A 57,671-nucleotide genomic window follows, 5' to 3' on the forward strand; every position below is an offset into this window, starting at 1 on the left:
TTACGCTTTGGGAAGAGAAAGCGAAGAGCGGACTTCTGCGAAACGATTCTACACTCACTAAACTAGAGAGTGATATCCGGCTTTCCTCCATTACGGATGTCACCATAGACGGAAAGAAAATGGTAATAGGCGATTTAGGGATTGATTCGGTAGCATGGGAAAATCGGGGTAAGCTCACAATCAAGGATGAGTCTAAGCTGCGGGCGGCTATTGAAGCAGATCCTGAACGTGTTATGAAGTTCTTTACGCAGCAAACGACTGAGACTAACGCAACCTTGAAAGTGTCACCTACTAATCCCGACAATGGAGTATTCAATAGACTGTCCAACGTGGTAATGTCGGCACTTGATGAATTATCAAGTAGAGTAGGTACTTCAAAAGTCAGCACGGATAAGAATGGCTCATTTTTACAAACGAGCATATTCAGCAAAAATTTGCGAGATATTGATGTTAAAATCAATGATGAGAATGACCGTTTGACCCGTCTTGAAACCAGTTATTATAAAAAGTTTACTGCAATGGAAACGGCGATGAATAGATATAATTCCCAGTCGAGCAGTCTATTCAGTTCTATGTAATAAGGAGAGATCAGCATGATAGCGAACCCTTATCAGAAATATCAGCAATTATCCGTACAGACGGCTTCTCCTGCGCAGCTGCTGGTTATGCTTTACGATGGGGCCATTCGATTTGTAAAGCAAGGCATTGAAGCAATTGAGAACAATAATATTGAGAAGGCCAATACCTTCTTGATTAAGGCGCAGAATGTCGTTCATGAATTAATTGCTTCCTTGAATTACAATTACCCGATCGCAACAGAATTAGTTCGAATTTACGAGTATATGCTTTATCAGCTTATTACAGCAAACACCAAAAAAGAGAAAGAACCGGCGATTGAGGTACTCACCTATTTGGTCGATTTGAAGGAGTCGTGGCTTCAAGCTTCTAAATCCAATCAGTCAACATCCAAGGAAGCCATTCATGGATAAACTAACGCAGGCGCAGCGAGTATTAGCGGAAACAAAGTACCTGAGTGAGTTGGGAGACTCGGAGGATTATGAACGTTTCGAGTCGTTGGTAGAACTAAGGCAATCGCTCGTGGATCAGATTGACGCGGAGGGTGAATTATCGCCTGAGTTAAAGAAGGTTGTTCAAGAATTGTTTCAGTACGATACGATCATCTTAGGACACATGCAGCGAATTAAGAATGAGGCAGCAGAGGCGCTTATTCGTCTAAACGGATATAAAAAACAGATACATGCATATGGAAATCAAGGACATCTGGATGGCCTTATGTTTGATAGGAGAAATTGATTCAAGGGAACAAGCACAAGAGAAGTGTCAAAGTGAAGAGGTAATGACACTAAGGCATCTATTATTAATGATAATAATTTAAAGGTGCTTCGATAGGCGCGATGTACTCTCGCAAGAGGGGAAATCGCGCCAACTTCATATTATTAGGGAGCTTGGTGAAACGAACATGCATGACCAAAATATTGAAATGCTCGAAGAAGTTAAAGTCTTTTTACCAAGATTAATCCAATTTTGTTACACCGTTTCGGAGCTTCTCTATGTTCCGATTACAGAACAAACCTGGTCAGATTTCAGTGAATTGGTGCAGGGGATGGACGACCTGTATAGAACGGTACATGCAATTGGAAATGAGCTTGAGTCGAGCGAAGAGAATACCTTGTTACTCACGATTATTACTAACTTTACTGATCAACTGATTCTGAAGTTTGAAGAAATGAACCGTTTAATGGATGAGGAAGAATTTGTTCAGGCCGGTGACTGCATTAAATATGAACTAGCAGGGTTATTTCATGCCTTTGCGATTAAGCTTGGCGAAGGAAAAGAAGATGTCGTTACCAGGTTTTCGGCTAACCTTGCCTTCTTAGAAAAGAACTATCACCGTGCATTTGAATTGATAAAGAATATTAACCCAGATCGCTCTCGTTACCATATTACTTATGCGAGCAATGGGTCTCCCAATATATACATGCGGACAAGCGATAATAAGATGAAGCATTTATACAGTAATTACGAACCAGAGCATGAGGCTAGACGGTGGGTCGAATCGATGGAGGAAGCCTTAGCTGGTAAAACTAATCTGGTTGTATATGGTATGGGGCTAGGATATCACTTGCTTGAGTTGGCAAGAAAACATCCAAAGCTAAATTTAATAATTTTTGAACCGGATGAACAAGTACTATTGGCTGCCATGCAGGTTATAGATTTTGAAGAATTGTTTAAGCAGCTTCAGGTTCAAATATTTGTCGTTGGAGAAGATAAGGTAGTAAGAGGACGTACTTTCTTCCATTTCGTGAGGCTTGCAAGAGGAGAATCAGCTGTTACGTCTCTGCCTTCGTATGATAAAGTTGATGCACAAAGAAAGCTAGAATTTTTCAAAGATGCTCAGGATGCCCTGCTGCATTTTGAGTTGTCTTCTAAAACAGGGGCCTATTATGGCATCCAGCTTCTTCAGAACAGGTTGTACAATTTAGCTCATATCGTGAATACGCCTTCCATTCGAGACTTGAAAGATAAACTGAAGGGTCAGGCAGCAGTCATTGTTGGAGCAGGGCCTTCCTTGGAGAAAGATATTGAGACATTGAGGCAGTTAAAGAAACATGCGCTGATTATTGCGGCTGGAACATCTGTTCAGTCTTTAAGTCACTTTGGTATTACTCCGCATTTAGTTGTATCTGTAGATTTCGGAGAGTCGAACGGCACCGCCTTCAGCCATCTTGATTTGAGTGAGGTTCCTCTCTTGTATGCCCCACAAATCAAGTACACAGTTATTGAGGATAAGAAGAAGCTTATTCACTTCTTGCTGGAAAACGATTGGACCTATCGCAATATCGTTGGATGGGAGGATGAGGAGCCTATATTCTGTACGACTCCCTCAGTAACCGGTCCAGCCATTGAAGCGGCAATCTATATGGGTTGTACGGAAATTATTCTGACCGGGCAAGATCTTTCTTATCCTACCGATCAAACCTATGCTCCCGGAGCCAAACACATCTCACAAGAAGAGAGCGAAGCAATGGCGATCCATGCCCATCTTCAGGTTGAGAACGTACAAGGCGGGATGAACCGTACTAACCAGATGATGCAAGTCACTCTTAGTGAAATTGAGAAGTTCCTAAGTAATAATACGCATGTTAATTTCATAAACACCTCTCAGTTAGGAGCGAAAATCAAGCATACCGAATTTAGCCCTATGGAGAGTGTGCTGCAGCGTCTGAGCGATATCGACGTTCCGAATGATCTGTTGGAGAGGGCAATGGAAACCTATCTACGACCATTTGATGAACCACGGAAGTCGGAAATAACGAACCGTTTATTTCAAATGCCAATGAAGTATGATGATATTGAAAAGATACTAAAGCGGATAGAGCAGAAGATAGGCTTGCTGCCAGCATTAAGTCGAACGAAACCAGAGAAATGTCATAAGACCATGGTTGATATTGAAGAATTATGGGAGACTGTGGTTGATGATGAAATGTTTGCAGCTACAGTAGCTTTCGTAATTCCAAACGATTTCCGCTCCTATGACCGTGACCTTCCGGAGCTGGTAGAAGAGAAAAATATTATTCGAAAAGCTGATTTGTTTAGTAAGATACTAGGAACGCTTATTATCGCAATATTAGAGTGTTTGCCAATGGTTAATGCTATTGCGAAAGAAGCGGTAAGAAGAGTTGAAGCTTATGACCGAGAAAAAGTTTCCCAGTAAGGAGTTGCAATGTGGCTGTATTTCGTAAAGTATTAGTTACCGGAGCCGATGGATTCATTGGTTCGCACCTCACAGAAACCCTTGTCCGTCTTGGATATGATGTTCGCGCTTTTGTAATGTATAACTCTTTCAATTCTTGGGGCTGGCTGGATCAAGCAGCAGAAGATGTCCGAGGCAAATTTGAAGTGTTTTCCGGTGATATAAGAGATCCTCACGGAGTTGCAGAGGCGATGAAAGGATGCGATGCCGTTCTTCATCTGGCGGCGTTAATTGCAATTCCCTATTCGTACCATTCTCCGGATACATATGTAGATACGAATATTAAAGGGACTTTGAATGTTCTTCAGGCGGCGAGGCAGCTCGGTGTTCGCAAAGTGGTGCATACCTCCACAAGTGAGGTGTATGGAACCGCACTATACGTGCCGATTGATGAGAAGCATCCGCTGCAAGGGCAATCGCCCTATTCCGCTTCGAAAATCGGCGCTGATCAGATGGCACTCTCCTATTATCGCTCATTTGGATTACCGGTAGGGGTAATACGTCCATTTAATACGTATGGTCCAAGGCAATCGGCTCGTGCTGTCATACCAACGATTATTACGCAGTTGAAACAAGGCAATAGTGCGATTCAACTGGGAGCCGTTCATCCAACACGGGATTTTAATTACGTTGCAGATACTGTGAGAGGATTTATTGCGTTCTTGGAATCGGATCGAAGTATAGGCGAGGAAATCAATATAGGAAGTAACTATGAGATTTCAATCGGCGAAACAGTCCAAATGATTGCAAGACTAATGAATTCGAGCGTAGAGATAGGTTTGGATAAACAACGTATGCGTCCTGAGAAGAGTGAAGTAGAACGGCTGTGGGCAGATAACCGGAAGGCGGAATTGTTGCTTAACTGGAAGCCGGAATACGCTGGAAGCCTGGGACTGGAAGTCGGGCTGAGAAAAACGATTGAATGGTTCACGGAATCGGCAAACTTAAAACAATATAAAGCCGACATATACAACATCTAATTTAAGAAATGCAAGGAAGGAGTCGTTCCTCATGCAAGAGACCCAATCATTAGGCTCCGCTGTTGTAGATGTTATCAGACAATTGTCTGAGAAAAAAAATGACGCTGTTCTTCCGCTGCATGAGCCTGAGTTTTCCGGTAATGAATGGCTCTACGTGAAGGAGTGTTTGGATACGGGATGGGTTTCGTCTGCCGGCCGCTTCGTGGATCGTTTAGAAGGAGAACTTGCCTCGTTTACGAATTCTGCGCATGCGGTTGCTGTAGTAAATGGCACGGCTGCTCTTCATATTGCGCTATTGCTTTCCGGGGTAAAGCCAGACGATGAGGTTATTGTCCCTTCGCTTTCATTTGTGGCGACTGCAAATGCAATTATGTACTGCCAGGCAACACCGCATTTCGTGGATGTATCCTCTACGAATTTGGGACTGGACGCGGTTCGGTTGAATGATTATTTAGAGGAAATTAGCAAGATTGGAACTGACGGAAAGCTATATAACCGGATAAGCGGTAAACGTATAAGCGCCATAGTACCAATGCACACCTTCGGTCATCCGGTAGATATGGATGCCGTTCTTGAAGTAGCAGAGAGGTTTAATCTCATCGTTATTGAAGATGCAGCAGAGTCGCTTGGTTCTTACTATAAAGGCAAGTCCACTGGTACGTTTGGGCTATTTGGAATCGTTAGCTTTAACGGGAACAAAATAATGACAACCGGTGGAGGCGGTGCGATTCTGACGCAAAGCAAAGAACTGGCAGCTATGGCTAAGCATGTGACGACAACTGCAAAACTTCCTCATAAATGGTCGTTTGATCATGATATTGTCGGATACAATTATCGGATGCCTAATATCAACGCTGCTCTCGGCTGCGCACAATTGGAGCTTGTGCCAGGATTTCTTGCCCGTAAGCGTCTCTTGGCGGAAAAGTACAGCAAGGGATTTCAGGAGATTAAGGGCTTGTCTTTCCTCGAAGAACCGGCATATGCTTCTAGCAACTACTGGCTGAATGCCATTATACTGGACGATGAAGATGTCTTGGCTAGAGATGAGATATTGAGAATAACGAATGAAGCGGGTATTTTGACAAGACCGGTATGGACACCATTGCATCAGCTTCCGATGTACTCGAATTGTCCGCGAATGGACTTGCCTATAACAGAAAGCCTGCACAACAAAATTATTAATCTGCCAAGCGGTCCTTCAATTGTAGGTTAATAAATGTGGAACAGGAGAGGAATAGAGATGGGGCAGAAGAGGTTTGAAATCGGAAGTGAGTTCCCGCTCGATGCCGCCAATCTATCAACGAAAGAGGATACATTTGGACATAGGTTGAAAGCCTATCAATCTGTATTTTATAGCAGCGGGCGAGGCGCGCTGCGGGGAGTACTCCGGCAACTTCAAGGTGAAAGAGCACTCCTCCCCGCGTATATTTGCCAATCCGTAATAGACGCTTTTGAAGAAGAAAACTATACAGTATGCCTTTATCGGATCAAGACGGATTTATCTATTGACTTGGAAGATGTTAGAAGTAAACTTCACGAAGATACTGATATTTTATTTCTTATGCATTATTTTGGAAGACTTCAATCCGAGAATGACTTGGTACATCTGCGTGACTTATGCGATGCAAGTTCGGCCAAGATAATAGAAGATACAACACATAGTATTTTGACGCAATCGCATTCGATAGGGGACTATTGTGTTGCTAGTTTACGGAAATGGTTTGCATTGCCGGATGGCGGGGTCGCTTATTGTGTGTCGGGAAGATTGGATGAAGCTCCTGAGGCCTCAGAGTATTCTTTTACAAATGCTCGTGCAGCGGGTATGTTTCTCAAAGGGCTGTATCTCAATGGGTTGGCAGAAGGGAACGAAATGTATCGGGGATTGTTTATGGATGCTGAGAATGGGATCGATAATGATAACAAGGTTGAAGCCATCTCTCACTTCTCCAATGAACTATTAAATACATTTCATGTTGGGAAAGCCGCAGCCACTCGTATTCAAAATAAAGCTTATTTGGCCGAGAATATACATAACCGGTTTGTAACACCAGTCTTTGATAAACAAGACTCAAAGGAATGTTCTTTTTTTTACCCGTTATTTGTCGAAAACCGTGATGTTTTTCGTCGATATTTGAATGAAAACAGCATATTTTGTCCCGTGCATTGGCCGATTGACGACCATAGACTTCTCGAATTTGCAGATACTCGGTACATTTCCGAGTTTCTAATATCTATACCTATTGACCAACGCTATAGTCTGGCTGAGATGGAGTACATATGCAACGTTATTAACAAATACAGTGGCGGTAACATGGAGGGATGACATTGAAAGCATTTGATGAGATGTGGGAGCAAATCCATAAAGAAATGGAATGGGGGAAATACCCGTCAGAAGAAGTCATTCGATTTGTTGCTAGAAATTATTATGGAACGGAGCGTTCTAAAGTAAAGCTGCTGGATGCAGGATGCGGTACAGGTGCTATTTCCTGGTTTGCAGCAAGAGAAGGTTTTGCAGTTAATGGTTTTGATGGGTCGAAGACCGCGATCGGTAAAGCAGTGGATAGGCTAAAGAGTGAGGGGCTTACGGCTGAGCTGGAAGTAGGTGACGCGGCAGCTATGCCATATAGGAACGAAGAATTTGACGGAGTCATTGATTCCGCAATGATTTATGCCAACAAAGTTGAAACGATAAGGACCATTCTGAAAGAATGCTACCGTGTGCTGAAGCCAGGCGGGAAGCTGTTCTCTACCGGTCTATTCAAAATTGGGATGACAGGTTATGGGACCGGAGAGAAGTTGGAGGAACACACGTACAGAGAGCTAACAGAAGGGGCACTCGCACACCGTGGAACCGTTCACTTCTTTGATCAAGCTCAGATACTTGAATTATGGTCGGAGGCTGGATTTACAAATTTGAAAATGGATTCAGTCGAAAGAACAGATCGTAATGGAACTGTCCAGGTTAGCTTTTTCATGGTAGAATCCGAGAAATGATTTCAGGGAGGCAAGCATGGGAAGTCTCGAACTGATTGATTTTGATGATAAAGAGAAATGGAATCATATCGTTAAGTCCTTTAACAGCTATGATGTCTACTATCTGAACGAATATGTGTCGGCTTTCCGTCATGCAAACGACGGTAAGCCGCTTTTAGTTTATTTCTACGGTAATCGCATGCGGTTATGTTATGTCGTGCAGCAAAGCGATATTGCTGATGATACCAGATTCTCCGAGTATTTGAGTCAAGGTGAGTATTACGACTGGTCAACGCCATATGGCTATGGCGGACCATTAGCGGAAGATGTCGATGGGGCAGAAGTGGCCGATTTCTTCGACCTGCTCGGTGACTATTGCAGTAAGAATCAGATTGTTTCTCAGTTCATTCGATTCCATCCTCTTTTGCAAAATCAACTTGTATTTGAGGCCAACTGCAGCGTGCGCAAACTTAAACAAACGGTTTTCATGGATACTTCCGATAAACAAAGTATAGCTATCAATATGGATGCAAAAAACCGAAATATGGTGAAGAAGGCAGAAAAAAGCGGTATTGAAATCATGGTAGATAACAGCGATGAAGCTATATCGGCTTTCGTGGAACTCTATCGAGGTACAATGGAACGCAATCAGGCATCCCAGTATTATTACTTCAACTCCATGTTCTTTGACGATCTGTTTGTAAACCTTAAAGGGAGCTATTCTTTATTTCATGCTAAGTATGAGGGTGAAATTATAAGTTCCGCCATCATTATGCACAGTAATGGAAGCATGCATTACCATCTCTCGGCCTCGCAGCGAAGTTACATGCACCTGGCACCGAATAATTTACTGTTATATGCTGCGGCTTGCTGGGGGGCAGATAATGGTTATGAGAGGTTTCATCTTGGCGGGGGAGTTGCAGCGGTAGACAGCCTCCTGTCATTCAAGAAATCATTTAACAAACATGGTCTGATTGATTTCTATATTGGACGCAGCATTTTTTGCGAGGACAGCTATAAGAAGTTGCTAGACATACGTTCTGCTTCGAGTTCGGATTTCAAGGCGGACAATAACCATATGATTCAATACAGAGCCTAGTACAAGGGGTTGCTTAAACGATGAAACAATCACTTATCATTGCCGAAGCCGGCGTTAACCATAATGGAGAAATGAAATTAGCCTATCAATTAATCGATGTCGCAGCTGAAGCTAAAGCGGATTATGTTAAATTTCAAACGTGGAAAAGCGAGCATGTTATATCCAAATTTGCTCCTAAAGCAGAGTACCAGAAAGAAACTACCGGCGAAGAAGAATCTATGCTGGAAATGGAAAAAAAGCTGGAGTTTCCATTCGAAAACTTTGTTTTACTGAAAGACTACTGCAAGCAGAGGGGCATTGGCTTTATGTCGACGCCGTTTGATATCGAGAGCGCGAAGTTCTTGTTTTCTATTGGAGTGGATATGATTAAAATTCCTTCCGGAGAGATAACGAATTTGCCCTTTCTTGAAGTCATTGCGGAACATGACTGCCCGGTTATTCTCTCAACGGGCATGTGCGAAATAGAAGAAATTGAGGAAGCTATCCGCATTTTGACAAGTAAGGGAAACGCTAATATCTCGGTCTTGCATTGCAACACGCAATACCCAACTCCGATGCAAGACGTGAATTTGCGGGCTATGGGGACGCTTAAAGAAAAGTTTGGTACCCCTGTAGGACTGTCCGACCACTCCCTGGGCATTGAAGTTCCGATTGCTGCAGTAGCGATGGGGGCGGAAGTGATTGAGAAGCATTTCACTTTAAGTCGAGACATGGAAGGGCCAGATCATAAAGCAAGCGTTGAGCCGGAAGAGCTTTGCAGCATGGTTCAAGCAATACGAAATATTGAATTGGCCATGGGGACTGACACTAAACATGTCACAGATTCTGAAAGAGAAAATATTGCAGTTGCACGAAAGAGCATCGTGGCGTCGAAACCTGTTTTACGAGGCGAAATGTTTACAACGGAAAATATTACAACCAAACGGCCGGGTACAGGCATTTCACCTATGAAGTGGTACGAAGTGCTGGGCAGCAAGGCAATAAGGGATTTCGAAGAAGACGAGTTGATTGAGCTATGACAAGCAAATATAAAATTTGCATTGTTACGGCGACAAGGGCGGAATATGGTCTGCTAAGTTCCGTTATCAAACGTGTCCATAACGATCCGGAATGTGAATTACAGCTTGTTGTAACCGGTACCCACTTAGTACCCGAATTTGGACTTACCTTCGAAGAAATTGAGAATGATGGGGTCCCAATCACTCGAAAAATTGATATATATCAAGGCAACGAGGAAGCTCAGGTGCTTAGAACTATGGCCTTAGCCAGCAGTGAAATTGGACAAGCATTAGTAGAGTTAAATCCAGATATGGTGGTTCTACTCGGTGATCGATACGAATTGCTTCCCATTGCTGGCGCATGCGTCATTCTAAATATACCGATTGCTCACATCTCAGGCGGTGAAGTGTCGGAGGGGGCTATTGACGAATACATCAGGCACGCCGTGTCCAAGCTTTCTTATTTGCATTTCACTTCGACTGAAGATTATCGAAACAGAGTTATCCAGTTAGGTGAAGCGCCGGAGCGGGTGTTTAATGTCGGAGATTTAGGTATTGAGAATATTCAAAGTTTAAGACGGTTAAGTAAAGAACAGCTGGAAGAAGATTTGGGTATTATCATTGGGCCTAACATGCTTCAAGTGACCTTTCATCCTACAACCCTTGAGGCGGATTCAGAGCAGCAGTTTGGACAGTTGCTGGCAGCCTTGCAAGAAAGACCGGATTTTCAGATTGTATTCACAAGACCAAACGCGGACAGTGGGAGTGACCGCCTAAACCAAATGATTGATGAGTTTGTTGCTAATAATCCTCATCGGAGTTATGCCTTCGCATCGCTTGGTTATGTAAGGTTTCTAAGCTTAGTATCTTACTGTTTAGCCATGGTAGGGAACTCTTCAAGCGGCGTTGTCGAGGTGGCAAGCCTGAAAGTGGGATCAATCAACATCGGAAACAGGCAAAAAGGAAGAATTTGTGCGGACTCTGTCATTCATTGCAGACCTGAAAAAGACGATATAATAGTATCCCTTGATTTTATTTGCTCCGCTGAATACCGATCGAATGTTTTAGAGGTTAAAAATCCATATGAATCTAACGGAACTTCGAAGCAAATCGTTGACTATATGAAGGAAAGTTTGGACAACTATGCAGGGATGCAAAAGTCTTTTTATAGAGGTGATTGAGATGAAAGCCATTGAGGACATCTTTGTTTATCCAGCAACGACAATCATTGAGGCTCTTCATATCATTGATCGCGGATCTGTGCAAATTGCACTTGTAGTAGATGAGGAACAGCGTCTCCTAGGTACGATTACGGATGGCGATGTACGAAGAGGCATTTTGCGTGGAATTGAGTTAACTTCGCCAGTTTCTCAGGTTATGAATCGCGAACCTCGAACTGCCAAACTGGATATGGATCGCGATATGATGCTAAGCATCATGCAATATTTGAATTTAAGACAATTTCCTGTGCTGGACAATGACGGCAGGGTGGTTCGTCTTGAACTGATAGATGAATTACTTCAACGAGGAAAAGACACTAAAGACAACTGGGTTGTAATTATGGCTGGTGGACTCGGAACAAGGTTGGGTGAATTGACCAAGGATTGTCCAAAGCCTCTGCTTCGTGTTGGTGCGAAGCCGATACTGGAGATTATCTTAGAAAGTTTCGTGGCTAGTGGCTTTCATCGTTTTTACTTATCTGTTAATTATCGGGCGGATATGATTCGTGATTACTTTGGCGACGGTACGCGCTGGGGCATAGAAATTCGTTATCTTCATGAGACCAAGCGTCTTGGAACGGCAGGGGCACTGGGACTGCTTCCGGAGCAGCCTAACTCGCCGATCATTGTTATGAACGGAGATTTGTTGACGAAAGTGAACTTTCGGCAGTTGGTCGATTTTCATCTTGAATCGGGCTCAAAGGCTACGATGGGGGTTCGCGAGTATGAGTTTCAAGTACCTTACGGAGTCGTACAGGTGGAGAGCAACAGGCTTCGGAGCATAGAAGAGAAGCCTGTACAGAAGTTTTTTACGAATGCTGGTATTTATGTGCTTAATCCGGAAATTTTACATAAGATTCCGCAAGATATGTACTACGATATGACCACCTTGTTCGAGGAAACATTGGGTAATGATTTGACTACTTCCGCCTTTCCAATTCGGGAATATTGGATCGACATTGGAAGGCTCGATGATTTCGAACGGGCGAACGGCGAGTTTTTGGAGGTATTCGGATGAGAGCGGTTGTCGTAGGGTACGGATCAATTGGTCAGCGTCATGCGCGTTTGCTGCAAGCCATGAATGTGGAAACGGCAGTCGTTAGCGGTAGAGATATTGATTTTCCGATTGTATTCCATCATTTGAAAGAAGCCGTCGAACAATTTGCGCCAAACTATATAATCATCGCCAATAAATCATCTGAACATCACTCCACACTGCTTCAGCTTATCGAATATCATTGGAAGGGTACAGTGCTCGTTGAGAAACCTCTTTATCATGAGGAGAAGACGTTGCCTAACGATCATGGGCTGCGGATCTTTGTTGCGTATAACTTGCGTTTCCACCCATTACTGCTAAAACTTCGTTCAGCGCTTAAGAATGAACGACTTTTATCCATTACGGCATATGCCGGTCAATATTTGCCCACTTGGCGCCTTCAAAGGGATTATCAATTGAGCTACTCCGCGAGGAAGGAAGAGGGTGGAGGTGTGCTCCGCGATTTGAGCCATGAACTGGATTATCTAAACTGGCTGTGCGCTGGATGGGTGCGATTAAGTGCTCTTGGGGGCCAGGTCAGTTCATTGGAGATAACCAGTGAAGATACGTGCGGTATTCTTATGGAAATGAGAGAGTGTCCGCTAGTAACGCTCCAGATGAACTATTTGGATCGGCCAGGACGCAGAGAGCTATTGATCCTTACAGATCGCCATACTTTCAAAATTGATTTCAGTAAAAGGCTATTTATTCAAGACAATCATTCTGAAGTCATTACAGTAGATCGCGATGAAACGTACATCGCGCAACATACGGCCATTATGAATCAACAGTGGGATCGCCTCTGTTCTTTACAGGAAGGACAAGACATTGTCAGGATGATAGATGCAGTTGAGCGATCCATATTGAACAGGGAGTGGGTAATGAATGAGTAAGCTGTGTTCGATTTGCGCTAGAGGTGGATCCAAAGGAGTCAAGAATAAAAACATTCGCGAAATGCATGGCAAACCTCTCATTGCCTATAGTATTGAGCAAGCCCTTAAATCGCAATTGTTTGAGCACATCGCCGTAAGTAGTGATTCGCCGGCTATTCTTGAGGCAGCTGCCAAATGGGGAGCTGATATTCTGATCGAGCGCCCGCTTGAAATGGCTAGTGATACGTCTGCGAAGCTTCCTGCCATTCGGCACTGCGTCCAACAAGCCGAGGAGAAAACAAATAAGACATTTTCCATCATCGTCGATTTAGATGCTACTTCTCCTTTACGTACAACCGAAGATATTATTAACTCGGTTAATTTGTTGGAAACTAGAGGCGTATCTAATTTAATTACAGGAGCACCTTCCCGTCGATCGCCTTACTTCAATCTCGTGGAAATGAATGATGAGGGCTTCGTACGTCTTTCCAAATCACCTGATAAGCCTATCGTCAGAAGACAGGATGCGCCTAAATGCTTTGATATGAATGCATCCATATATATTTGGAAAAGAGAGATTTTGCTGAATGATTATCCGTTATTCCTTCCGGATACCGTATTATATGAAATGCCTGAGGATCGATCGGTGGATATTGACAGTGAGCTGGACTGGCGCGTAGTTGAATGGATTATGGGGAGTCGGAAGGAGGAAGTGACAGTATGACCTATTCTTATAAAGCTTCGTTCGAGTTAAGTGGGAAAACTGCTATCGTAACAGGGGCTCTCGGGATTATAGGAAGCAAGGTTTGCACGGGGCTTGCAGAGTTCGGAGCAAACATCGTAGCCGTTGATTTGAACGAAGAGGCGGCAAACGATTTTGCTGGCAAATTAGCATTGAACTTTGGGGTTCAGGCAGTTGGCATCGGTTGTAACGTTGCTGATCCCGATGATGTCGCGATTATGGTAGAACGTGCGGTGAACATCATGGGAGGTGTTCACATCTTACATAACAACGCAGGCTATAAGCCGCTGGTAAGGGAGCAGTATCTGGCTCCATTCGAGGAGTACACACTGGAACAGTGGCGTGAAGTAATGTCTGTAAATATTGACGGCGTGTTTTTGGTAGCCAAAGAGGTTGGCAAGCAAATGGTCGAACAAGGCGTCGGTGGAACGATTATCCAAACTGCCTCCATCTATGGCATCATGGCTCCTGATCACCGTATCTACGAAGGCTCGAGTTACTTGGATAAGCCCATGGCGTCACCTGCAGTTTACTCCGCTTCAAAAGGCGGCGTTGTGGCTTTGACAAAATATTTAGCCGCATACTGGTCTAAGCAAGGGATTCGTGTGAACACGATTACTCCAGGAGGGGTCGAAAGTGGGCAAAACGAGGAGTTCAAACGCAATTACTCAGCCCGAATTCCGCTTGGTCGAATGGCAGAAGCAGATGAAATGGTTGGAGCGGTTTTATATCTAGCCTCCGACGCATCCAGTTATGTTACAGGACAAAACATTATCGTTGATGGCGGGTTAGATGCCTGGTAACAAATTATTACAAGTATAATGTGATGAGTGTTAGATAAAGATAGAAGCCTTGGCAATTAGCCGAGGCTTCTTTTGTTACGTTCTATGGGGGGATGGGACAATATGCAGCAGAGGAACCGCGGACTCGATTGAAAATTGATAGGTGTTCATTTCAGTTTGAATTGTATTTGGAGTATAGATGAGTTCAGTGCCAGTATCGAAGTTGGTTTTGTTCATAACATGATCAAATAATAGCAGAAAGTCTGCATCCAAACCATGATGAGCAGATTTAAATATAGGCCCTAGTGCTTCCTGTTCTGAAATGGCCTCAAGTGTGCAATGACTCACTTCGTTGCAAAACGCTAGTTTATCTTGTAATGATATGAGTATATCTTCACTACCATGAAAACTTTGTATAATGCATTTATTATTGACTTGCCTATAAAGATCCTTAAGATGCAGCAGTTGAGGATCAAAATCCATTTCTGTTGCAAGATAATGATACATAATTTGAATGTCTAATAATCCTCTGCTTACGGAGGTCCCCCTTAACTTCTTTAAGAAGTTCGGGAATAACCAAGATGAGTTGTCGATTAGTAATGTAAAAAGTCCCGGATAAAATGCATTACATAGGTAAGCTAAGTAAGATCCGTGTGAATGTCCATACACGATAACTTTTTTAGTATTGAAAGTATAATCATTGTCTTTAAGAATTTCGATTACATAAAACAGGGCAGTGAGATTATCCAATGCTTGCATGATCCCCATATCGTTAAAATTAGAGAGGCTTTCATTAAGATCTGCCTTGAAGCGAACAGCTCTGGGTTGAGCGTGATTACTATTGAGTAATCGCTGGAGTCCGTCAGCCTTACTGAAGTAATGTGCGATTTCTTCTTGAGTAAACATCTCACGTAGTTCACTGATACTCATATCAAGGGAAAGCGGATCGCCGTGCTGCATAAATTCTTGACCAAAATAATCACATTGCACGACTACTAAATTATGTTGATCGGAGAACTGCTTCCTCATTTTAGAGTATACCTTGGAATTGGAGTTCCCGCCGAAGCCGGAAATAAGCAACAATATGCCAGTTTCTTCATTGACTCCTTCAGTGGGTTCCGTAAAGCAAAAACTTAACTCTCTCTCGCTATAGGAGTTGTAGATGTTTGGATGGGCAGACCAACGCAATGTATATTCTTTCGACATTCAAAATCCTCCAATTAATCGTGAGCAAAATAGATATGCCTATTTATCGGTTTTTACTTCTAATTCGAACAGATTGTTTATGCTGTATCTAGGGGAAATAGATTTATTTAAACTTGCTATTAACATGGAGTAAATAAGCGATGACACGGGATCCACCTAAAATGTATTCGCTTACAAAAAAATATTGACAATATTGTGAAAGCGGTGTTATATTCGATTTGTGGGCCACGCCTAGTGATCTCGCAGCTATTTGAAGATGAAGGGAATGTTCTCAATGCAAGGTAAAGTTAAATGGTTCAACGCAGAAAAAGGTTACGGTTTCATCGAGACAGAACAAGGCGGCGACGTATTCGTACATTTCTCCGCAATCCAATCCGAAGGTTTCAAAACTCTTGAAGAAGGCCAATCCGTAGAATTCGACATCGTCGAAGGCGCGCGTGGTCCTCAAGCTGCAAACGTTACTAAACTGTAATCATACCGCTGTTAAGCGGCCACATAATAAATGGTACGCGCTTAACCGAATGATCGGCAGAAGCCCTGGGCAACCAGGGCTTTTTCTTATGTTTACCCACTAATCTACGTCTAGAAACTAGAAACTACTTAATTATCAGATATTTCAAAAAATACAGAAAATAGCTTTGAGATCGCCCAGATAGGGTGTTATAATAAGACTATGTAAAAGGAGGAATGCCACATGAAATACAACATTCGAGGTCAACACATCCTGGTGACAGACGCCTTGCGCGAATATGTCGAGAAGAAGCTAAGCCGCCTAGAAAAGTATTTTGAAGAGCCGATTACCTCCGAGACAAACGTTACGATGTCAGTTACGAAAGGCAAACATGTCATTGAAGTCATGATTCCACTCTCGAACGCAATGCTAAGAGCAGAGGAGAAGAGCGAGGATATGTACGCTTCCATCGACTTGGTAGTGGACAAACTGGAGCGTCAAATTCGCAAACATAAAACTAAAATCAACAGCCGATATCGCAAAGAAAGCGGCATTCGCACGATGTTCAAAGATGACGGCGCAGCAGTTCGGGTACTGGAGGAAGAGGACGACTACGAGCTAGTTCGAACGAAACGCTTCCTATTAAAGCCGATGGATGTGGAAGAAGCGATTCTGCAAATGAACATGGTCGGGCACAGCTTCTTCATGTTCGCGAATGCGACTACCAAAGAAGTGAATGTCGTCTATAAGCGCAGCGACGGTCGATATGGATTAATTGAAGCAGACTAATATGGAACACATCGGGCCCTGGGAAACCGGGGCTCTTTTTGCTTAAGGGCGGGCATGTAGGTCTAGGAAGCGGCATATAATGGAGACGCCTCTACGTGCAACCTGCTAGAAATACAGGATCATAGCGGGTTTTCGTGCGCAATCCAGCTTCTGCCTCGGGGGGCCAACATTGCGAGAACTGCCGCAAACTGATACAATTTATGCAAACAGGCGTAACAGACGAAAGGGGAAGACCATGCTCGGACTTGTAAAGAAATTATTCGGAGACGCCAACGAACGTGAGATTAAGCGTCTAATGCGTACCGTGGAGGAAATTAACGGCCTGGAGCCGCAAATTTCCAAGTTGTCAGATGATGGACTTCGTGAGAAGACGGAGGAGTTTAAAGCACGCCTTGAGAAGGGTGAGGACATTGATACCCTGCTTCCTGAGGCATTCGCAGTTACAAGAGAAGCTTCAAAACGCGTTCTGGACAAGCGCCATTACGACGTACAACTGATCGGCGGTATGGTGCTTCATGAAGGCCAAATTGCTGAGATGAAAACCGGTGAAGGTAAGACGCTTGTCGCTACCCTTGCTGTTTATTTGAACGCGCTTCAGGGCAAAGGCGTTCATGTCGTTACAGTCAATGACTACTTGGCTACGCGTGACAGCGAGCAAATGGGTCAGCTTTATAAATTCCTAGGCTTAACTGTCGGTGTCAACCTGCATGGCCTTACTACGGATGAGAAGCGTGAAGCATACGCATGCGACATCTTATACGGAACGAACAACGAATTTGGATTTGACTATTTGCGCGACAACATGGTCCTGTACAAAGAACAAATGGTACAGCGTCCGCTTTATTATGCCATTATTGACGAAGTCGACTCCATCCTTGTCGATGAAGCTCGTACACCGCTCATTATTTCCGGTCAGGCTGCGAAGTCGACGGAGCTTTATTTTGCAGCAGATCGCTTTGCGATTCGCTTGAAAGTGGAAGAAGATTATACGGTTGATGTGAAGGTGCGCTCGGTAACATTGACGGACGCAGGCGTGGAGAAAGCGGAGAAAGCATTCGGCATCGAGAACTTATTCGATCATGCCAATGTGACGCTTAATCATCACATTCAGCAAGCGCTCAAAGCGCATGTTATTATGAAACGCGACGTAGACTACGTTGTACAAGAAGACGAAGTTGTCATTGTCGATGAGTTTACAGGCCGTCTAATGGCTGGTCGTCGTTACAGCGACGGCTTGCACCAAGCGATCGAAGCGAAAGAGCAAATTAAAGTACAGAATGAGAGCATGACGCTCGCTACGATTACATTCCAGAACTACTTCCGTATGTACCGCAAGCTGTCCGGTATGACAGGTACAGCGAAGACAGAGGAAGAAGAGTTCAAGAAAATTTACGGTCTTGAAGTTATTCAAGTGCCGACAAACCGGAAGAATATCCGTGATGATATTGCGGATGTTGTATATAAGACGGAGAATGGCAAGTTCAAAGCGGTGGTTGAAGAGATCGTTACTCGCCACAAGAACAAACAGCCGGTGCTCGTAGGTACAGTTTCCATCGAGAATTCGGAGAAGCTCTCCGAGCTGCTGAAGAAACGCGGCATTACTCACAAAGTACTGAACGCGAAGTATCACGCTGAGGAAGCGGAGATCATTTCTCGCGCCGGTGAGTCCGAGTCGGTTACGATTGCAACGAATATGGCGGGCCGTGGTACCGATATTATTCTTGGTGAAATGGTTGATGGTGTTGGCGGATTGCATATTATTGGTACGGAGCGCCATGAGAGCCGTCGTATCGATAACCAGCTGCGCGGTCGTGCCGGTCGTCAAGGGGACCCGGGTTCGTCGCAGTTCTACCTGTCGCTTGAAGATGAGCTTATGCGCCGTTTCGGCTCTGAGAACATCATGGGCATGATGGAGCGTCTTGGCTTCGAAGAGGATCAACCGATCGAGAGCCGTCTGATCTCCCGTGCCATTGAATCTGCGCAGAAACGCGTAGAGGGCAACAACTTCGATCAACGTAAAATCGTCTTGCAATACGATGACGTAATGAACCAACAGCGTGAAATTATCTACAAGCAGCGCCGCGAAGTGCTCTTCTCCGAGAACATCCGCGAAATCGTGCTTGAGATGATCAAGCCGGTTATTGCGAAGATCGTAGAAGCTCACTGTCCTTCCGATGATGTACCGGAGAACTGGGAGCTGCAAGAAATCGTGGATTATGCAGAAGGCAATTTCTTGAACGAGGGCAGCATCACGAAAGAAGATCTGTGGGGCAAAGAGCCGGAAGAAATCAATGATTTCTTGTACGGCAAAGTAATTGAACTCTACGATCAGCGTGAAGAAGGAATCGGTCATGAAACGATGCGTGAATTCGAGAAGGTTGTCGTGCTGCGTGCAGTAGACAGCAAGTGGATGGACCACATCGATGCAATGGATCAGCTTCGTCAAGGTATTCACCTTCGTGCATACGGCGGTACGGATCCGCTTCGCGAATATCAATTCGAGGGCTTCGAAATGTTCAAGGAAATGATTGAGCATATTCAAGAAGAAGTCACCAAATATATCATGAAAGCACACGTGGAGAACAACCTGGAGCGCCAAGAGGTAGCGAAAGGTCAAACGGAATCCGGCGGAAGCAGCGAAATGCAGCAGAAGCGTCCGGTTCGTAAGGAAGAGCGCGTGCGTCGTAATGATCCGTGCCCATGCGGCAGCGGCAAGAAATACAAGCAATGCCACGGACAATAAGCCTGCCTATTGCATAAGGTAGGGCAACGAAGTTAATTTTGAGGTGAAGCGACCGTCATGATAGATATAACGATGAAACAAGATCTGCGTGAAATGGCGAAGCGTCTCCAAGAACTCAGGGGGTCTCTTTGACTTAGATATTAAGCAAGAGATGATTCTCAATTTCGAAGAGAAAATGAGCGCTCCGGGCTTCTGGGATGACAATGAGCGTGCGCAGACCACCATCTCCGAGATGAACGCCGTCAAATCCGTGGTCGATCAATTCGAACGGATGCAAAGTGAGCATGAAGATCTGCAAACGATGCTGGAGCTGGCGGAAGATGAAGGCGAGGACGAAAGTCTGGAGGCAGAGCTTAAGCGCAGCGTCGCGGAACTCGTAAGCAAAGTGAGCGAGTTTGAGCTTCAACTGCTGCTTAATGAGCCTTATGACAAGCTGAATGCTATTCTTGAGCTGCATCCCGGTGCGGGCGGTACGGAGTCGCAGGATTGGTGCCAAATGCTGTACCGGATGTACACGCGCTGGGCAGAGAAATCAGGCTTCAAGGTAGAACTGCTGGATTACCTGGCTGGGGATGAGGCGGGCATTAAGAGCGTTACGATTTCCGTCAAAGGCCATAATGCATACGGGTATTTGAAGGCGGAGAAAGGCGTTCATCGTCTCGTGCGAATCTCGCCTTTCGATGCTTCCGGTCGGAGACATACGTCCTTCGTTTCCTGTGACATTATGCCGGAGATTGACGATGACATTGAAATTGAGATTCGTTCGGAGGATCTCAAGGTCGATACGTACCGGGCCAGCGGCGCGGGCGGTCAGCATATCAATAAGACGGAATCGGCCATTCGGATCACGCATATGCCTTCGGGTATCGTCGTGTCCTGCCAGACGCAGCGTTCGCAGATTCAGAACCGTGAGCGTGCGATGCAGATGCTTCGCTCCAAGCTTTACGAACGTAAGATCGAAGAGCAGCAGAAGCATCTCGCAGAAATTCGCGGCGAGCAATCCGATATTGCATGGGGCAGCCAAATCCGCTCCTATGTGTTCCATCCCTACAGCATGGTCAAGGACCATCGCACATCGGTGGAGACAGGTAATGTCGGCGCTGTGATGGACGGCGATCTAAATATGTTTATCGACGGTTACTTGCGGAGCAAGATCCGTCATGAAGAGCAATAATGAAGGGCTAGTGTGAATGCGTGCATAGCCTGGAGTAAGAGTTCCTACACTACTATGTGTCGGAACTCTTTTTTGCGGATGAATGGATGTTACCTATATAGAAGGATGGGGTCAGCAATGAGTGTGCAGCAAGATCAAGGGATGAAGAAATTACATAGAGAAAATCGAAGATTACGAAAACCATTGGGGCCAAAGAGTGAAGCGGCGCTCAGCGTGGCACTGCTGCTTGTCGGTTCTTTTCTGATCGCCATCAGCTTCAACATGTTTCTGGTACCGCTCGGCATTGCGTCCGGCGGTGTATCGGGTATTTCCATTTTGGTCAATCGCGTATGGGATATCCCGCCTGCTTATACACAGTGGGCACTTAACGTGCCGCTCTTCTTGGTGGGTCTGTGGCTGCTCGGCAAACGTTTCGCACTGAAGACGGCACTTGGCTCCTTCTTGCTGCCGCTGCTTGTCTTGTTCACCTCCGATTGGCAGCCGCCTACGGATAATGCGATGCTGGCATCCATCTATGGCGGAATTGGCGTTGGGGCAGGGCTTGGCCTTGTATTCAGGGGACGAGCTTCGACAGGCGGTCTTGATCTGGCGGCGCAACTGCTGCACCGATTCACAGGTGTGCGGCTCGGACTGGCAGTGGCATGCTTCGACGGCCTCGTCATTGCCGCTGCAGGGATTATCATCGCGCCGGAAAATGCACTTTATGCACTGGTCGGCTTGTTTGTAACAAGCAAAACGATCGACTTTGTACAGACGGGGCTTGCTACTTCGAAGGTTGCTTTCATTATATCGGACAAGCCGGAGGCGATTACGCAGGTGGTGCTCCACGACCTGGATCGCGGATTGACCAAGCTGGACGGACATGGCGGTTATACGGGGGAAGCGCGTACTGTGCTAATGGTCGTCGTCGGACAAGGCGAAGTGTCGAAGCTGAAGGGGCTCGTGAGGACGGCAGACCCCTATGCGTTTGTCATTATTAGCGATACAGCCGAGGTGCTGGGGGAAGGCTTCCAATTGCCTTAAATTCGACGCAAAAGTAAGCAATTTTTCCGTTGAATTAATATGAATACGTATGTATAATAATACAAAGTGTTAGCTATTTCCTCTATCCCCCTGTTCGTGTACAATGGATAGCTAGGAAGGAAATGGATGGGAGAGAACGGACATGAGTAAAGCAGTGAAAGCAGCGATTATCGGATCAACAGGGTACGGCGGCGTTGAGCTTATCAGACTTCTGGCCCACCATCCTCAGGTGGAAGTGACTTCCGTCATTTCATCGTCGAGCGCGGGTGCGCCGATTGCGGAAGGTTTCCCGCATTTGACCGAAATTTGCACGGATATTCTTGATGACGTTGATCCGGCTTTGATACGAAGCAAAGCTGAGGTTGTATTTATAGCAACTCCACCGGGCATCGCAGCTCGGCTTATCCCTTCGCTTCTGGCGGAAGGGCTGAAAGTGATTGATATTTCCGGCGACCACCGGCTTAAATCTCGCAGCGAGTACGAGACTTGGTATAAGAAAGAGCCTGCGGAGCAGCAGTACTTGGATCAAGCGGTTTACGGTCTATGTGAAGTGTATGGCGATGCCGTGCAAGGCGTTGATCTGATCTCCAATCCGGGCTGTTTCCCGACCTCTGCGCTGCTTGGATTGATTCCTGCCGTACAAGAAGGCTATATCGATCATTCCACCATTATTATAGATGCGAAGTCAGGCGTTTCCGGCGCAGGTCGCGGTACCAGCGTGGGCAACCACTATCCGGAAATCAATGAGAACTTCAAAGCTTATAAAATCAATAAGCATCAGCATATTCCAGAGATCGAGCAAGTGTTGTCTGATGTGGCAGGCGAGAAAGTACTGACGACGTTCACGACCCATTTGGTTCCGATGACGCGCGGCATTATGAGCACGATCTATGCGACCGTGAAGGATGGTCACAGCGTAGAGGACTTTATTGCGTTATACAGCAATTATTATGAGGGTCGTAAGTTTGTCCGTATTCGCAAGAACGGCACATGGCCGGCAACCAAAGAAGTATCAGGCTCCAACTACTGCGATATCGGCTTCTCCGTTGATGAGCGTACAGGGCGCATCACGATTGTGTCGGTTATTGATAATCTTGTGAAGGGTGCTGCTGGGCAGGCCATTCAAAACTTGAATTTGATGATGGGCTGGGACGAGGCGCTGGGCCTTAACTTCGTGCCGATGTACCCGTAATAAGGGAGTAGACCGCTGGTCTTGAGCCCGCAATCATTCAATAAAGGAGACGCGATTGAACAATGGGACAGGGGAACACATCACCAACCTATATCGTCGTGCCGGAAGGCTCCGTTACGACACCCAAAGGGTTTAAAGCCGCCGGCTTGCATTGCGGCTTGAAGAAGACGACGCGCCATGACCTTGGCGCAATCGTATGTGAAGTGCCTGCTGCGGCAGCCGGCGTGTACACGACGAACGTGTTTCAAGCGGCGCCGATTCAGGTGACGCGCGAGAGCATCGGCGCAGGCGGCAAGCTGCGCGCGGTCATCGTGAACAGCGGCAACGCGAATGCGTGCACGGGCAAGCAGGGCGATGCGGATGCCTATGAAATGCGCAGCGCGTTTGCTGAAGCCATCGGCGTGCCTGCCGATCAGGTGGCGGTAGCTTCAACCGGCGTCATCGGCGAGCTGCTGAAGATGGACCGCGTACGCGGCGGTATTGCAGAGCTGCCTGCACGATTGGCAGATTCCTATGCTGCGGCAGATGATTTCTGCCAAGCGATCCTGACGACGGATCTCGTGAAGAAGGAAGTTTGTGTTTCCGTTACCGTTGACGGCAAGCTCGTACATATTGCCGGCGCATCCAAGGGAAGCGGGATGATTCATCCAAACATGGCGACGATGCTTGGCTTCGTGACAACGGATGCGGAGATCGGCAGCGAAGCGCTGCAGACGCTGCTGCGCCAAGTAACGGACGTAACGTTCAACATGATTACGGTTGACGGCGACACCAGCACGAACGACATGCTTGTTGCGATGGCGAGCGGTTTTGCGGGCAACGAAGAGCTTCACGCGGGTCACCCTGACTATACGGCGTTCGCAGACGGACTGCGTTACGTGTGCGAGGTGTTGGCCAAGGCAATCGCGCGTGACGGAGAAGGCGCAACGAAGCTCGTTGAGGTGCAAGTGCGCGGAGCGGAATCGAATGATGCGGCGCAGGCGATCGCGAAGACCGTTATCGGCTCTTCACTCGTGAAGTCCGCGGTATTCGGCGCAGATGCGAACTGGGGCCGTATTATTGCGGCTGTAGGACGCGCAGGCGTGCCTGTGAATCCGGAGACAGTCGACATCGCCTTAGGCGATATCGTGACGCTTACGCAGTCGCGACCGATTGCTTTTGACGAAGAAGCGGCACTTGTTTACTTGAAAGGGGACACGGTTGTCATTCATGTGGATCTGCATATGGGTGAAGGCGTGGCAACAGCTTGGGGTTGTGACCTCACTTATGATTATGTCCGTATTAACGCGGCATATCGCACATAGCATCAGGCAGGATTTCGGGAACGAAGGGAACGGACGAAACCTATGGAACAGCGGTTTGTGATGAAATGCGGGGGCAGCACGCTTGCGGCGCTTCCGGCTTCTTTTTTCGAAGATTTGAGGAGTTTGCAAGAACGCGGCGTTAAAGCGGTCATCGTGCATGGCGGCGGCCCGGCTATCTCGGAAACACTCGGCAAGCTGGGAATCGAGAGCGAGTTCGTGAACGGCTTGCGCAAAACAAGCGACGAAGTGCTGGACGTTGTGGAAATGGTGCTGGCAGGACGGATCAACAAAGAGATCGTTCGCCGCATTGGTCAAAGCGGAGCGAAGGCCATTGGATTGTCAGGCGTCGACGGCGAGCTCATCACGGCTCAGCCAGTGGCGAACGCTGACGAGGTTGGCTTTGTCGGCGATGTAACGGATGTGAATGCGGCGATCATCGAAGGCGTCATGGGCATGGGCTACATTCCCGTAATTGCGCCGATTGGGATCGACGCGGCAGGACAACGCTACAACATCAATGCAGATACGGCGGCAGGAGCTGTTGCCTCGCATCTTGGTGTCGAGCAGATGATTGTGGTAACGGATGTACCCGGTATCTTGAAGACGGTAGACGGAGAGAAACAAGTGCTCCCTACTGCTACTGTGGCAGAGATCGAAGACATGATTGCGAGCGGAGAAATCTATGGCGGCATGATTCCGAAGGTTCGCGCAGCGATCGCATGTATTCAAGGACGCGTGAAGGAAGTCGTCATCGTAAGCGGTGACGTACCGGGCGTACTCAGCAAGGCTGTTCTCGAAGGCGGCATTGGAACAAGAATTATACAATCTTAATTATTAGTGGGGTGAACGAATGATGAGCGATATGAACAAAGGTACAGAAGGTGGCAGCTCGCTATTTCCGACGTATGCCAGATATCCGATTTCACTTGTGAAGGGTGAAGGCAGCTGGCTCTGGGACGACAAAGGGAACAAATACTTAGACTTCATGGGCGGCCTGGCCGTAACGAATCTGGGTCATGCGCCGAAGCAAGTGAAAGATGCGCTTGTGAAGCAGCTTGATGAGCTGTGGCATGTATCCAATCTGTTTCACATTCCGAATCAAGAAGCGGCAGCGAAGGCGCTGACGGATAACAGCCATGCGGAAGCGGTGTTCTTCTGCAACTCCGGCGCGGAAGCCAATGAAGCGGCAATTAAGCTTGCCCGCCGTTACCATCAGAAAGTAAAGGGCAACGGTCGCTATGAAATCATTACGTTCGCCCAATCCTTCCACGGCAGAACGCTGGCAACGTTGACAGCAACGGGCCAAGAGAAAGTGAAAGAAGGCTTCGGTCCTCTTCCTGAAGGGTTCCGCTACATCCCGCTGCATGACATCGAAGCACTGGAAGCGGCAATTACCGATAAAACGGCTGCCATCATGATCGAAATGATCCAGGCGGAAGGTGGCGTAATTCCGGTCGAGCCAGCGTTCGTGCAGCATTTGGCTAAGCTTTGCAAGGAGCGCGGTTTGCTCCTAATCATAGATGAGATTCAAACGGGCATGGGTCGTACCGGCAAGCTGTTCTCGTTTGAGCATTACGGCATCGAGCCGGATATCTTTACCTTGGCAAAAGGACTGGGGAGCGGTTTCCCTGTCGGCGCTATGCTGGCGAAGGGCGAGCTGATCGAAGCGTTCACAGCGGGCAGCCACGGCTCGACGTTTGGCGGAACGCCAATTGCTACAGCTGTCGTGAAAGCGACGGTGGAGGCTATTATCAGCGAGAAAGCACCGGAGCGTGCGGCTGAGAGCGGCGAGTATCTCGTGGGGCAGCTGCGCGAGAAGCTTGCAGGCAATCCGTTTGTGAAGGATATTCGCGGCAAGGGACTGATGATCGGTATCGTATGCAACGGTCCGGTTGCGAACATCATCGCAGAAGGCCAGAAGCGTGGTTTGTTAGTCGTTACAGCAGGACCGGACGTTGTTCGTTTGCTGCCTAGCCTAATCGTTTCGCGTGAAGAAATAGATCAAGCGGTGAGCATTCTGACCTCGATTTTCGCGGATCAAACGGCTCCAGCGCAGCTGTAGAAAGAAGGGAGAACCACCCACATGTCACAATTGTTGACCGAAGAACTGGCAATAGGCCTCAAAGGCCGCGACTTTATCGGCTTGGCTGACTATACGCCTGCAGAAGTTCGCTACCTGATCGATCTTGCGATCGAGCTGAAGGGCAAACAGAAGGCCGGCGAGATTTATCACCCGCTGAAGGGCAAAACCCTCGGCATGATTTTCGAGAAATCATCCACGCGTACGCGTGTTTCCTTTGAAGTTGGGATGTACCAGCTCGGCGGGCATGCGCTGTTCCTTAGCCGCAATGACCTGCAGATCGGCCGCGGGGAGACGATCTCCGATACGGCGCAGACGCTGTCGCGTTATCTGGATGGCATGATGATTCGGACCTTTGCGCACCGTACTGTCATTGAGCTTGCTCGCGCTGCAACCGTGCCGGTTATTAACGGCCTTACAGATCTGTCCCATCCGTGCCAAGCATTGTGCGATTATCAAACGGTGCTCGAGCATAAAGGGCGCCTCGAAGGACTTAAAGTGGCTTACATCGGGGATGGCAACAATATGGTGCACTCCTTGATGATGGGCGCAGCGAAGCTCGGCATGCATATTTCGGTGGCGACGCCGGAAGGTTATGAGCCGGATGCTGACGTTGTAGCGCTGACGAAGGCGAGCGCAGCGGAAACCGGCTCGCGCATCCATGTGTGCCGTGATCCGAAGGAAGCGATCGCGGACGCTGACGTCGTCTACACGGACGTATGGGCGAGCATGGGCTTTGAGGCGGAGCAGAAGGAGCGCGAGCTTGCTTTTGCCGCCTATCAAGTGAACGAGGATCTGGTTCGCTACGCGAAGAACGACTACCTGTTCATGCACTGTCTGCCTGCGCATCGCGGCGAGGAAGTAAGCGAAGGCGTGATCGATGGCAAGCAATCCATTATATTTGATCAAGCGGAGAACCGTCTGCACGCGCAGAAGGCGATCATGGCTGCAATCATGTAATATCAACTCGGCATTACGCGGGACTTATAGCATCTAATTCACAATAGGGAGTGTTGACTGAATCATGGCGAAGGAAAAAATCGTGCTGGCTTACTCGGGCGGTCTGGATACGTCTGTTATTCTAAAATGGCTCAAAGAAACCTACGACGCGGAAATTATCGCATTTACAGCGGACATCGGGCAAAAGGATGAGCTGGATGGTCTGGAAGCGAAAGCGTTGGCTACAGGCGCTTCCAAAGTATACATCGACGATCTGCGCGACGAGTTCGCGGAAGATTTCATCTATCCAATGTTCCAATCCGGCGCACTCTATGAAGGTCAGTACCTGCTGGGTACTTCCATCGCACGTCCGCTGATTGCCAAACGCATGGTGGACATCGCTCGCGCCGAAGGCGCAACAGCCATTGCGCACGGCGCAACAGGCAAAGGCAACGACCAAGTTCGTTTCGAGCTGACGGCTGCCGCACTTGCTCCGGACATCGACGTCATCGCTCCTTGGCGCATTGAAGCATTCCGTGAACAATTCCCGGGACGCGCTGAAATGATCGCCTATGCAGAGAAGCACAACATTCCGGTTCAAGCGTCTGCGGCTAAGCCGTATTCGATGGACCGCAACCTGCTGCACATCAGCTTTGAGAGCGGCATGCTGGAGGATCCTTGGTTCGATCCAAGCAGCGACGAGAACAAAGGCATGTTCGTCTTGTCCGTGTCCCCTGAGGACGCGCCGGATCAAGCCGAATATGTAGAGCTTACCTTCGAAGCCGGCAATTGTATCGCTGTTAATGGCGAGAAGTTGAGCCCGCTGCAAGCGATGGAGAAGCTTAATGAACTTGGCGGCAAGCACGGTATCGGCCGTGTTGATATGGTGGAGAACCGTTTCGTCGGCATGAAGAGCCGTGGCGTATACGAGACACCGGGCGGTACGATCCTATTCACCGCACACCGCAAAATGGAGTCGCTCACGATGGACCGCGACGTCATGCACCTGCGTGATTCCCTCATTTCCAAATACGCATCACTCGTATATAACGGTTTCTGGTTCGCTCCTGAGCGTCTGGCGCTCCAAGCGCTTGTACTCGAAAGCCAGAAGAACGTAACAGGCGTCGTTCGTCTGAAGCTGTACAAGGGCAATGTCATCGGCGCCGGCGTGAAAAGCCCGGTCAGCCTGTACAACCCGGATATCGCAACGATGGAAGCAGATCCGTCCAAAGCGTATGACCAAGGCGATGCAACCGGCTTTATCCGCCTGAACGCGCTGCGTCTGAAAGTGTCCTCCGGCGTGGAGCAGAACAAGCAGCAGTAAGGCAAGCGAAACGATAAAGGAGTGCACCTGTGTGAGTAAATTATGGGGCGGCAGGTTTACGAAGAAAACCGACCAACTGGTAGAGGAATATACGGCATCCATTTTATTTGATAAAGAGCTTGCTGAAGAGGATATTCAAGGGAGCTTGGCCCATGTCACGATGCTGGGCAAGCAGGGCATTCTGCCTGCAGACGACGTGGAGAAAATCATTGATGGCTTGCACCGCGTCTTGCAGCGCATCAAACGCGGCGACATTGAATTCTCCATCGCCGACGAAGATATCCACATGAACATCGAGAAGACGCTGATCGACGATGTGGGTCCGGTTGGCGGCAAGCTGCACACCGGCCGCAGCCGCAACGATCAGGTTGCCACCGACATGCATCTGTACCTGCGTAAGCGGGTCGTGGAGTTCGTTGATCTGCTGCAGAAGCTGCAAGCTGCGCTGGTGCAGCAGGCTACGGCAAACATTGATACGATTCTGCCTGGTTATACGCACCTGCAGCGTGCACAGCCAATTCTGTTCGCGCACCATATGATGGCCTATGTAGCCATGTTCGGCCGTGATATCGAGCGTTTGCAGGACAGCTACAAACGGGTAAACACATTACCCCTCGGAGCTGGCGCATTGGCAGGCACGACGTTCCCGATCGATCGTCATTTCGTAGCGAGTCAGCTGAAGTTTGACCGCGTCTACGAGAACAGCCTCGATGCGGTAAGCGACCGCGACTTCATTCTGGAATTCCTGTCGCACGCGTCCATCATCATGATGCATCTGTCGCGTCTAAGCGAAGAGTTCATCCTGTGGTCGAGCACGGAGTTTCACTTCGTTGAGCTCGACGATGCTTTCTGCACAGGCAGCAGCATCATGCCGCAGAAGAAGAATCCAGACGTGCCGGAGCTTGTCCGCGGGAAAACAGGTCGCGTTTATGGCAACCTCGTTGGCTTATTGACGGTACTCAAGTCCCTGCCGCTTGCTTATAACAAAGACATGCAGGAAGACAAAGAAGGCATGTTCGATACGGTCCGCACGCTGCAAGGCGCGCTGCAATTGTATGCCCCGATGGTGGCGACAATGAAGGTGAACAAGGACCGGATGCGTCAAGCCGTCAATCAAGATTTCTCGAACGCGACCGATATCGCCGACTTCCTGGTTGGCAAAGGTCTGCCGTTCCGTCAAGCGCATGAAGTCATCGGCAAGACGGTATTGTACTGCATCCAGCAGGGCAAATACTTGCTGGATCTCACGCTTGATGAGTTCAAGCAGTTCTCTTCGTTGTTCGACGATCGCATCTACGAGGTGCTGCAGCCGGAGAATGTTGTCAATGCACGCAACGTCTACGGCGGCACGGCCAAGACGCAAGTCGTCGAAGCCATCGCCCGCGCGGAGCAAGACCTGGCCGCAACAGCGGAATGGATTACCGAATACGCGGAACGCAGCCGCTAAATAGCAAAAAGGCCGTAATTTCAAGTAGCTTACTCTACTTGGCATTACGGCCTTTTTTGTTTGCTATTTAGGTAGGAGGAGCTGCGGCGGACTATCGGCGGCCTCGTGGTTGAGGGGGCGCGCTGGAGGAGAGGTACCAGCTACCGCACATTAGCGAGAGAGTGACGAAATTGCACAAAGAGAGGTAGCAGCTACCGCACATTAGCGAGAGAGCGACGAAACCGCACCAAGAGAGGTCCCAGTTACCGCACATAGGTGGGAAAGCGGCGAATTGAGATCACACCGAGCGCGAGCTCATCCGATCACGTATGAACAAGAGGCGCGGCCAAGCATTCCCATGGAATGTTGCTAATTATGCAACATTCCTGCCCAGAATGAGCACTGGCAGAGGAAATGTTGCGCTATTTGCAACAATTTCTTCTCATATCTTCACTTGCCCCGCAATTTGCTTGGAAATGATGCATTAAGTGCAACATTCCGGCGGATTCACTCTCATGGGCAGTTAAATGTTGCATTCTATGCAACATTATTGATTAACCCCAAAGACCGCTCATTCGGTCATGTGTTTGTACCCCTACAAACATACGAAATGAAGCGGTCCTATGAAAAATCTGCTGCCGCCAGAATGGACAGTTTATCACTTTCCGCCCGCCTACTGCGCCACGCCGTCCTCTAGCAGCGGCGCTTCATCCTTGCCGTTGTCAGGATGAGACTGCTCCGGCGCTACAGCATAGACGACCGGCTGTGCCCGGTACGTATCCCTCGAGATGCGTGTGCGCGAAACTTTCACGCCATTCTCCAGCTTCGTGCGGTACGTCTCGACAATGTAGCCGGGTTTGCCGGATGCAAGCTTGCGTCGTTCGCCGGGCATCATCGAAGCCGACGGCACTTCCTTCACCGGTGGAACGACAGTAGCCACCGTCTTGGAATCTAACTTGTACTGCACGGTCCTAGGCAAGGTCCCGAAGATCTTTACCGTGACCCGGCGATTCTCCACTTCCGTCACAATGACGAGATGCTTGCCGGTCGTGTTCTTGAATTTGAAGTTGATCGCATCATCGGCGTAAGTCGCATCTCGGCCCATAGGCAAATAAGCTACGGGAAGGGAGTGATTGCGCCGCTCCACCATATCGAGGCCAGCGAATAATACAGCATTGTACAAGGTGCTGGACACTTGGCAGATGCCGCCGCCGACGCCTGGAACGAACTCGCCGTTTAGAATGACAGGCGCTTGGCGATAGCCGTATTTTTTGTTGGTTAAAGCAATGACCTTGCTGTAATCGAATAGTTCCCCGGGAGCAAGCTCCATGCCGCTCAGCGTCTTAGCCGTCATCGTCACATTGTAAGCACGACCGGCGCCGCTCGTCCTAAACGTCGTGGTAAAGGAAGAGATAAGCCGTTCGACCCCTTCATCCTTCAAGCGCTGCAGCGTGATGGAAGGATGGATGACGCGGAGCTCTATCGGCCAGGTCATCGGAGACAGCTTCTTCCCATTCTTCCCCCAATTGCTCCCAATCGCCTTCCCGATCGCAGCTGTGGCATGGGCGTACATTTTATCGGTATCGAGTCGATAAGCATCCTTGTGCGGCGTATAGACGACCTTGTCGTCCTTCGTGATTTTCCGCGTTGCATTCACCGGTTCACCTGCGTCCATCCAGCCCCAAATACTGCGTATTTTCCCCACGAACACCTCTTTGTCCAAACTCACACCAATGGCCAGCTGCTGCTGAAATCTCCAACGATACTTGGCTCTTTTCCACAACGAACCGCTATTCAAGCGGTCCAAGGCTGCCAAGGCGTCCTTCGTATCCACTTCAATGCCGAGCTGTTCGAGCGTCCACGTTTTCTTCTTCCCTTCGCCGGTGCCGCCTTTTATCGTAACCGCAAGCTGCTCTAGCTGTTGCTTCCGCAGAGTCAGCAGCTGCTTGGCCTCCTCGATTCGAAGGGAACCGATGGGGATGTCGGCATCACTCCTCAGGTTCTGTCTGTTCGTTTCTGTAGGTTTCCTCAAGACAACATGTACTTGTTTCGGTATCGTTTGCTGGGACGCATACCACCATAACCCGCCCCATCCGGCAGACGCGAGCAGGCACACCACCGCCAGAATCCAGATTAGCTGCAGCCGTTTCGTATTCATAGCTTCCTATCACCTCGGGGCCAGTATTCGTACATGTATATGCGCCGAGGGCTTCATTTCTGCCATCTGTTTGTACAATTCTCTTCAGTGAACCAAGCCGCTGATAGCCGCGAACAGGACGTTTGTCGAAAAATATACGGTACGAAGCACTAGATTCGCGCTTTACGGTTCATGAGAAATATGAAAAATGCAGAAAACAGGACTTTGGTAGAGGATTTACCGCAATCATGTCGAATAGTTAAAAGCTGACTACCTACAGGATGTGATATTGTGATTGAATTGCAAGATATTTGGAAGACGTACGCAGACGGCACTCACGCACTCCGCGGCGTTTCTGTTCGTATAGACCGAAATGAATTCGTTTACTTGGTTGGACCTTCCGGAGCTGGAAAATCTACCTTCATGAAACTGATCTATCGCGAGGAAATTCCATCCAAAGGACAAATCTCCGTGAATGGGTTTAACATCGGTAAGTTAAAGCCCCGTAAGATCCCTTATGTTCGGCGGAACATCGGCGTTATTTTCCAAGATTATCGCTTGCTGCCGAAACTGACCGTTTACGAGAACATCGCATTTGCGATGGAGGTTATTGAAGCGCCTCGCCGAGTGATCAAGAAACGGACGATGGAAGTGCTGGAGCTCGTCGGACTTCGCGGTAAGCATGCAAGCTTGCCTCAGCAGCTATCGGGCGGCGAGCAGCAACGGGTCGCAATCGCGCGAGCGATCGTCAACAATCCGGCCGTCATCGTGGCGGACGAGCCAACAGGTAACCTAGACCCCGAAACCTCGTGGGGCATTATGAATTTGCTCGAAGAGATCAACTTCCGCGGCACTACGATCATCATGGCCACGCACAACAAAGAGATTGTGAATACGCTCCGCAAACGCGTCATCGCCATCGAGAACGGAACGATTGTGCGTGATGAAGTGAGAGGAGAGTACGGCTATGAAAGTTAGCACCATTATCCGCCACCTTCGCGAAGGGGTGAAGAACGTGGTGCGCAACGGCTGGATGACTTTTGCCTCCGTCAGCTCCATCGTCATTTCTTTATTTATCCTGGGCGCGTTTCTACTGCTGGCATTGAACGTCAACAACTTGGCGGACCAAATCGAGAGCCAGGTACAGATTCGGGTGTACTTGCAGCTGAATACCGAGGATGCCAAGATTAACGAGCTTAAGAATGCGATCGGCAATATTCCCGAGGTTAGCAAGATCGAATTCATATCCAAGGAGAAGGGGCTTGAGTCCCTACGCGAGAGCATCGGTGCTGACGGCGCTGAGCTGCTCGAAGGGTATGACAAGACGAACAACCCGCTGCCGGACTCCTTTACCGTAGAGGTGTTTGAGCCGCAGAAGATCGCTTTTGCCGCGAAACAGATTGAAGCGATTGGCAAAGCAGACGAGACATTGCCGATTACAAGCGTGAAATACGGGAAAGGCACCGTAGAAACGCTATTCAAAATCATGAACGCCGTCCGCAATATCGGATTGGTTATTGTAGCGGGACTTGGTTTAACCGCGATGTTCCTCATCTCCAACACGATTAAGATGACCATTCTGGCACGCCGCCGCGAGATCGGCATTATGAAGCTGGTTGGGGCTACGAATAATTTTATCCGCTGGCCGTTCTTTATCGAAGGTGCATTGATTGGTATCTTCGGTTCGGTGGTCACGGTTACCTTGCTGATGCTCGGGTACTCCAGGCTGGTTGAGGTGTCTCAGGTTGAGCTCGGCCTTATGATGATTAAACTCGTGACATTGAAGGAAGCAGGCTTTAATGTGTCCGTCCTGATTATGGGGCTTGGCATTCTGATTGGTATTTGGGGAAGCACCTTGTCGGTGCGAAAGTACTTGAAAGTGTAGGTGAATGGAAACGTGAACGTGAAGAAAGGGATCGCCGTTCTAGCCATTATCGTATTTGCCGGATTTGTGTTCCAACCCTATCAAGGCGAAGCTTCCTCGCAGCTGGACAAAATCAACAGTGAGCTCGCTAAAGTGCGCAAAGAAATGAGCGCCGCTTCTCATAACCGCAATCAAGCGGACAAAGACAAGGAATATGTGCTGGCGATGAAAGAGAAGACAGCGAAGTCTGTCAACGAAATCATGCAGCAAATCAGCGAAGTCAGCACGCAGCTGAGCACCGTGCAGTCCCAAGTGGAAACGACGGAGGAGAAGCTGCAGCAAGCCGGCGAAGACCTCGATACGGCAGAGAAACGTCTGAAGACGCGGGACAAGCTGCTGCAATCGCGCATTCGTTTGATGTATACGAATGGATTCGTATCCTATATCGATGTAATGCTCAGCGCAACAAGCTTTGGCGACTTTATCGACCGGATGGACTCGTTGAAGTCGATTCTAAGCCAAGACCGTGATATTCTTGCTGACCACAAGAAAGATAAAGAGCTTATTACGCAGAAGAAAGCCGAAGTGGAGAAGTCGCTCGGTGACGTCAAGAAGATGTACGCGAAGCTTGCAGGCTTTGCAGATCTGCTCAAGGATAAAGAGAAAGAGAAAGAAGTTATGGTGCTTAAATATAAGAGCCAGGCGGAAGAGCTGGAGGAGATCAGCGAAGAGCAAGCAGATCTGCTGATTAGTCTGGCGAAGAAAGTGTCCGATCTGGAAGCGAAGAAGAAGAAAATCAAAGTGTATTACACCGGCGGCAAGCTTGGTATGCCGCTTCATTCCGAATGGCGTTTGTCTTCGCCGTTTGGCTATCGGATTCACCCTGTAACCGGAAGAAAGAAACTTCATGCCGGGATGGACATGGCGGCTCCGGGCGGAACGTCCATCTATGCGGCTGAGTCGGGTCTGGTCATTGTTGCCCAGTGGTGGAGTGAGTATGGCAACTGTGTCATCATCGATCATGGCGGCGGGCTGTGGACGGTTTACGGACATATTCGCAATGGCGGCATCAAGGTAGAGAAAGGCCAAACCGTGAAGCGCGGCCAGAAAATTGCGGAAGTGGGAAGCACGGGCATGTCCACCGGGAACCATTTGCATTTTGAAGTGCGCAAGAATCAAGAGGCGGTTAATCCCGCGCCTTATCTAAAGTAAATAACGGGCGGAGCCTAGCAGGCTCGAATGCTGATATGACGATGCCGTACCCAGATGCAAATAATTGGGTGCGGCTTGTCATATACTAGGGGAGATGTCAGAAGTAAGAAAAAATCTCACCATAGGCAGGGTATGCTCACGAAGGGGTGTTGACGTGCAGTTCAAAGGACGAACAGTAGCAGCGTTCATCTTGCTCACAATGGCGGCATCTACGCTTGTGACCTTGACGGTTGCAGACCGCTTCATTGCCATTCAGAGCGATGGAACGACAGCTAGAGCGGCGTCATCGGAATCGTCCGGACATGATGAGCTGAGCGAGAAGGAGCTTCAGAAATTAAACACGGTACTCGGTTTGATTGAGAACAAATATTTTCGCGAGGTCGATCGGACGAAGGTGCTTGACGGAGCAGTTAACGGGATGATGGAAGCGCTGGGCGATCCTTATTCGGTCTATATGAAGAAGGAAGTAGCGAAGCACTTCTCTGAGTCCATTGAAGGATCGTTTACGGGCATTGGCGCAGGCGTGCAGATGAAGGATGGCAAAATCACCGTCGAGTCCGCGATTAAGGATTCGCCGGCAGAGCGGGCAGGTGTTCTTCCGAACGATATCCTGCTAAAGGTAAACGGGGAGAAGCTGGACGGCCTATCCTTGAATGATGCCGTAGCTAAAATCCGCGGACCTAAAGGATCGAAGGTGAAATTGGTGATTCAGCGGGCCGGAATGACGCAGCCGCTGCAGTTGACGATCGTTCGGGACGACATTGACTACGAAACGGTCTATGCTCGCATGCGGGATGGCGGCATCGGTGTGATTGAGATTCGTCAATTCTCCCTCAATAGCGGCGAACGGTTCGAAGAAGAACTAACCAAGCTGGAGAAACAAGGGATGAAGGCGTTGATCATTGACGTGCGGGGCAATCCAGGCGGCGTGCTGCCAGTAGTTGTATCGGTTGCGCAGCCATTCGTGCCGAAGGGCGAGCCGATCGTGCAGGTCGAGGATAAGGACGGGCATCGGGAGAAAACAGTGTCTGCCGGAAGCGGCAAGAAGTACCCGGTCGCCGTACTGATGAACAAAGGCAGCGCGAGCGCATCTGAGGTATTAGCCGGAGCGCTCAAGGAAGAGGCGCATGCTACTTTGGTGGGTGAGACTTCTTTTGGCAAAGGGACTGTGCAGGTCAGCTACGATAAAGCGATGGCCGACGGAAGCTTAGTCAAAATGACGATTGCGAAGTGGCTGACGCCGCTCGGCAACTGGGTGCATGAGAAAGGGCTGAAGCCGGACGTCGAAGTGCTGCCGCCGGATTACTACACGGTAGCCCGCATGTCCAAAGAAGCGACGTTGCAGCCGGATACGATTAATGAGAACACGCGCAGCCTCCAAATTATGCTCGCGGGACTAGGTTATACCATCGATCGTAAAGATGGGTATTACAGTCAACAAACCGTTGTGAGTGTCAAAGCATTCCAGAAGAAAGCGGAGCTGCCGATTACGGGCAGTGCCGATAAGGTGACTGCGGAGAAGGTAGAGGAGGCGCTCGTCGCGAAGATTCGCGATGAGAAGAACGATACTCAATTATTGAAGGCCGTCAATGTGCTTCAGCAGAAGCTCGCCAGCGGACAATAACGCCGGGCAGGCAGGAAAATGCCTGGACCATGTCGAATAGAGAGAAGGTTGTCTCCGTGCATGCCATCATGCGGAGAAGCCTTCTTTTTATTTTGATCATAATGTGGTAATGGTTTGCGAGAGGGAGTGGAAGCTTTGGAAGCGGCAATGGAATTGCTTCGGCAGGCGGGATCGGCGGCCATCGGACTGCTGCTATCTCCGTTTTATTATGTAGCGGTGCTCCTGATCATGCTTCAATATATGCGGCAGACAAGAATGGAGCGGAAGATGTTTCATGTCCGGCTTCACGCTTGGCCGATTCAGCTAGGAAAAACGATCATAGCAGGCTTACTCGTTGGTGTACTGCTTTCATGTATCAGTCTGTTTTTAGGTGTCTCAGTCACTACGGATGCGGTGCTCTGGATGTGGGGCGCGGCTGCTGTGCTTGTCGTTATCCGCGTTAGGTACTTATGTTTTGCTTATAGCGCAGGGCTGCTGGGTGTCTTGCAATGGGCGCTCGGCTGGACTGCGCTCGGTGATCGAAGCGACTGGATCGGTTCAGCGGCAGGCTCGCTGGCTGGCCTGGATATTCCTGGCCTGCTCGTTCTGGTTGCGCTTATGCATGTGGCAGAGGCGCTCCTTGTTCGCTGGCAGGGAGGGCGATCTGCAAGCCCGCTCTTCCTTGAGGGCAAGAGAGGCAAGCTTGTAGGGGGCCAAGCCCTGCATGGCTATTGGCCGGTGCCGATTCTGCTGCTTGTGCCGGCTGTTACCGGCGGAAGCGGGGATGTAGCGCTGCCTTGGACGCTGCTGCTCGGGGACAGCAGCCAGTGGATCAGCGGATTTACGATGATCGGCTTCCCGATGATCATCGGGTTCTCGGAGCTGACGCGTTCGCTGCTGCCGGCAGCGAAGGCACGCAGTGCTTCGAAAGGGCTGCTATTCTATGGCGTTGGTACCGGAATCGTCGCTGTCGCGGCTTCCTTCTGGAGTCCGCTGACGCTTGCAGCCGCGCTTTGCGCATTACTGCTGCACGAGGCGCTCGTGGCGATCAGTTATTTCAAAGAGGCGGCAAGCTCGCCGCTATATGTGCATAACGATCAGGGGCTGCGCGTGCTGGCTGTCATACCGGGCACGCCTGCTGAATCGATGGGCATTCTGGTCGGAGAGATCATTCATAAGGTGAATGGCGTTCGTGTTCGGACGAAGGAAGAGCTGTATAGCGCGCTTCATGTGAATTCGGCCTTCTGTAAGCTGGAAGTGCTCAATTATGAGGGTCAAATCAAGTTTGCGCAGCGTGCGCGTTATGCGGGGGAGCATCATCAGCTGGGCGTCGTGCTCGCACCGGATGACAAAGCCGACTATTACGCAGCGGCATCGCCGGCTTCCCTTCTTGATCTGCTCTGGAGCAAACGGACGGCGAAGTCCAAGCAGCGTGCGGCGGCAGCATCATCCTCGACGTCTGCGTCATTATAGAATAAGAAGGTGCCTCGGCGCTGTCCATTCATGGGCGGTTGCCGGGGCATTTTGCATAGTGCGGCAGGTCCTTCCAGTCCGGACAGGAAGTAGTAACCTTTCGTTGCAACTGCCACCGTTAATCGGTATAATAAACATCATATGGGAACACATATTCTTATGCTTGGGTAAACAGCATGATTTTAACGGACAATCTATTTTTTTCCTGTATATTGGGCATACAAATTAATAGGCCTTTTGAATTTTCATAGAAGACGTAGGATTGGGGTGTAGGAACAATGTTTGAGAAGCAAGGACAGGAGAAACTCTTCGAGCTGAAATCGGATTATACGCCGCAAGGCGACCAGCCGGTTGCGATTAAACAGCTGACGGATGGGATCGAAGCGGGCGTGCAACATCAGACGCTGCTGGGCGCAACGGGCACGGGGAAGACGTATACGATTGCGAATACAATCGCCAAGCTGAACCGGCCGACTTTGGTTATCGCGCATAATAAGACGCTTGCCGCTCAGCTTTGCAGTGAGTTTAAGGAATTTTTTCCGGATAACGCCGTCTCTTATTTCGTCAGCTATTATGATTACTATCAACCTGAAGCCTACATCCCGTCCTCAGATACATTCATCGAGAAGGACTCCAGCATAAACGATGAAATTGATAAACTGCGCCACTCCGCTACGAGCTCTTTGTTCGAACGTCGTGATGTCATTATCGTAGCGAGCGTATCGTGCATTTACGGTCTCGGTTCTCCGATGGAGTACGGGAAGCTTGTGCTCAGTTTGCGGGTAGGGATGGAGAAGTCCCGCGACGCTATCCTTCATAAACTTGTTGATATTCAATACCAACGCAATGATATTAACTTCATTCGCGGAACATTCCGTGTACGCGGCGATATTATAGAGATTTTCCCGGTAGCCAATAATGAACGGGCGATGCGGGTCGAATTGTTCGGAGATGAGATTGAACGCATTACGGAGATCGATGTATTGACCGGCGAAATCGTCGGTGAACGCGATCATGTCGCGATCTTCCCGGCTTCTCACTTCGTAACGCACGAGGATACGATGAAGGTGGCCATCAAGAACATCGAGGCCGAGTTGGAAGAACGACTGGCGGAGCTTCGCGAGCAAGGGAAGCTGCTGGAGCTGCAGCGGCTTGAGCAGCGAACGCGTTACGATCTGGAAATGATGCAGGAGATGGGCTTCTGCAGCGGAATCGAGAACTATTCCGGGCCGCTGACGTTCCGTGAGCGTGGAGCAACACCTTACACGCTGATGGACTACTTCCCGGATGATATGCTCGTCGTCATCGATGAGTCTCACGTTTCGATTCCGCAGATCCGGGCGATGTACAACGGTGACCGAGCGCGTAAAGAAGTGCTTGTCGATCATGGCTTCCGGTTGCCGTCCGCTATGGATAACCGTCCTCTTCGTTTCGAAGAATTTGAGAATAAAGTCAAACAAGTGGTCTATGTATCCGCAACGCCGGGACCTTATGAGCTGGAGAAATGCCCTACGATGGTAGAGCAGATTATTCGTCCGACCGGTTTGCTGGATCCGATTATCGAAGTGCGCAAGACGAAAGGCCAGATCGATGATCTGCTTGTTGAGATCCGTGATCGGATTGCCAAGGACGAACGTGTTCTGGTCACAACGCTGACGAAGAAGATGTCTGAGGATTTGACCGATTATATGAAGGAAGTCGGCATTAAGGTTCGTTATTTACACTCCGACATTAAGACACTGGAACGACTCGCGATATTGCGCGATCTACGTATTGGCGTATTTCATGTACTGGTCGGGATTAACTTGCTTCGGGAAGGTTTGGATTTGCCCGAGGTCTCCCTCGTATCCATATTAGATGCCGACAAAGAAGGCTTCCTGCGTTCGGAGCGTTCGCTGATTCAAACGATCGGCCGTGCAGCCCGTAACTCCGATGGCCGTGTTATTATGTATGCAGATAAGATGACCGACTCCATGACGAAGGCAATTGAAGAGACGAACCGCCGTCGTACGATCCAGATTGCTTACAACGAGAAGCATGGCGTAACGCCTACAACGATTCGCAAGAAAGTGCATGACATTATCGAAGCTACGAAGTCGGCGGATCAGAAGAACGATTTCTTGTCCGGGATCGGTGTCGAGAAGATGTCGAAGAAAGAGCGCCAGTCGTTGCTGCAGCGTTTGGAAGCCGAGATGAAGGAAGCGGCCAAGAGCTTGCAATTCGAGCGTGCGGCAGAGCTTCGCGATGCGCTGCTTGAGCTTAAAGCAGAGCTGGGCATGTAGGGCGGTTTGAAGCTATAGATAGCTTACGAAGTCGAATATAGTTCGTGCTATATTCTTAGGAGGATTAAACAGTGGCCAGTGATTCCATCGTAATTAAAGGGGCGAGAGCCCATAATTTGAAGAATATCGACGTGACGATTCCACGGGATAAATTTGTTGTGTTGACCGGGCTCAGCGGCTCCGGTAAATCCTCGCTGGCATTCGATACGATCTATGCCGAAGGTCAGCGCCGGTACGTCGAATCTCTGTCTGCCTATGCGCGTCAGTTCCTCGGGCAGATGGAGAAGCCGGATGTAGATTCCATCGATGGTCTTTCGCCGGCCATCTCCATCGACCAGAAGACAACAAGCCGCAACCCGCGTTCGACCGTCGGAACGGTGACAGAGATTTATGATTATTTGCGTCTCTTGTTTGCGCGCGTAGGTAAACCGCATTGCCCGGACCATGGAATTGAAATTACATCCCAGACGGTAGAGCAAATGGTAGACCGGATTATGGAATATCCGGAGCGGACGAAGCTGCAGATTCTGGCACCGATCGTCTCGGGGCGTAAGGGAGAGCATTCGAAGCTGCTTGCCGATGTGCAGAAGCAAGGTTTTGTTCGTGTACGCGTCAACGGCGAGCTGCGTGAGCTAAGCGAGAAGATCGAGCTTGAGAAGAACAAGAAGCACAATATCGAAGTTGTCGTTGACCGTATCGTCGTGAAGAGCGACATTCATAGCCGTCTTGCCGATTCGCTCGAGACAGCGACGAAGCTGTCAGGCGGCCAAGTGCTGGTTGATGTCATGGAGAAGGAAGAGCTGTTGTTCAGCTCTAATCTTGCATGTCCGGTTTGCGGATTCAGTATCGATGAGCTGGCGCCGCGGATGTTCTCGTTCAACAGTCCATACGGTGCATGCCCGGATTGTGACGGACTAGGAGCCAAGATGATCGTGGATCCGGATCTCCTCGTGCCGGATGCAACCAAATCGATCGAAGAAGGTGCCTTCGAAGCATGGGCAGGCAGCACATCGAACTATTACCCGCAGTTCCTTGAAGCCGTATGTGTGCACTATGGCATTCCACGCGATGTACCCGTAAGCGAGCTGTCTGCAGAACATATGAAGAAGCTATTGAACGGTACAGGCGGCGAGCGTGTGCGCTTCCGTTACGAGAATGATTTCGGGCATTCGAAGGAAGCGCTCGTGCCATTCGAAGGGATTGTTAACAACCTGGAGCGCCGCTATCGGGAAACGGGATCCGACGGCATCCGTGATCATATTGAACAATACATGAGCGCTAAGCCATGTGCAGGCTGTAAAGGCCATCGACTGCGCAAGGAAAGCCTTGCCGTAACGATTGGCACCCAGAATATTTCCCATGTGACATCACTCTCCATCGGCGATGCGGATCGTTTCTTCAACGCTCTTGAGCTGACCGAGAAGGAGAAGCTGATTGCGAACCTTATCTTGAAAGAAATCAACAGCCGCCTGGGCTTCTTAGTGAATGTCGGACTGGAGTATTTATCACTCAACCGTGCCGCGGGTACACTCTCCGGCGGTGAGGCGCAGCGTATTCGATTAGCTACGCAGATCGGTTCGAGTCTGATGGGCGTCCTCTATATTCTAGATGAGCCTAGTATCGGGCTGCATCAGCGCGATAACGATAAGCTGATTCAGACCTTGGAGCATATGCGTGACCTAGGTAACACGCTAATCGTCGTCGAGCATGATGAAGATACGATGCTGGCATCCGACTATATTATCGACATCGGACCAGGCGCCGGTATCCATGGCGGCCAAGTGGTTTCAATGGGAACGCCGGCAGAGGTGATGGCGGACGAGCAATCGTTGACCGGCGCCTATCTGAGCGGCCGGAAGTTCATCCCGGTTCCGCTGACTCGCCGCGCGACAAGCGACAAGTGGCTGGAAGTGAGAGGCGCGAAGGAGAACAATCTTAGAGGCGTGAATGCGAAGTTCCCGCTTGGTGTCTTTACTGCTGTAACCGGCGTGTCTGGTTCCGGTAAATCGACGCTCGTGAATGAAATTCTCTATAAGACACTCGCCCGCGATCTGAACAAAGCGAAGGTACGTCCAGGTGAGCATAAGGAAATCCGGGGACTAGAGCATATCGAGAAGGTTATCGATATCGATCAATCGCCAATCGGCCGTACGCCGCGATCGAACCCGGCTACGTATACAGGCGTATTCGATGATATTCGGGATCTATACGCATCGACGAATGAGGCGAAGGTACGCGGCTATAAGAAAGGCCGCTTCAGCTTCAACGTCAAAGGCGGCCGCTGTGAATCCTGCCGCGGAGACGGCATCATCAAGATCGAGATGCACTTCCTCCCGGACGTATACGTGCCTTGCGAGATTTGCAAAGGCAAACGGTACAATCGGGAGACGCTTGACGTGAAATATAAAGGCAAGAGCATTGCAGAGCTGCTGGAGATGACGATTGAGAATGCCACGGAATTCTTCCGCAATGTGCCTCGCATCCACCGGAAGCTGCAGACCTTGCTGGATGTCGGCCTTGGCTACATGAACTTGGGCCAGCCAGCGACGACGCTCTCCGGCGGGGAAGCGCAGCGCGTGAAGCTCGCAGCGGAGCTATATCGCCGCAGCACAGGCAAGATGCTGTACATTCTCGATGAGCCGACAACAGGCTTACACGTGGATGACATCGATCGTTTGCTAGTTGTCCTGCACCGTCTGGTAGAGTCGGGCGAGTCGGTACTCGTTATCGAGCATAATCTCGACGTCATCAAGACAGCCGATTACCTGCTGGACCTAGGTCCGGAAGGCGGTAATGGCGGTGGTGCCATCGTAGCAACCGGTACACCGGAAGAAGTGGTGAAAGTTGCCGGCTCTTATACAGGCCGCTACTTGAAGCCGATTCTGGAGCGCGACCGTGAACGTACGATTGCGCAGCAGCGAAATCAAGTGCAAAGCGTTGCTGCAGGTATTGAAGAGTAAATGAAATACACGTAAGTAAAAACAAAACGGGGCTGTCCCATAAGGTCAAATGACCTTGAGGGACAGTCCCTTCTTCATTAGTTCTACAAACAAACATAAAACGTTCCCCCCACACGCTGGATGCTGAGAGTGCGCAAAATAAACTCTCCGCGCAGTAACTAACCGTACAGGTCTTATTTAATAAATAACTCGTGTTTTCTGCGATTTTCGGTGCAATAAGACCTCTGTGATTCATTAGAATAATTGAAGTGATTTTTTCTCGCGAATAAGACCTCCACGGTTCGTTAGCGTGGCGAAGGTGGGGCCGTAGGAACCTTATCGACAACAAAACAGCCCATCCTCATTAGAGGATGGGCTGTTAACTTGATTAACAATTAGCTTGCCAAAATAGCCGTTAGTTTCTCTTGGAACGCCGGTACGCCTACACGTTTCACGAAGTTGTGGAACGTTTCGCCGGACTCGCGGTCCTCTTTGTAGAACAGCAGCAGCTGAGCAAGCACGCCGCCAAGGTCATCGCCTTTGACGCGGCCCTTCAGCGATTCGTTAAACTTCGCGCCTGGTCCAAGAATACCGCCAACGGCGATATCAAATGCATCAACCATGCCATCAGGCGTCTTCACAAGAGCGCCTTGCAGACCGATGTCGGCAATATGCTTCTGACCGCAAGCGTTCGGGCAGCCGATGAAGTGAATGCGGATTTTCTCATCCAGTTCAACTCGCTCATCGAGGTACTCTGCAACGCGGCGAGCGCGTTCCTTCGTTTCCACGACAGCCAGGTTACAGAACTCGTTACCTGTGCAAGAAACGGTACGGCTCATGAATGGCTTCGCATTCGGCGATAGACGTTTCAGAACAGGTACTTGCAGCGCTTCTTCGACCTTGTCGTCAGGAACGCCGGCAAGCATAATGTTTTGCGACATTGTCGTACGGATCGTGCCATCACCGAACTTGTCGGCTGCATCGGCAAGCTGCTCCAGTTCATCGGAGTTTGTACGTCCTACCGGTACGTTCAAACCGATGAAGTTCAAGCCTTCTTGTTTCTGCGGGTATACACCATCGTAGTAAACGGCGTTCCAGCCTACAATCTTGCTTTCGCCCGCAGTTGGCATTTCGCCGATAATCTCGATGAGCTTCTCTTGGAACTTCTCAGGACCCCAGTCTGCCATCAGGAACTTCAAGCGAGCTTGGTGACGCTTCTCGCGGTAACCGAAGTCACGGAAGATGGTCGTAACGCCGATTGAAACCTTGAGCACGTCTTCCGGACGAACGAACATATCCAGCTCTTTAGCCAGATGCGGCTTCGCGGACAATCCGCCGCCTACATACACGTGGAAGCCGATAACCTCTTCGCCATCAATCACCTTAGTTGCAGGCGTGAAGGCAATATCGTTAATCTCTGCATGAGCATTGTTATAGATGTTTGAAGAAATGGACATTTTATATTTGCGAGGCAAATTGGAGAAATCACGGTTCATCAGGTAGAAATCATTCACCTGTTCAACAAGCTCGCGTGTATCCATCAACTCGTCGCGGTCGATACCGGCAAGCGGGTTGCCGACAATCGTACGAGGGCAGTCGCCGCAAGCTTCGTAGGAGTACAAGCCAACCGCTTCGAGGCGGTTGAAGATGTCAGGCAGATCCTCCACTTTAAGCCAGTGGTATTGAATCGCTTGACGTGTTGTGACGTCGATGAGATCACGACCGTAATCGCGGCCGATGGAAGCAATTGCACGTGCTTGCGCAGATGTAAGAATACCGGTGTTAATCCGGATACGCATCATGAAGTAGCCTTCGCGGGGCTTCTGCTCATAAACGCCGGCCCATTTGAAACGGTTCATATCGTCTTCGGGAATGGACGCATATCCTTCCTTCGAATACTTATCGATGATGGTGCGAATTACATCCAGACCGTCTTTTTCCATTTTAATAAACTCAAATTTATTTAATTTGGAAGGGTCATTCATCCATACGGCTTCATATGCCATTGCTTCGTTCCTCCTAGGAATGTTATGCTCGGTTTGCGCTGCTCTAAAGGGTTCGAAAATCCGACGATTTCCGTATGAAATTACTCTTATGAATGGTAACATAATTCAAACCATGCGACAATGAGAAGCAAGGGGACAACTATAAGGATTAATTATAAATGATGAAGGATCTCGTTATAATGAAGGAACCTTCGTCAAAATATAAGAAAGTATCCACGTTCTCGATACGTTACTTCTATGAATGGTGACAAACTTGTTACGATTCTCGATTGTGGCTTGCATCGAGCCCGTGATGAGGCTAACATAACTAATATAGGCTACGTGCGAAAATAAGGAGGTCTTCACCAATGTTTCTTGCTGAAAAAGTAGCAACAATCGCAAAATTCGATCCCATGGATATTATGATGCTGTTGTTCACGATCGTTATTTTCATCGGCTGGGTTCGTCTGCTCATGGCTCGCCCGAAGAAAAATGTATTTGCAATCGGATTTGCAACGGTATCGTTGCTCGTGTTCGCATTTGCGAATTACGTTATGATTTTCAAAGTCTGGCTGCAGTAATACATACAGCCGTACCGATATAAGCCGCTCCGGTTCTTGCGCAGCATGTGCAGGAGAGCCGAGCGGCTTTTTTTGTACCCCGATGCAATGTAACAATGCAGCTATACAACAAAAAAACTCCGGCCAACAAAGGCCGGAGTTTCTTCAATAGGGATTAAACCCACCACATCTCGCCAAGCGGCTCTTTGATGAGGATGGATTGCAGGTTTTGAACAGCTTTCGTGAAGCCTTCGTCAACGGACATCAGGCCGTCTTCGTGCTCGATGCTGACAACGTAGTCGTAGCCGACAAGACGAAGCGCGCTGATGATGTCAGCCCAGACCTTCATATCGTGACCGTAACCGACTGTACGGAACTGCCAAGCGCGGTCAAGCATCAGTGCATAGGACTGCATGTCCGTTACGCCGTGCTTGTTCACGTTATTCGTGTCAATCGTTGTATCTTTGGCATGGAAGTGGTGAATCGCGCCAGCGCGTCCAAGAATATGGATCGCTTGAACCGGATCGATTCCTTGCCACCACATGTGGCTTGGGTCAAGGTTAGCGCCGATCGCATCGCCGCAAGCTTCACGCAGGCGAAGCAATGTTGCAGGGCTGTGAACGGAGAAGCCGCCGTGCAGCTCCAGACCGATCTTCACGTTGTTCTCTGTAGCCAGCTTAGCGATCTCGCTCCAGTAAGGGATGACTTTCTCTTCCCATTGCCATTTCAAGATGTCTTGGAAATCGTTCGGCCATGGGGCAACCGGCCAGTTCGGATATTTCGCATCCTCATGGTCGCCTGGGCAGCCGGAGAATGTGTTGACAACAGAAACGCCAAGTTTGTTAGCGAGTACGATCGTTTTGCGGATGACAGCGTCATGCTCGCTTGCGATCGCTTTCTGCGGGTGAAGCGGGTTAGCGTGGCAGCTAAGTGCGCTGATCGTCAAGCCGCGGGATGCAATTGCATCTTTGAATGCTTGGAGTTTGCTTTCGTCAGCAAGCAGAGTGTCAGGATCGCAGTGTGCGTTGCCTGGGTAGCCGCCTGTTCCGATTTCAATGGCATCCAAACCTTTAGATGCGATGTAATCGAGTGCATCTTCGAATGATTTCTGTGCGAATAGGACCGAGAATACGCCGAGTTTCATACGTGTATAGTTACCTCCCAAATGGATATGTATTGCGAATGGCATTACTTATTATAGCATGGGCAGAAGACAAGGTTAAGATTCAACGTCTCCAATGCCAAAAAAGCATAGTAAGTGGACAAAAACTGACTCCTTGCAGGCAGCATTCTCGCAATTGTTTGTTTTGGTTAGATATAGTAGAATCTTCCTAGAATTACTAGTGTTCATAGTAGAGTAGCAGCTGCGAGAAAGTAGGAGGAATCCGATGGGACGAAGAGGGTGGCGAATGGCCTGTGCCGTTATAACGGCAGGAGCACTGTTAATGACCGGTACCGTAATAGCAGCAGGAGGCTCCACGACCGCCGCACTAGATGCGAAGATCATTAACGGAGAGGTTTATGTAAAGGCGAGTGCGATGACAGAAGCGCTCGGCGGAACCGGAGTTTATGATTCGAAGACGCACAGCTATACATACACGCCTAAATCGCAGATACCGGAAGTCATCAAGAAAGTGTCCCCATCTGTGGTAGGCATCATTGGAAAGCCAACCGAAATCGGCGACTCGAACCGATTTGCGCTGGCGCATGGAACAGGAGTCATCTGGAAGGCGGATGGCTGGATCGTGACGAATGCCCATGTCGTGAAGGATATGCAGAACATTGTAGTGGTAACTGCCGATGGCAAGCAGTATGCAGGCAAGCGGGTCAACATCGATGAGACGAGCGACTTGGCTCTGGTCAAAATCAATGCAACGAAGCTGAAGCCGGCCACCTTCGCATCCGTGCCGCTTCAACTCGAAGTAGGGGAGCCGGTCATCGCGATTGGCACACCTGTGTCGTTCTCCCTCCGTAATACGGCAACAACCGGTATTCTTAGTGGCATGAATCGTTCCATCGCGTCCTACTACAAGCTGCTCCAGACCGATGCTGCAATTAATCCGGGCAATAGCGGAGGACCGCTTGTGAATGTGAAGGGGCAGGTAATCGGAATCAATTCACTGAAATTTGTCAGCGATGGCGTCGAAAGTCTGGGCTTTTCCATTCCGGCAGATACCGTTCGATACGTGGTTAACCAATTTTTCAAATACGGCAAGGTAAAGCGGCCATCGCTTGGTGTGGAGCTGGAAGAAAGCTGGTCTGCTATCGTCGGCTTGCCGACAACAGAACCGCTGGCAATCGAGTCGGTCTGGAGTGAAGGGGCGAAGAAAGCCAATCTTCATCCGGGCGATCAGATCTTTTCCGTTGGCGGCAAGCAAGTAGCTTCAATTGTAGAGATTAATGAACTGCTAAAGGGCTACTTGCCCGGACAGCAGATCGAAATTATGCTCCAGTCGGAAGGCGACCTGATTACGAAGCAAATAACGCTTGCCGAATCCAAGTAATACACTACCTTATAAGGGAGATTCCACTTACGATGATGAAGAAATGGCTGGCTATTCTCATTACGGCTTGCATGGTATTCGCACTTATGCCGATGACCGCCGGAGCGGCAGCAGACAAGCTGGTTATCAAACTGGCGATCGGCAGTCCGACTCTATCCGTGAACGGCAGCACGTCCACGATTCAGAAGCCGTTTAAGTTGAACGGCACGACCATGGTTCCCTTAAGCGTCATTACCAAAGCATTCGGAGCAGGCCTCAAGCTGGAGAACAATAAGATCATTACGCTCTCCTATAATGCAACGAAGGTTGTCCTGACGATCGGCAGCACAATCGTTAAAGTTAACGGTGCACCGATAACGCTGACGGCTGAACCGAAAATCGTGAACGGTGTCACGATGGTGCCGCTTCGAGTCATTGTATCGGCATTTGGTGCCACGCTGTCACTCAGCGGCAATCAAATCACCATTAACGGCGTTAAAGCAAACGGTTCAGCAGCGGGCTCAAACACCGGCGGCATTAATTCGGATGCAGGCAAAACGAAGGTCGGCGACAGCTACTATGGCTGGACGATGAACTATCCTTCGGATTTGGCACTAAGCTATCAATCCGATAACGGAAGCGCAACGCAATGGGCTTCCGCGCAGGAAGACCGCCGCGTTAGCGTGTTTGTTGAAGACGTGGATCAAGCCTATACCCGCGAAGAACTTCGCGATTATATTATTGGTTATTTCTCTGAAGGTGAGTTTGCAGTCGAGAAGAAGACAATCACCCTTGGCACCCTGAGCTTTGAGCGGATGATCAGCAAAGATCGGGATGGGTGGTTCTACGACAACCGCGTTATCCAGGTCGGTACTCGAATCTATTTCATTGCCGTGGGTATTAAATCCGACTCCCGCGAGAAATTAAATGCTTATCAATCCGTTATGGACAGTTTCAAGCCTTCTTTTGCCAAGAGTGACGCGAGCATTAAAGATGTTACGAAGGTGAAGGACAACAGGATTACGATTTCGGACGCGGACTTTGGGTTTACCGTCAAACTTCCAGTCGATTGGGCTAGAGTGAAGGAAGAGTCTATGCCTGCTTTTACAAGTGATGACGGCTATTTAACCTTTGCAGTCAGTTCCTTGCAAGCGGGGGATACGGCGGGAGAATGGTTGAAACGTTCACGTAAGCAATTGGAAGAAACCACTTTGCCTGATTATGTTCGCAATATCTCAGAGTCGACCGTTATACTGCCGGATGGAAAGGCGGAAGTGCTCAGTTACGAATATACGTACGACAAGAAAGACTGGAATAAGGAGTATCAAGTTTTCTTCATCTCCGGTACCCATAAGTATGAGATCGATTTCTTTTACTTTAATGAGCCGGTGAAAGGTGATGCTTTGTTCGCTCAAATAGCAGCGTTTGCGGACATCGACACCGCATTTATCGAGAAGAATTTTACCGATCTCGGAGATGACACAGGGCTTGCCGGAATGACGGTAACGAAGAAAAGCAATACGTACGGTTATTCCATTGCTTTGCCTCAGTCGTGGACCGCAACGAAGAAAAACTTCGAGGAAGACACGGTCGAGTATGCTTTGCCTGAAGGATCTTTCGTCATTAACGTCTGGGAAGATCGGGAAGCAAGCGAATATAATGAAACATTAAAGAAGTACATTACAACAGACCCTGAAATGGTCAAATCAGGTGCCCGTATTACGTCATCCGGCCCGTCGACAATCGGAAATGGAATTCCCGTTACGAAAGTGGAATGGGAAATGAACGATCTCGATGTACCGGTAAAACTCGTCTATTATGTGGTGGAAATGCATGGAGGCGTTTATTTAATCTCCTATGCGCTAAACCAAGCCAACCTCACCGAGAGCAATCTCAGTCAAATCGAGAAGGCTGTTCATTCGTTTGCGTTTACAAATTAGCTCCCAGATCACAAATGCTCCGCTTCCAACCGGAAATATTTCGGAGGGGAGCGGCTTTTGCGCAAGCGGGTCGCTTTTGTTTAGGCGTAAGCTCTGGTACACTTAAAACAAATAAGTGATTGATAGATAAGGATGGCGGAAGTCAAGATGGTAATGTTGAAGCGGCAAGATGTCGAACTGCTGGCACCGGCCGGCGATTGGGACTGCATGAGGGCAGCTGTGGCAAATGGAGCCGACGCTGTTTTTTTTGGCGTAGAGAAGTTCAATGCACGGGCGCGGGCGAATAATTTTCATACGGATGAGCTGCCGGAAGTTATGGCATTCCTGCACAGCTACGGCGTTAAAGGATTCCTGACCTTTAATATATTGGTGTTTGAAGAGGAACTGAACAGCGCGAAACAGTTAATAGAAGCTTGTATCGATGCTGGTGTTGATGCAGTTATCGTGCAGGATCTCGGACTGGTGAAGCTCATTCGCGAGCTGTCGCCGGATTTCCCGATTCATGGCTCCACTCAGATGACGATTACGTCTCCGGAAGCGGTAGAGTTCACGAAACCGTTCGCTATCGAACGCGTCGTGCTTGGCCGGGAGAATAATTTAAAGCAAATCAAGACGATCGGCGAGCAAGCGAAGCTGCCGATGGAAGTGTTCGTTCATGGCGCTCTGTGCGTATCGTACTCCGGTCAGTGTCTGACCTCAGAGATGTGGGGCGGTCGTTCCGCTAACCGCGGCGAATGCGCGCAAGCTTGCCGACTTCCGTACGATCTGATGGTAGATGGCGAGCAGAAGCTGATGGGCGATGTGACGTACCTGCTTTCGCCGAAGGATCTCGCAGCTGTTGAGCTTGTACCTGAACTAATTGAAGCTGGCGTAACCTCCTTCAAAATCGAAGGCCGTCTCAAAAGCCCTGAATATGTAGCCAACGTGGTAAGCAAATACCGCAAGGCGATTGATAAATATTTCGACGGGGATCGCTCTGCCCCTTCGAAGGAAGATATCCGCGAGCTGCAGCAGAGCTTCTCGCGTGGATTCACGCATGGCTTCCTAACCGGAACCAACAACAAGAAGCTCGTAGAAGGTACGTTTCCGAAGAGCCGCGGCGTCTACCTTGGACGCGTGGAGCGGGTGCTTCGCGATGCCGTCGTATGCCGGATCGAAGCGCCGCTTAAACGCGGCGACGGAATTGTCTTCGACGCGGGAGATCCGACGAAGAAGGAAGAAGGCGGCCGCGTCTATGATTTGCGCAGACAAGGAACGAAGTTTGAAGGTGAAGCTCAAGAGGGAACAGTCATTGAATTGGTGCCGGGCCGTAACGATATTGACCTGCGCAAGGTTCATGTTGGCGATCGGGTTTGGAAAACAAACGACCCGGCGCTGGACAAACGTCTTCGTGCTTCGTATGAGACCGAGAAGCCTTACCGCGTATTCCCGCTGCATGTGAAAGTAACCGGCGGGCTCGGACAGCCGCTCCGCACGTGGTGGACCGATGTCGAGAAGGGCAATACCGTTGAGGTTGCCTCCGAGCTTCTGCTCGAGCATGCGGAGAAACGTCCGATGGACCACGCGCTGCTCGAAGAGCAATTGGGCCGCCTTGGCGGCACGGTATATCAGCTCGAGTCGCTGGAGGTCGACCTGCAGGGCGACCTCATCGTGCCGATGCGCGAGCTGAACCGGATGCGCCGTGAAGCGGCCGAGGCTTTGGCGGGCGAGCGGCCGAAGCCGCCCGTGTATGTGAAGCGCGCCGTCGAGGTTTACGACGACGTGCGCAGCCGCGGCGCGAGCGAAGGCAGCGTCGGCGCCGGTGGCGAGCTTGCGGCCGCAGGCCGCGGCGCTGGGGCCAAGCTGACGGTGCTCTGCCGCAGCTTGCCGCAGCTTGAAGCTGCGGTACGTTCCGAGAAAGTCGGCATGGTGTATGCCGATTTCGAGTTCATCAAGCAGCTTCCCGCTGCGATGGAGCTTGCGCGGAGCGCAGGCAAGCCGATTGGGCTGGTGACGCCGCGGATCCATATGCCGAACGAGAACGGCTACCATGCGAATATTTTGAAGCTGAAGCCGGATGCCGTGCTGGTACGGAATACAGGTGCGCTGTATTACTACTTGCGGGCGCGCGCTTCCCAGCCGAATGAGCCGTTCCCAACGCTAATCGGGGACTTCTCGCTGAATATCGCGAATCATAAAGCAGCTGATCTCTTCTTCGATGCCGGCTGCAGCCTGGTCACGCCGTCCTATGACTTGAACGTACAGCAAATGTTTGATTTGCTTCGCAACAGCGATACGTCGCGCATGGAAGTCGTTATTCATCAGCATTTGCCGATGTTCCATACGGAGCACTGCGTATATTGCACGTTCCTGAGCGAAGGTACGGATTTCACCAACTGCGGCAGACCGTGTGAAGATCGCCGCGTGTCGCTGCAGGACCGGATCGGGATGTCTCATCCGGTTCGCGTCGATGAAGGCTGCCGGAATACGGTCTATAACGCCATCGAGCAATCGGGCGCCGAATACATCAAACAGTTCGGTGATCTTGGCGTAGCTGCTTTCCGGATCGAGTTTCTGGAAGAGACCGCCGATAAAGTAGACGAAGTTATCGAGCTGTACAGCGATGCCATCGCCGGACGAATTGGCGGTACGCAAGTATGGCGCAGCTTGAAAGCCATTAATCAGCTGGGCGTTACAAGAGGTCAGCTGGTCAAATAAGAGTAGAGGGGCAGCTAAGGCGGCCTCTCTTTTGTTATATAGTCTTAATTACCTAACTCGAGCCCTTACAAATTTCTTTCATTTTCGACAGACAGGGAGGTTTTCGGGATTGGGGGGCGAATAGTAGCATTAATTACTGTTGTGTACATTTCGTGCTGGCTAGTAGGATTGCGTGCCGGAAGTCGAGAATAAAATAGGCTTGGTGAGGATGACCAATGAAACAACCTAACAAGGTGAAGACCAACCAAGACGGTTGGCAAATGGAAGTATTGAAAGCCGAACGGACCATTCTTGATGGCCAAATGCCCGCTATTGCGCAATTATTGGCCATTCCGGCTGATATAAGAATGAAATCGCCGCTGCTGCTTCGCGCTGAATGTGAGGACGGTTTGCTTAGGGGACGGTTAGTCGAAACCAAGCTGAGACTGGAAGCTGCACTCCGAGGTTTCGCCGCACAAGCGGATGATTCCTCGATGCTGACGATGATGGCGATGCTGGGACTTTTGTATGAGCAGGTAGGCGATAAGCAGGAGTCTAAGCCTGTAATGGCACTGCTGGCACAGGAGTGGGCACGTAACCCGGAGAACTGCAGCGGTTTCGTGCCGTGGGCACTGGCCCATGCGGCAGCTAATGGTGCTGCTCAATATGAGCAGGCACAGCGTCTCTTTATTATGTCCGCTGAACGTTTCAGAGAAGAAGGCAAGCCGCTTTGGCTCGGGTTTGTGCTGCTCGATCGGCTGTTGTTTGATCCCCTCGAGAAGGAGCATCCCGATTGGCAGCTGTGGCTGCACTGGCTCAAACGCCATATGGTGAACAACCCATCGGGTACAGTGCTGGTTCATTTGCTGACGAGTAAGGAGCCTGGTGCGGAATTGTGCGCGATGCTGCCTGAACGTTTTGCTTATTTGAGCAAAGCGATTCTGATGCAGCAGCCGGAAGAGAATCTTTCGGCAGATTTGGCTGAGGATATTGAAAGCTCGATCTTTGCCAGCGGAGCTCGAATGAAACGGCTTCTTCAAGAAGGGCAGCTTGCGGAGGCGGAACAATTCTATCCGAAGCTGGATCGGCTGCGTAAACTAGTCTCCACACCGGCTATTGACCGATTTGCAGCGGAGCTCAAGCAGTCCATGGACGATCAGGCGAATGTGGAAGCCAACACAATTACATTCTTCGCCCAAGAGCAAATTAGGCAGCAGCAGCTAAACGAGTTAGATCAGCAGTTAGGGGCTGGTCTGTTGAATAGAGAAGAAGTACAAGGTGCAGGTTTGGAACCTACGCCGGAGAGCTACGATGACCATGCGCCTACCGCTGAAATCAATACGGCCAAATGGCGGGTACAGCTCATTGACGGGATCAGCTTCAGTACACCTGAAGGCAAGCTGGCTGAACCGGTATGGAAGCGGCGGAAAGCCGGGGAATTGCTCGTCTATTTATTGCTTCAGCCGGGTTATAAGGCAAACAGAGAGCAAGTAATTGAAAAGGTTTTCGGAGAAGGCGATCCGGCTAAACGCTCCAATCAGCTGTATGTTACCCTTCATGACTTGCGTTCCTCGTTAAAGGAACTCGGCATGCCGGAGGACCTCGTTTATGCCAAACGCGGCGTCGTAGGCATATCGGAAGTCACTTTTGAAGCGATCGACGTGGAAAGCTATCTGACGTTGTCCCGTGTTGGCGATCAGCTTTGGGCAGACGATCGCGAAGAGGCTTGCCGCTTATACGACAAGGCGTTGCCTCTCTACGGCCTGCTTGGAACGGAACTTCCCTATGCAGAGTGGCTGGAGCGAGTCAGGGAGCAGCTTCTGGATCGTCAGACGAATATGATCAAGCGAATCGCAGGCTACTACGGTGAATTGCATGACGAGGCAAGAGTAGAGCAGAGTTTGGCTGAATGGATTGCGCTGCGGCCCGAACAGGAAGAAGCGTACGAGGCCATGATTAGACTTTGCTTGCGCGGAGATCGGCGAATTGAAGCAATCGGCTGGTACCGGCGCCTGGAGCGCGTATGCAAAGAGGAACTGGGCAGTGAACCGCTTGAAGAGGTTAGGAGCCTGCTATGGAATTGATGACGACACAGAATAAGAATCGGCCTTCCTATGCGGGACGCTCGCTGCTTAATCGGCTGTTGCTCATATATGTCATTGCGCTGGTGCTCAGTTTATTGATTTTGCGGGCGGAAACGATATTGGTCGCGCACTTTGAAGCGATGTTCCCTTTTCCGTTCATCGTGAACGTGCTCGGGGCGGTTATGCTTGCGGTCGTTCTTGTTTGCGCATCGGCGTGGCGGCTGCAGCCCGTCATTAAGGAGCTCCAAGAAGATGCTTCGTCTTCCACAAGGACGGGTATACAACGGGACAACAGTCTGACGAGTGCGGCACTCGTTCGTTTGTATCGCATGCCTTATGAGCTGCTTATCAGTGTGCTGCTGATCGGACTGCTGATCTCAGCAAGCTTTCACTTGGTCGATCTTATCCAGGTGTGGAATGAGGAAGAGCAAGGCGAATCCATCGATTGGCTGCAATTGACCGGCATTATGGCGGGGGAGCAGAGTCTCATCATGACGGTGGCGCTTGTACTCTTCACCTCCGTGCGGCGACTGTTTCGTCCTTATATGATGAAGCTCCAGCCGCTGTCCGGCAGCTTTGATGGACGGGCTTCGTTCTCGCAACCGCTTGTGATTACGTATACATGTACGTTTCTGGTCACGATTCTGAGTTTGTTTCAGCTGGCCATTGTGACAGCGAGACCGCATGAATCGATGGAGCCTTACAAATTCGGACTGATTGCTTTATTTTATTTCTTAATCGGATTAAGTTTGTTCAGTTATGTGACGATGCAATTCAGGCAGGAGCTTCGCGGCCTCATTCGGGATATTCGCGGACTTGTTGGCGGAACGGATATCCGGAATGCCCATACACCGTCTATTGTGCATGACGAAGCCGGAGAACTCGCGGTAGCCTACAGTGAGCTGCAGAATCGGATTAATCGGGAATACGAATCACTGGAGCGGGAATTAAAAATGGCTTACAATGTGCAACAGAAGCTCCTTCCGCCCGGGAATCTGACGATAGGTGCCTATCACATTACCTCACGCTGCCGATCCTACCGTGAAGTTGGCGGGGATTTCTTCGATGTGGTGTCACTCGGCCCCAGCCGATTTGCAGTGATGATCGGTGATGTGTCAGGCAAAGGATTGCCCGCGGCACTCATTATGTCGGCGCAGCTGCTTGTGTTCCGCTCCGAGATTCGGAGAAACGGCAGCCCTTCGGAAGTGCTGGCCCGTATGAACCGACAGCTGTGCGAGGCGATGGGGGACGAAGGATGTGTTTCCATCGGTGTAGGCGTCATCGATTTAACTAATAATAAGGTGCAATATGCCAGTGCAGGGCATCTGTCGCCCTACATCATTTCTAAGGACGGGCAATTCGCCGCGATCGATTGCAGCTCGCTTCCGATCGGGATTGACCCTGAGGCTGTCTACGAGGAGAAAGACTTGCAGTTGAAGGACGGGGATCGGTTCCTGCTGTATACCGATGGATTAATTGAAGCGGTCGATCACACAGGCAATATGTACAGTTTTGAAGGGCTCGAAGCGGAAATTGCGACCTGGGCATCTGAAGGTGACTTGTCTGTAGTAGTGGATGAGTGGCTTGCTCGTGTTGATGAAGCATGCGGGCCGGGTCAGGACGATCGCACCGTCGTCGTTCTGGAGCTTGCAGGTGAATATCGCAGCGCGCTGGATAAGCTGGATCTTCCGCGTGGCGATTACGGTGACGTAGCGGCGGCGTTCGATAATCCGTTTATGACCCGTGAATGGACCCTGCGCAGCAAGCTTGGCGAGGAGCGGCTTATTGCCTTGAAGCTGGGTGATTGGATGCAAGAGAGATGGCCGGAATCCGTAATCAAAGAGGATGTCCAAAGCGCCGTGTGCGAAGCGATGATTAATGCGATCGAGCATGGCAACAAGCTGCAGCCGAATACATACGTTACCGTTATCGCCCAAATCGGCGGCATGCTGTCCGTTTGCCGCATTTATGATGAAGGCGGCGGCTATTATCCAAGGCTCTCCCGAGATGAAGCGGAGATGCGCAAGAAGCTGGAATCAGAGGACCCTAGAGGCTGGGGACTGGTTATGATTGATACGCTTGCGGATTACTGGACAACTGGCCGAGATGAGCGCGGATTTTATACGGAACTTTATTTTATGAGAAAATTACAGACGGCTTCTGGCGGATAACCGATGACCTGGATAAGGAGGCTTGAGAAGATGAGCGAACAGCCCTTGCAAATTGAAACGCGGAAATTCCCAAGCGGGATGGTATTGAAGTTGGAAGGCGATTTGAGCAAGGCAGCCGAGGGCAAGCTGATTGC

45 protein-coding genes (2 of these 45 only partly in view) are annotated in these 57,671 nt (G+C 49.6%); 41 read left to right on the forward strand and 4 right to left on the reverse strand.

Annotated features, from left to right (window positions below; genetic code table 11):
* The 15 genes from fliD to BLW29_RS18760 form a co-directional block, all read left to right on the forward strand.
* Positions 1–578 carry the final stretch of a flagellar filament capping protein FliD gene (fliD, locus tag BLW29_RS18690; RefSeq protein WP_090982357.1) on the forward strand. The gene continues 979 nt to the left of window position 1, outside the view, so the window shows 578 of its 1,557 coding nt (coding positions 980–1,557); its start codon lies off the left edge, out of view; its stop codon occupies positions 576–578.
* 15 nt (positions 579–593) lie between these two features.
* Positions 594–989, forward strand: a complete 396-nt coding sequence (fliS, locus tag BLW29_RS18695; RefSeq protein WP_090982359.1) for a flagellar export chaperone FliS — start codon at positions 594–596, stop codon at positions 987–989.
* On the forward strand, positions 982–1,314 hold the full coding sequence (locus BLW29_RS18700; RefSeq protein ID WP_090982361.1) for a flagellar protein FliT: 333 nt from the start codon (positions 982–984) through the stop codon (positions 1,312–1,314). The genes fliS and BLW29_RS18700 overlap by 8 nt, the downstream gene beginning before the upstream one ends.
* 166 nt (positions 1,315–1,480) lie before the next feature.
* Positions 1,481–3,736, forward strand: a complete 2,256-nt coding sequence (locus tag BLW29_RS18705; RefSeq protein WP_090982364.1) for a motility associated factor glycosyltransferase family protein — start codon at positions 1,481–1,483, stop codon at positions 3,734–3,736.
* A gap of 11 nt (positions 3,737–3,747) precedes the next feature.
* Positions 3,748–4,755, forward strand: a complete 1,008-nt coding sequence (locus BLW29_RS18710; protein WP_090982366.1) for an NAD-dependent 4,6-dehydratase LegB — start codon at positions 3,748–3,750, stop codon at positions 4,753–4,755.
* A gap of 31 nt (positions 4,756–4,786) precedes the next feature.
* Entirely contained in the window at positions 4,787–5,968 is a 1,182-nt protein-coding gene (locus BLW29_RS18715) for a LegC family aminotransferase (protein WP_090982368.1), read from the forward strand.
* Positions 5,969–5,995: 27 nt separating this feature from the next.
* On the forward strand, positions 5,996–7,078 hold the full coding sequence (locus BLW29_RS18720) for a DegT/DnrJ/EryC1/StrS family aminotransferase (RefSeq protein ID WP_090982370.1): 1,083 nt from the start codon (positions 5,996–5,998) through the stop codon (positions 7,076–7,078).
* Between the two features lie 2 nt (positions 7,079–7,080).
* A complete protein-coding gene (locus BLW29_RS18725; protein WP_177186705.1) occupies positions 7,081–7,749 on the forward strand; it encodes a class I SAM-dependent methyltransferase in 669 nt (222 codons plus the stop codon).
* Positions 7,750–7,765: 16 nt separating this feature from the next.
* Entirely contained in the window at positions 7,766–8,827 is a 1,062-nt protein-coding gene (locus BLW29_RS18730; RefSeq protein WP_090982374.1) for a GNAT family N-acetyltransferase, read from the forward strand.
* A 20-nt stretch (positions 8,828–8,847) separates the two neighbouring features.
* Positions 8,848–9,846 (forward strand): N-acetylneuraminate synthase, encoded by a 999-nt coding sequence (neuB, locus tag BLW29_RS18735; RefSeq protein WP_090982376.1) that lies wholly within the window; start codon positions 8,848–8,850, stop codon positions 9,844–9,846.
* Positions 9,843–11,006, forward strand: a complete 1,164-nt coding sequence (gene neuC, locus BLW29_RS18740; RefSeq protein WP_090982378.1) for a UDP-N-acetylglucosamine 2-epimerase — start codon at positions 9,843–9,845, stop codon at positions 11,004–11,006. The genes neuB and neuC overlap by 4 nt, the downstream gene beginning before the upstream one ends.
* A gap of 1 nt (position 11,007) precedes the next feature.
* A complete protein-coding gene (locus BLW29_RS18745; RefSeq protein ID WP_090982379.1) occupies positions 11,008–12,063 on the forward strand; it encodes a nucleotidyltransferase family protein in 1,056 nt (351 codons plus the stop codon).
* On the forward strand, positions 12,060–12,974 hold the full coding sequence (locus BLW29_RS18750; protein ID WP_090982381.1) for a Gfo/Idh/MocA family protein: 915 nt from the start codon (positions 12,060–12,062) through the stop codon (positions 12,972–12,974). The genes BLW29_RS18745 and BLW29_RS18750 overlap by 4 nt, the downstream gene beginning before the upstream one ends.
* On the forward strand, positions 12,967–13,677 hold the full coding sequence (locus BLW29_RS18755) for an acylneuraminate cytidylyltransferase family protein (protein ID WP_090982384.1): 711 nt from the start codon (positions 12,967–12,969) through the stop codon (positions 13,675–13,677). The genes BLW29_RS18750 and BLW29_RS18755 overlap by 8 nt, the downstream gene beginning before the upstream one ends.
* Positions 13,674–14,498 carry an SDR family oxidoreductase gene (locus BLW29_RS18760; protein ID WP_090982386.1) on the forward strand — a complete coding sequence of 275 codons (825 nt, stop codon included), beginning with the start codon at positions 13,674–13,676 and terminating at the stop codon, positions 14,496–14,498. Before BLW29_RS18755 ends, BLW29_RS18760 begins: the two co-directional genes overlap by 4 nt.
* A 75-nt stretch (positions 14,499–14,573) precedes the next feature.
* Here BLW29_RS18760 and BLW29_RS18765 read toward each other — a convergent pair whose 3' ends face one another.
* On the reverse strand, positions 14,574–15,683 hold the full coding sequence (locus tag BLW29_RS18765; RefSeq protein ID WP_090982387.1) for a DUF2920 family protein: 1,110 nt from the start codon (positions 15,681–15,683) through the stop codon (positions 14,574–14,576).
* Positions 15,684–15,957: 274 nt separating this feature from the next.
* On the opposite strand from BLW29_RS18765, the gene BLW29_RS18770 reads away from it, so the two are divergent.
* The 12 genes from BLW29_RS18770 (at position 15,958) to argH (ending at position 30,149) form a co-directional block, all read left to right on the forward strand.
* On the forward strand, positions 15,958–16,155 hold the full coding sequence (locus BLW29_RS18770) for a cold shock domain-containing protein (protein ID WP_090575545.1): 198 nt from the start codon (positions 15,958–15,960) through the stop codon (positions 16,153–16,155).
* 222 nt (positions 16,156–16,377) lie between these two features.
* Positions 16,378–16,923, forward strand: a complete 546-nt coding sequence (gene hpf / locus BLW29_RS18775; RefSeq protein ID WP_090982389.1) for a ribosome hibernation-promoting factor, HPF/YfiA family — start codon at positions 16,378–16,380, stop codon at positions 16,921–16,923.
* Between the two features lie 235 nt (positions 16,924–17,158).
* Positions 17,159–19,666, forward strand: coding sequence for a preprotein translocase subunit SecA (secA, locus tag BLW29_RS18780; protein ID WP_090982391.1), 2,508 nt, complete (start codon positions 17,159–17,161; stop codon positions 19,664–19,666).
* Positions 19,667–19,723: 57 nt separating this feature from the next.
* Positions 19,724–20,840 (forward strand): peptide chain release factor 2 gene (gene prfB / locus BLW29_RS18785; protein ID WP_143044429.1). Its coding sequence is split into 2 segments (ribosomal slippage): positions 19,724–19,795 and positions 19,797–20,840, totalling 1,116 coding nucleotides; the frame shifts between segments, so codons are not numbered across the junction.
* Between the two features lie 117 nt (positions 20,841–20,957).
* Positions 20,958–21,863 carry a YitT family protein gene (locus tag BLW29_RS18790; RefSeq protein WP_256208716.1) on the forward strand — a complete coding sequence of 302 codons (906 nt, stop codon included), beginning with the start codon at positions 20,958–20,960 and terminating at the stop codon, positions 21,861–21,863.
* A 142-nt stretch (positions 21,864–22,005) separates the two neighbouring features.
* On the forward strand, positions 22,006–23,055 hold the full coding sequence (gene argC / locus BLW29_RS18795; RefSeq protein WP_090982393.1) for an N-acetyl-gamma-glutamyl-phosphate reductase: 1,050 nt from the start codon (positions 22,006–22,008) through the stop codon (positions 23,053–23,055).
* A 62-nt stretch (positions 23,056–23,117) separates the two neighbouring features.
* Positions 23,118–24,359, forward strand: a complete 1,242-nt coding sequence (argJ, locus tag BLW29_RS18800; protein WP_090982395.1) for a bifunctional ornithine acetyltransferase/N-acetylglutamate synthase — start codon at positions 23,118–23,120, stop codon at positions 24,357–24,359.
* A gap of 42 nt (positions 24,360–24,401) precedes the next feature.
* Positions 24,402–25,190: an acetylglutamate kinase gene (gene argB, locus BLW29_RS18805; protein ID WP_090982397.1), complete on the forward strand. Its 789-nt coding sequence runs from the start codon at positions 24,402–24,404 to the stop codon at positions 25,188–25,190.
* Between the two features lie 31 nt (positions 25,191–25,221).
* Positions 25,222–26,421 carry an acetylornithine transaminase gene (locus tag BLW29_RS18810; protein ID WP_177186707.1) on the forward strand — a complete coding sequence of 400 codons (1,200 nt, stop codon included), beginning with the start codon at positions 25,222–25,224 and terminating at the stop codon, positions 26,419–26,421.
* A gap of 21 nt (positions 26,422–26,442) precedes the next feature.
* Positions 26,443–27,399 carry an ornithine carbamoyltransferase gene (gene argF / locus BLW29_RS18815; protein WP_090982401.1) on the forward strand — a complete coding sequence of 319 codons (957 nt, stop codon included), beginning with the start codon at positions 26,443–26,445 and terminating at the stop codon, positions 27,397–27,399.
* Positions 27,400–27,463: 64 nt separating this feature from the next.
* Positions 27,464–28,702, forward strand: a complete 1,239-nt coding sequence (locus BLW29_RS18820; RefSeq protein WP_090982403.1) for an argininosuccinate synthase — start codon at positions 27,464–27,466, stop codon at positions 28,700–28,702.
* A 31-nt stretch (positions 28,703–28,733) separates the two neighbouring features.
* Positions 28,734–30,149: an argininosuccinate lyase gene (gene argH / locus BLW29_RS18825; RefSeq protein ID WP_090982405.1), complete on the forward strand. Its 1,416-nt coding sequence runs from the start codon at positions 28,734–28,736 to the stop codon at positions 30,147–30,149.
* A 652-nt stretch (positions 30,150–30,801) separates the two neighbouring features.
* Here the strand turns inward: argH and BLW29_RS18830 are convergent.
* On the reverse strand, positions 30,802–32,286 hold the full coding sequence (locus BLW29_RS18830) for a VanW family protein (RefSeq protein WP_090982407.1): 1,485 nt from the start codon (positions 32,284–32,286) through the stop codon (positions 30,802–30,804).
* A gap of 270 nt (positions 32,287–32,556) precedes the next feature.
* On the opposite strand from BLW29_RS18830, the gene ftsE reads away from it, so the two are divergent.
* The 7 genes from ftsE to uvrA all read left to right on the forward strand — a co-directional run bounded on the left by ftsE (position 32,557) and on the right by uvrA (position 43,659).
* Positions 32,557–33,243, forward strand: coding sequence for a cell division ATP-binding protein FtsE (ftsE, locus tag BLW29_RS18835; protein WP_090982409.1), 687 nt, complete (start codon positions 32,557–32,559; stop codon positions 33,241–33,243).
* Positions 33,233–34,150 carry a permease-like cell division protein FtsX gene (ftsX, locus tag BLW29_RS18840; protein WP_090982411.1) on the forward strand — a complete coding sequence of 306 codons (918 nt, stop codon included), beginning with the start codon at positions 33,233–33,235 and terminating at the stop codon, positions 34,148–34,150. Before ftsE ends, ftsX begins: the two co-directional genes overlap by 11 nt.
* A gap of 12 nt (positions 34,151–34,162) precedes the next feature.
* Positions 34,163–35,341, forward strand: a complete 1,179-nt coding sequence (locus tag BLW29_RS18845) for a murein hydrolase activator EnvC family protein (RefSeq protein WP_256208717.1) — start codon at positions 34,163–34,165, stop codon at positions 35,339–35,341.
* 154 nt (positions 35,342–35,495) lie between these two features.
* Positions 35,496–36,965 (forward strand): S41 family peptidase, encoded by a 1,470-nt coding sequence (locus tag BLW29_RS18850; protein WP_090982413.1) that lies wholly within the window; start codon positions 35,496–35,498, stop codon positions 36,963–36,965.
* A 135-nt stretch (positions 36,966–37,100) separates the two neighbouring features.
* Positions 37,101–38,417 (forward strand): PDZ domain-containing protein, encoded by a 1,317-nt coding sequence (locus BLW29_RS18855; protein WP_256208718.1) that lies wholly within the window; start codon positions 37,101–37,103, stop codon positions 38,415–38,417.
* Between the two features lie 278 nt (positions 38,418–38,695).
* Positions 38,696–40,699, forward strand: a complete 2,004-nt coding sequence (uvrB, locus tag BLW29_RS18860; RefSeq protein WP_090982415.1) for an excinuclease ABC subunit UvrB — start codon at positions 38,696–38,698, stop codon at positions 40,697–40,699.
* Between the two features lie 71 nt (positions 40,700–40,770).
* Positions 40,771–43,659: an excinuclease ABC subunit UvrA gene (gene uvrA / locus BLW29_RS18865; protein WP_090982417.1), complete on the forward strand. Its 2,889-nt coding sequence runs from the start codon at positions 40,771–40,773 to the stop codon at positions 43,657–43,659.
* Between the two features lie 374 nt (positions 43,660–44,033).
* Here uvrA and BLW29_RS18870 read toward each other — a convergent pair whose 3' ends face one another.
* On the reverse strand, positions 44,034–45,644 hold the full coding sequence (locus BLW29_RS18870; RefSeq protein WP_090982419.1) for a nitrite/sulfite reductase: 1,611 nt from the start codon (positions 45,642–45,644) through the stop codon (positions 44,034–44,036).
* A gap of 347 nt (positions 45,645–45,991) precedes the next feature.
* Here BLW29_RS18870 and BLW29_RS18875 point away from each other — a divergent pair, with 347 nt between their 5' ends.
* Positions 45,992–46,204 (forward strand): hypothetical protein, encoded by a 213-nt coding sequence (locus BLW29_RS18875; protein ID WP_090982421.1) that lies wholly within the window; start codon positions 45,992–45,994, stop codon positions 46,202–46,204.
* Between the two features lie 154 nt (positions 46,205–46,358).
* Here BLW29_RS18875 and BLW29_RS18880 read toward each other — a convergent pair whose 3' ends face one another.
* The gene (locus tag BLW29_RS18880; RefSeq protein WP_090982423.1) at positions 46,359–47,327 is read right to left on the reverse strand and encodes a sugar phosphate isomerase/epimerase family protein; all 969 of its coding nucleotides are present in this window, start codon (positions 47,325–47,327) and stop codon (positions 46,359–46,361) included.
* Between the two features lie 244 nt (positions 47,328–47,571).
* On the opposite strand from BLW29_RS18880, the gene BLW29_RS18885 reads away from it, so the two are divergent.
* The 6 genes from BLW29_RS18885 to BLW29_RS18910 all read left to right on the forward strand — a co-directional run.
* Positions 47,572–48,687, forward strand: a complete 1,116-nt coding sequence (locus BLW29_RS18885; protein WP_090982425.1) for a S1C family serine protease — start codon at positions 47,572–47,574, stop codon at positions 48,685–48,687.
* A gap of 32 nt (positions 48,688–48,719) precedes the next feature.
* Positions 48,720–50,606: a stalk domain-containing protein gene (locus BLW29_RS18890; protein ID WP_090982427.1), complete on the forward strand. Its 1,887-nt coding sequence runs from the start codon at positions 48,720–48,722 to the stop codon at positions 50,604–50,606.
* A gap of 147 nt (positions 50,607–50,753) precedes the next feature.
* The gene (locus tag BLW29_RS18895; RefSeq protein WP_090982470.1) at positions 50,754–53,303 is read left to right on the forward strand and encodes a U32 family peptidase; all 2,550 of its coding nucleotides are present in this window, start codon (positions 50,754–50,756) and stop codon (positions 53,301–53,303) included.
* Positions 53,304–53,518: 215 nt separating this feature from the next.
* Positions 53,519–55,366: an AfsR/SARP family transcriptional regulator gene (locus BLW29_RS18900; protein ID WP_090982429.1), complete on the forward strand. Its 1,848-nt coding sequence runs from the start codon at positions 53,519–53,521 to the stop codon at positions 55,364–55,366.
* The gene (locus BLW29_RS18905; RefSeq protein WP_090982431.1) at positions 55,357–57,537 is read left to right on the forward strand and encodes an ATP-binding SpoIIE family protein phosphatase; all 2,181 of its coding nucleotides are present in this window, start codon (positions 55,357–55,359) and stop codon (positions 57,535–57,537) included. The genes BLW29_RS18900 and BLW29_RS18905 overlap by 10 nt, the downstream gene beginning before the upstream one ends.
* 30 nt (positions 57,538–57,567) lie before the next feature.
* A protein-coding gene (locus BLW29_RS18910) for an STAS domain-containing protein (RefSeq protein WP_090982433.1) crosses the window boundary here: on the forward strand, positions 57,568–57,671 show its 5' portion. It continues 265 nt past the right edge of the window; the window shows 104 of its 369 coding nt (coding positions 1–104); it begins with the start codon at positions 57,568–57,570; the stop codon falls past the right edge of the window.

Source organism: Paenibacillus sp. CF384, from assembly GCF_900106745.1.
In the GTDB taxonomy this organism is placed as follows: Bacteria; Bacillota; Bacilli; order Paenibacillales; family Paenibacillaceae; genus Paenibacillus_Z.

What these genes read in the sequence shown, in the direction of transcription:
- fliS (WP_090982359.1), top strand. Translation starts at nt 594, where the DNA reads ATGATAGCGAACCCTTATCAGAAATATCAGCAATTATCCGTACAGACG.
- BLW29_RS18700 (WP_090982361.1), top strand. Translation starts at nt 982, where the DNA reads ATGGATAAACTAACGCAGGCGCAGCGAGTATTAGCGGAAACAAAGTAC.
- BLW29_RS18705 (WP_090982364.1), top strand. Translation starts at nt 1,481, where the DNA reads ATGCATGACCAAAATATTGAAATGCTCGAAGAAGTTAAAGTCTTTTTA.
- BLW29_RS18715 (WP_090982368.1), top strand. Translation starts at nt 4,787, where the DNA reads ATGCAAGAGACCCAATCATTAGGCTCCGCTGTTGTAGATGTTATCAGA.
- BLW29_RS18720 (WP_090982370.1), top strand. Translation starts at nt 5,996, where the DNA reads ATGGGGCAGAAGAGGTTTGAAATCGGAAGTGAGTTCCCGCTCGATGCC.
- BLW29_RS18730 (WP_090982374.1), top strand. Translation starts at nt 7,766, where the DNA reads ATGGGAAGTCTCGAACTGATTGATTTTGATGATAAAGAGAAATGGAAT.
- neuB (WP_090982376.1), top strand. Translation starts at nt 8,848, where the DNA reads ATGAAACAATCACTTATCATTGCCGAAGCCGGCGTTAACCATAATGGA.
- neuC (WP_090982378.1), top strand. Translation starts at nt 9,843, where the DNA reads ATGACAAGCAAATATAAAATTTGCATTGTTACGGCGACAAGGGCGGAA.
- BLW29_RS18745 (WP_090982379.1), top strand. Translation starts at nt 11,008, where the DNA reads ATGAAAGCCATTGAGGACATCTTTGTTTATCCAGCAACGACAATCATT.
- BLW29_RS18750 (WP_090982381.1), top strand. Translation starts at nt 12,060, where the DNA reads ATGAGAGCGGTTGTCGTAGGGTACGGATCAATTGGTCAGCGTCATGCG.
- BLW29_RS18755 (WP_090982384.1), top strand. Translation starts at nt 12,967, where the DNA reads ATGAGTAAGCTGTGTTCGATTTGCGCTAGAGGTGGATCCAAAGGAGTC.
- BLW29_RS18760 (WP_090982386.1), top strand. Translation starts at nt 13,674, where the DNA reads ATGACCTATTCTTATAAAGCTTCGTTCGAGTTAAGTGGGAAAACTGCT.
- BLW29_RS18765 (WP_090982387.1), bottom strand. Translation starts at nt 15,683, where the DNA reads ATGTCGAAAGAATATACATTGCGTTGGTCTGCCCATCCAAACATCTAC.
- BLW29_RS18770 (WP_090575545.1), top strand. Translation starts at nt 15,958, where the DNA reads ATGCAAGGTAAAGTTAAATGGTTCAACGCAGAAAAAGGTTACGGTTTC.
- hpf (WP_090982389.1), top strand. Translation starts at nt 16,378, where the DNA reads ATGAAATACAACATTCGAGGTCAACACATCCTGGTGACAGACGCCTTG.
- secA (WP_090982391.1), top strand. Translation starts at nt 17,159, where the DNA reads ATGCTCGGACTTGTAAAGAAATTATTCGGAGACGCCAACGAACGTGAG.
- BLW29_RS18790 (WP_256208716.1), top strand. Translation starts at nt 20,958, where the DNA reads ATGAGTGTGCAGCAAGATCAAGGGATGAAGAAATTACATAGAGAAAAT.
- argC (WP_090982393.1), top strand. Translation starts at nt 22,006, where the DNA reads ATGAGTAAAGCAGTGAAAGCAGCGATTATCGGATCAACAGGGTACGGC.
- argJ (WP_090982395.1), top strand. Translation starts at nt 23,118, where the DNA reads ATGGGACAGGGGAACACATCACCAACCTATATCGTCGTGCCGGAAGGC.
- argB (WP_090982397.1), top strand. Translation starts at nt 24,402, where the DNA reads ATGGAACAGCGGTTTGTGATGAAATGCGGGGGCAGCACGCTTGCGGCG.
- BLW29_RS18810 (WP_177186707.1), top strand. Translation starts at nt 25,222, where the DNA reads ATGAACAAAGGTACAGAAGGTGGCAGCTCGCTATTTCCGACGTATGCC.
- argF (WP_090982401.1), top strand. Translation starts at nt 26,443, where the DNA reads ATGTCACAATTGTTGACCGAAGAACTGGCAATAGGCCTCAAAGGCCGC.
- BLW29_RS18820 (WP_090982403.1), top strand. Translation starts at nt 27,464, where the DNA reads ATGGCGAAGGAAAAAATCGTGCTGGCTTACTCGGGCGGTCTGGATACG.
- BLW29_RS18830 (WP_090982407.1), bottom strand. Translation starts at nt 32,286, where the DNA reads ATGAATACGAAACGGCTGCAGCTAATCTGGATTCTGGCGGTGGTGTGC.
- ftsX (WP_090982411.1), top strand. Translation starts at nt 33,233, where the DNA reads ATGAAAGTTAGCACCATTATCCGCCACCTTCGCGAAGGGGTGAAGAAC.
- uvrB (WP_090982415.1), top strand. Translation starts at nt 38,696, where the DNA reads ATGTTTGAGAAGCAAGGACAGGAGAAACTCTTCGAGCTGAAATCGGAT.
- BLW29_RS18870 (WP_090982419.1), bottom strand. Translation starts at nt 45,644, where the DNA reads ATGGCATATGAAGCCGTATGGATGAATGACCCTTCCAAATTAAATAAA.
- BLW29_RS18875 (WP_090982421.1), top strand. Translation starts at nt 45,992, where the DNA reads ATGTTTCTTGCTGAAAAAGTAGCAACAATCGCAAAATTCGATCCCATG.
- BLW29_RS18880 (WP_090982423.1), bottom strand. Translation starts at nt 47,327, where the DNA reads ATGAAACTCGGCGTATTCTCGGTCCTATTCGCACAGAAATCATTCGAA.
- BLW29_RS18885 (WP_090982425.1), top strand. Translation starts at nt 47,572, where the DNA reads ATGGGACGAAGAGGGTGGCGAATGGCCTGTGCCGTTATAACGGCAGGA.
- BLW29_RS18890 (WP_090982427.1), top strand. Translation starts at nt 48,720, where the DNA reads ATGATGAAGAAATGGCTGGCTATTCTCATTACGGCTTGCATGGTATTC.
- BLW29_RS18895 (WP_090982470.1), top strand. Translation starts at nt 50,754, where the DNA reads ATGGTAATGTTGAAGCGGCAAGATGTCGAACTGCTGGCACCGGCCGGC.
- BLW29_RS18900 (WP_090982429.1), top strand. Translation starts at nt 53,519, where the DNA reads ATGAAACAACCTAACAAGGTGAAGACCAACCAAGACGGTTGGCAAATG.
- BLW29_RS18905 (WP_090982431.1), top strand. Translation starts at nt 55,357, where the DNA reads ATGGAATTGATGACGACACAGAATAAGAATCGGCCTTCCTATGCGGGA.